The 57671-nt window shown below is 60.7% G+C and carries 40 protein-coding genes and 8 pseudogenes (1 of these 48 only partly in view); 20 read left to right on the top strand and 28 right to left on the bottom strand.

The window, feature by feature from the left end; genetic code table 11:
- The 4 genes from LDZ21_RS30715 to LDZ21_RS30700 all read left to right on the top strand — a co-directional run.
- Positions 1 to 915 carry the 3' portion of an aldehyde dehydrogenase family protein gene (locus LDZ21_RS30715; protein ID WP_244798024.1) on the top strand. Its footprint begins 531 nt before the window's first position, so 915 of the gene's 1446 nt are visible here — the last part of the coding sequence; its start codon lies beyond the left edge, outside the window; the stop codon is at positions 913 to 915.
- Positions 916 to 982: 67 nt separating this feature from the next.
- Positions 983 to 2095, top strand: a complete 1113-nt coding sequence (locus tag LDZ21_RS30710; protein WP_244798023.1) for a zinc-binding dehydrogenase — start codon at positions 983 to 985, stop codon at positions 2093 to 2095.
- A 135-nt stretch (positions 2096 to 2230) separates the two neighbouring features.
- Positions 2231 to 3262, top strand: a complete 1032-nt coding sequence (locus LDZ21_RS30705; protein WP_244798022.1) for a TRAP transporter substrate-binding protein — start codon at positions 2231 to 2233, stop codon at positions 3260 to 3262.
- 68 nt (positions 3263 to 3330) lie between these two features.
- Entirely contained in the window at positions 3331 to 5160 is a 1830-nt protein-coding gene (locus LDZ21_RS30700; RefSeq protein ID WP_244798077.1) for a TRAP transporter large permease, read from the top strand.
- Between the two features lie 285 nt (positions 5161 to 5445).
- Here LDZ21_RS30700 and LDZ21_RS30695 read toward each other — a convergent pair whose 3' ends face one another.
- A complete protein-coding gene (locus tag LDZ21_RS30695) occupies positions 5446 to 6846 on the bottom strand; it encodes a four-carbon acid sugar kinase family protein (protein ID WP_244798021.1) in 1401 nt (466 codons plus the stop codon).
- Positions 6847 to 6852: 6 nt separating this feature from the next.
- A complete protein-coding gene (locus tag LDZ21_RS30690; protein ID WP_244798020.1) occupies positions 6853 to 8130 on the bottom strand; it encodes a ribulose-bisphosphate carboxylase large subunit family protein in 1278 nt (425 codons plus the stop codon).
- A gap of 291 nt (positions 8131 to 8421) precedes the next feature.
- Here LDZ21_RS30690 and LDZ21_RS30685 point away from each other — a divergent pair, with 291 nt between their 5' ends.
- A complete protein-coding gene (locus LDZ21_RS30685) occupies positions 8422 to 9309 on the top strand; it encodes a LysR substrate-binding domain-containing protein (RefSeq protein WP_244798019.1) in 888 nt (295 codons plus the stop codon).
- A 28-nt stretch (positions 9310 to 9337) separates the two neighbouring features.
- On the opposite strand, the gene LDZ21_RS30680 is transcribed toward LDZ21_RS30685, so the two are convergent.
- A complete protein-coding gene (locus LDZ21_RS30680; RefSeq protein ID WP_244798018.1) occupies positions 9338 to 10096 on the bottom strand; it encodes an SDR family NAD(P)-dependent oxidoreductase in 759 nt (252 codons plus the stop codon).
- 240 nt (positions 10097 to 10336) lie between these two features.
- Here LDZ21_RS30680 and LDZ21_RS30675 point away from each other — a divergent pair, with 240 nt between their 5' ends.
- The 3 genes and pseudogenes from LDZ21_RS30675 to LDZ21_RS30665 all read left to right on the top strand — a co-directional run.
- Positions 10337 to 10609, top strand: a complete 273-nt coding sequence (locus LDZ21_RS30675) for a transcriptional regulator (protein ID WP_244798017.1) — start codon at positions 10337 to 10339, stop codon at positions 10607 to 10609.
- Positions 10610 to 10659: 50 nt separating this feature from the next.
- A pseudogene (locus LDZ21_RS30670) lies at positions 10660 to 10871 on the top strand (FlhC family transcriptional regulator); the annotation flags it as partial.
- Between the two features lie 14 nt (positions 10872 to 10885).
- Positions 10886 to 11029, top strand: a pseudogene (locus LDZ21_RS30665) (type II toxin-antitoxin system antitoxin DNA ADP-ribosyl glycohydrolase DarG); the annotation flags it as partial.
- Between the two features lie 8 nt (positions 11030 to 11037).
- On the opposite strand, the pseudogene LDZ21_RS30660 reads toward LDZ21_RS30665, so the two are convergent.
- Together LDZ21_RS30660 and LDZ21_RS30655 are read right to left on the bottom strand one after the other, a co-directional pair.
- Positions 11038 to 11856, bottom strand: a pseudogene (locus LDZ21_RS30660) (IS5 family transposase).
- A 1127-nt stretch (positions 11857 to 12983) separates the two neighbouring features.
- Complete coding sequence (locus LDZ21_RS30655) at positions 12984 to 14003, bottom strand: chemotaxis protein CheB (RefSeq protein WP_244798016.1); 1020 nt, start codon at positions 14001 to 14003, stop codon at positions 12984 to 12986.
- Here LDZ21_RS30655 and LDZ21_RS30650 point away from each other — a divergent pair.
- Both LDZ21_RS30650 and LDZ21_RS30645 read left to right on the top strand, forming a co-directional pair.
- Positions 13986 to 14570 carry a response regulator gene (locus tag LDZ21_RS30650; RefSeq protein WP_244798015.1) on the top strand — a complete coding sequence of 195 codons (585 nt, stop codon included), beginning with the start codon at positions 13986 to 13988 and terminating at the stop codon, positions 14568 to 14570. The genes LDZ21_RS30655 and LDZ21_RS30650 overlap by 18 nt on opposite strands.
- Before the next feature lie 113 nt (positions 14571 to 14683).
- Positions 14684 to 18802 carry a CheR family methyltransferase gene (locus LDZ21_RS30645; RefSeq protein ID WP_244798014.1) on the top strand — a complete coding sequence of 1373 codons (4119 nt, stop codon included), beginning with the start codon at positions 14684 to 14686 and terminating at the stop codon, positions 18800 to 18802.
- A gap of 140 nt (positions 18803 to 18942) precedes the next feature.
- On the opposite strand, the gene LDZ21_RS30640 is transcribed toward LDZ21_RS30645, so the two are convergent.
- The 5 genes from LDZ21_RS30640 to LDZ21_RS30620 all read right to left on the bottom strand — a co-directional run bounded on the left by LDZ21_RS30640 (position 18943) and on the right by LDZ21_RS30620 (position 24660).
- Positions 18943 to 19965, bottom strand: coding sequence for an IS30 family transposase (locus LDZ21_RS30640; protein ID WP_244798013.1), 1023 nt, complete (start codon positions 19963 to 19965; stop codon positions 18943 to 18945).
- A 521-nt stretch (positions 19966 to 20486) separates the two neighbouring features.
- Positions 20487 to 21734: an enolase C-terminal domain-like protein gene (locus tag LDZ21_RS30635; protein ID WP_244798012.1), complete on the bottom strand. Its 1248-nt coding sequence runs from the start codon at positions 21732 to 21734 to the stop codon at positions 20487 to 20489.
- 3 nt (positions 21735 to 21737) lie between these two features.
- Positions 21738 to 23057, bottom strand: a complete 1320-nt coding sequence (locus LDZ21_RS30630; protein WP_244798011.1) for an MFS transporter — start codon at positions 23055 to 23057, stop codon at positions 21738 to 21740.
- A gap of 13 nt (positions 23058 to 23070) precedes the next feature.
- Positions 23071 to 23838: an SDR family oxidoreductase gene (locus tag LDZ21_RS30625; protein WP_244798010.1), complete on the bottom strand. Its 768-nt coding sequence runs from the start codon at positions 23836 to 23838 to the stop codon at positions 23071 to 23073.
- Between the two features lie 102 nt (positions 23839 to 23940).
- Complete coding sequence (locus tag LDZ21_RS30620) at positions 23941 to 24660, bottom strand: FadR/GntR family transcriptional regulator (protein WP_244798009.1); 720 nt, start codon at positions 24658 to 24660, stop codon at positions 23941 to 23943.
- A 720-nt stretch (positions 24661 to 25380) separates the two neighbouring features.
- On the opposite strand from LDZ21_RS30620, the gene LDZ21_RS30615 reads away from it, so the two are divergent.
- Both LDZ21_RS30615 and LDZ21_RS31545 read left to right on the top strand, forming a co-directional pair.
- Positions 25381 to 26523: an extracellular catalytic domain type 1 short-chain-length polyhydroxyalkanoate depolymerase gene (locus LDZ21_RS30615; RefSeq protein ID WP_244798008.1), complete on the top strand. Its 1143-nt coding sequence runs from the start codon at positions 25381 to 25383 to the stop codon at positions 26521 to 26523.
- Positions 26524 to 27286: 763 nt separating this feature from the next.
- Positions 27287 to 27503, top strand: a pseudogene (locus LDZ21_RS31545) (hypothetical protein); the annotation flags it as partial.
- A gap of 332 nt (positions 27504 to 27835) precedes the next feature.
- Here LDZ21_RS31545 and LDZ21_RS30610 read toward each other — a convergent pair.
- Entirely contained in the window at positions 27836 to 28039 is a 204-nt protein-coding gene (locus LDZ21_RS30610) for a cold-shock protein (RefSeq protein ID WP_244798007.1), read from the bottom strand.
- A 625-nt stretch (positions 28040 to 28664) separates the two neighbouring features.
- Between LDZ21_RS30610 and rplI the strand changes: the two are divergent.
- Positions 28665 to 29003 (top strand): annotated as a pseudogene (gene rplI, locus LDZ21_RS30605) (50S ribosomal protein L9); the annotation flags it as partial.
- A gap of 527 nt (positions 29004 to 29530) precedes the next feature.
- Here the strand turns inward: rplI and LDZ21_RS31540 are convergent.
- From LDZ21_RS31540 to LDZ21_RS30595, 3 genes and pseudogenes are all read right to left on the bottom strand, one after another.
- Positions 29531 to 29821, bottom strand: coding sequence for a hypothetical protein (locus LDZ21_RS31540; protein ID WP_425306875.1), 291 nt, complete (start codon positions 29819 to 29821; stop codon positions 29531 to 29533).
- A 737-nt stretch (positions 29822 to 30558) separates the two neighbouring features.
- Positions 30559 to 31275, bottom strand: a complete 717-nt coding sequence (locus LDZ21_RS30600) for a hypothetical protein (RefSeq protein ID WP_244798006.1) — start codon at positions 31273 to 31275, stop codon at positions 30559 to 30561.
- Positions 31276 to 32391: 1116 nt separating this feature from the next.
- Positions 32392 to 32564: pseudogene (locus LDZ21_RS30595) on the bottom strand (transposase zinc-binding domain-containing protein); the annotation flags it as partial.
- A gap of 197 nt (positions 32565 to 32761) precedes the next feature.
- Here LDZ21_RS30595 and LDZ21_RS30590 point away from each other — a divergent pair.
- A pseudogene (locus LDZ21_RS30590) lies at positions 32762 to 32858 on the top strand (transposase); the annotation flags it as partial.
- 24 nt (positions 32859 to 32882) lie between these two features.
- On the opposite strand, the gene LDZ21_RS30585 reads toward LDZ21_RS30590, so the two are convergent.
- A complete protein-coding gene (locus LDZ21_RS30585; RefSeq protein WP_244798005.1) occupies positions 32883 to 34040 on the bottom strand; it encodes a hypothetical protein in 1158 nt (385 codons plus the stop codon).
- Between the two features lie 152 nt (positions 34041 to 34192).
- On the opposite strand from LDZ21_RS30585, the gene LDZ21_RS30580 reads away from it, so the two are divergent.
- Positions 34193 to 34417 carry a hypothetical protein gene (locus tag LDZ21_RS30580; RefSeq protein WP_244798004.1) on the top strand — a complete coding sequence of 75 codons (225 nt, stop codon included), beginning with the start codon at positions 34193 to 34195 and terminating at the stop codon, positions 34415 to 34417.
- On the opposite strand, the gene glf is transcribed toward LDZ21_RS30580, so the two are convergent.
- Together glf and LDZ21_RS30570 are read right to left on the bottom strand one after the other, a co-directional pair.
- Positions 34418 to 35623 (bottom strand): UDP-galactopyranose mutase, encoded by a 1206-nt coding sequence (gene glf, locus LDZ21_RS30575; protein WP_309774474.1) that lies wholly within the window; start codon positions 35621 to 35623, stop codon positions 34418 to 34420. It abuts the gene before it with no gap.
- Positions 35611 to 36756: a glycosyltransferase family 1 protein gene (locus tag LDZ21_RS30570; RefSeq protein ID WP_244798075.1), complete on the bottom strand. Its 1146-nt coding sequence runs from the start codon at positions 36754 to 36756 to the stop codon at positions 35611 to 35613. The genes glf and LDZ21_RS30570 overlap by 13 nt, the downstream gene beginning before the upstream one ends.
- Before the next feature lie 366 nt (positions 36757 to 37122).
- Here LDZ21_RS30570 and LDZ21_RS30565 point away from each other — a divergent pair, with 366 nt between their 5' ends.
- Together LDZ21_RS30565 and LDZ21_RS31535 are read left to right on the top strand one after the other, a co-directional pair.
- The gene (locus tag LDZ21_RS30565; RefSeq protein WP_244798003.1) at positions 37123 to 39324 is read left to right on the top strand and encodes an SDR family oxidoreductase; all 2202 of its coding nucleotides are present in this window, start codon (positions 37123 to 37125) and stop codon (positions 39322 to 39324) included.
- A gap of 1140 nt (positions 39325 to 40464) precedes the next feature.
- On the top strand, positions 40465 to 40725 hold the full coding sequence (locus LDZ21_RS31535) for a DUF4148 domain-containing protein (protein ID WP_370889197.1): 261 nt from the start codon (positions 40465 to 40467) through the stop codon (positions 40723 to 40725).
- Between the two features lie 578 nt (positions 40726 to 41303).
- Here LDZ21_RS31535 and LDZ21_RS31530 read toward each other — a convergent pair.
- Positions 41304 to 41918: a DUF7673 family protein gene (locus tag LDZ21_RS31530; protein ID WP_425306874.1), complete on the bottom strand. Its 615-nt coding sequence runs from the start codon at positions 41916 to 41918 to the stop codon at positions 41304 to 41306.
- 969 nt (positions 41919 to 42887) lie between these two features.
- Between LDZ21_RS31530 and LDZ21_RS30560 the strand changes: the two genes are divergently transcribed.
- On the top strand, positions 42888 to 43085 hold the full coding sequence (locus LDZ21_RS30560; RefSeq protein ID WP_244798002.1) for a hypothetical protein: 198 nt from the start codon (positions 42888 to 42890) through the stop codon (positions 43083 to 43085).
- Positions 43086 to 43094: 9 nt separating this feature from the next.
- On the opposite strand, the gene LDZ21_RS30555 is transcribed toward LDZ21_RS30560, so the two are convergent.
- The 5 genes and pseudogenes from LDZ21_RS30555 to LDZ21_RS30535 form a co-directional block, all read right to left on the bottom strand.
- Positions 43095 to 46166: a transglycosylase domain-containing protein gene (locus tag LDZ21_RS30555; protein ID WP_244798001.1), complete on the bottom strand. Its 3072-nt coding sequence runs from the start codon at positions 46164 to 46166 to the stop codon at positions 43095 to 43097.
- Between the two features lie 1764 nt (positions 46167 to 47930).
- Entirely contained in the window at positions 47931 to 48386 is a 456-nt protein-coding gene (locus LDZ21_RS30550) for a DUF2934 domain-containing protein (RefSeq protein WP_244798000.1), read from the bottom strand.
- Positions 48387 to 48534: 148 nt separating this feature from the next.
- Entirely contained in the window at positions 48535 to 48768 is a 234-nt protein-coding gene (locus LDZ21_RS30545) for a hypothetical protein (protein WP_244797999.1), read from the bottom strand.
- A 108-nt stretch (positions 48769 to 48876) separates the two neighbouring features.
- Positions 48877 to 49125, bottom strand: a complete 249-nt coding sequence (locus tag LDZ21_RS30540) for a DUF1488 family protein (protein WP_244797998.1) — start codon at positions 49123 to 49125, stop codon at positions 48877 to 48879.
- A 440-nt stretch (positions 49126 to 49565) separates the two neighbouring features.
- A pseudogene (locus LDZ21_RS30535) lies at positions 49566 to 49812 on the bottom strand (GntP family permease); the annotation flags it as partial.
- A gap of 99 nt (positions 49813 to 49911) precedes the next feature.
- Here LDZ21_RS30535 and LDZ21_RS30530 point away from each other — a divergent pair.
- Entirely contained in the window at positions 49912 to 50097 is a 186-nt protein-coding gene (locus LDZ21_RS30530) for a replication initiation protein (protein WP_244798073.1), read from the top strand.
- A 450-nt stretch (positions 50098 to 50547) separates the two neighbouring features.
- Here LDZ21_RS30530 and LDZ21_RS30525 read toward each other — a convergent pair whose 3' ends face one another.
- Complete coding sequence (locus LDZ21_RS30525; RefSeq protein ID WP_244798072.1) at positions 50548 to 51567, bottom strand: IS110 family RNA-guided transposase; 1020 nt, start codon at positions 51565 to 51567, stop codon at positions 50548 to 50550.
- 352 nt (positions 51568 to 51919) lie between these two features.
- Positions 51920 to 52282, bottom strand: coding sequence for a response regulator (locus LDZ21_RS31525; RefSeq protein WP_370889833.1), 363 nt, complete (start codon positions 52280 to 52282; stop codon positions 51920 to 51922).
- Between the two features lie 1774 nt (positions 52283 to 54056).
- On the opposite strand from LDZ21_RS31525, the gene LDZ21_RS30520 reads away from it, so the two are divergent.
- A complete protein-coding gene (locus LDZ21_RS30520; RefSeq protein WP_244798071.1) occupies positions 54057 to 54323 on the top strand; it encodes a hypothetical protein in 267 nt (88 codons plus the stop codon).
- 60 nt (positions 54324 to 54383) lie between these two features.
- On the opposite strand, the gene LDZ21_RS30515 is transcribed toward LDZ21_RS30520, so the two are convergent.
- The 3 genes from LDZ21_RS30515 to LDZ21_RS30505 form a co-directional block, all read right to left on the bottom strand.
- A complete protein-coding gene (locus tag LDZ21_RS30515; RefSeq protein WP_425306873.1) occupies positions 54384 to 55511 on the bottom strand; it encodes an IS256 family transposase in 1128 nt (375 codons plus the stop codon).
- Positions 55512 to 56317: 806 nt separating this feature from the next.
- Entirely contained in the window at positions 56318 to 56575 is a 258-nt protein-coding gene (locus LDZ21_RS30510; protein WP_244798070.1) for a hypothetical protein, read from the bottom strand.
- Between the two features lie 176 nt (positions 56576 to 56751).
- Positions 56752 to 56994: a hypothetical protein gene (locus LDZ21_RS30505; RefSeq protein WP_244798069.1), complete on the bottom strand. Its 243-nt coding sequence runs from the start codon at positions 56992 to 56994 to the stop codon at positions 56752 to 56754.
- Between the last annotated feature and the right edge of the window lie 677 nt (positions 56995 to 57671).

Here is a 57671-nt window from a genome sequence, read left to right as displayed (position 1 = left end):
GAGGACGCCAGCATGAGCTGCGCGCGCCTCACCGCGCTCGCGCATGAAGCGGGCTTGCCGGCCGGCGTCATCAACCTCGTCACCGGTCTGGGCGAGGAAGCGGGCGCGGCACTGTCGCAGCACACGGATGTCGATTTTCTGTCGTTCACCGGCTCGCCCGAAGTCGGCACGCTGATCCAGACGGCGGCCGCGAAGAATCATGTGCCGTGCGTGCTGGAACTTGGCGGCAAGTCGCCGCAGATCGTGTTCGAGGACGCCGATTTCGAAGCGGCTGCGAAGACCATCGTCAGCGTCACCACGCAGAACGCGGGACAGACGTGCTCGGCGGGCAGCCGCGTGCTGATCCAGCGCTCGATCTATGACCGCTTCGTCGCCGTGCTCCGGGAGAAGATGACCGAGGTGCGCGTGGGCGCACCTTCGGCGGACCTGCAGTGCGGCCCTGTCATCAACAGCACACAGCAGGTCAAGGTGAAGGGTTTCATCGAGCGTGCGACCAGCGACGGCATCAACGTGATCGCGCAGGGCACGCTCGATAAGAGCGCGGTGGCGACCGGTTACTTCGTCACGCCGACGCTGTTCGGACCGGTGCCGGTCGAGCACGAACTGGCGCAGGACGAAGTGTTCGGGCCGGTGCTCGCCGCCATCCCGTTCGAAGACGAAGGCGAAGCCATTGCGATCGCCAACGGCACCGCATACGGCCTCGTCGCAGGTCTGTGGACGGAGAACGGCGCGCGTCAGATGCGCGTCGCCAAGAAGCTGCGCGTTGGCCAAGTGTTCATCAATAACTACGGCGCGGGCGGCGGCATCGAACTGCCGTTTGGTGGGGTGAAGCGTAGCGGTCACGGCCGCGAGAAGGGTCTCGAGGCGCTCAAGGAATACACCATCGCGAAGACCGTCGTGTTGAAGCACGGCTAAAACAACAAGGCCCGCGTCGCACGCGGGCCTCGCGCTATCTATAACAAGCTTCAGGAGACAACATCGCATGACCGCCGTTCCCGAGTTTTCCCGCGCAGCCGTGCTGCGCGAATTCAAGGCGCCGCTCAACATCGAGGAAGTGCCGATTCCGCACGAGGTCGAGCCTTCCGCCGCGCTTGTCAAGCTCGAGATGTCGTCGATCTGCGGCACGGACATTCATCTGTGGCAAGGCTCGCTGTCGCTGAAAGTGAATCTGCCGGTGATCATCGGTCACGAGATGGTCGGTCGCGTGGTGCGCGCGGGCGCGGGCGTCACGACCGACTCCGTCGGCACGCCGCTCAAGGTGGGGGACCGCGTCGTGTACACGCACACGTCGTGTGGCGGCTGCTTCTTCTGCACGACTGCGCGCAAGCCCACGCTCTGCACGAACCGCCGTGCGTACATGTATGAGAACATCGAGGAAGCGCCGTATCTGCTCGGCGGTTTCTCGCAATACGGCTACATCCTGCCGCAGGCAGGCCGTCTGCGCGTGCCAAATTCGCTGCCGAACGAACTGGCGAGCCTCTCCAGTTGCGCGCTGCGCTCGGTGATGAACGCGTTCTCGCAAATCGGCGACATCGACCCGACCGAAACCGTGGTGATTCAGGGCGCGGGTCCGCTCGGCCTGCTCGCGACCGCAAACGCGCGCGTGCGCGGGGCGAAGAAGATCATCGTGATCGGCTCGCCGTCGGCGCGTCTAAAGATGGCCGAGCGTTTCGGCGGGGACGTCTGCATTCCGGTCGAGGGCACGACCGCGCAGGAGCGTCTGGACGCGGTGCTTGCGCAGACCGAAGGCCGGGGCGCGGACATCGTGATGGAATTCACCGGCGTGCCGGCGGCGTTCGCGGAAGGTCTCGCGCTCGCGCGCAAGGGCGGCCGGTATCTCGTGGTCGGCCAACTGGGCGAAGCCACAACCACGATGGCGCCTTCGATGATCGTCAAGAAGAACCTGCAGGTATTCGGCTCGTTCTCGGGCGATGCGCGCAGCTACTCGCTCGCGCTTCAGTTCCTCGAGAAGCATCAACACGACTTCCCGTTCCACGAGATGATCACGGGCCGCTACACACTCGATCAGGTCAACATCGCGATGCAGCGCATGAAGAACTTCGAGGAAATTAAGCCGGTCATCACGATCGACTGAGGAGCACGCCAGTTTCCCCGGCAGTAACGTTGCACGTCCGCCGGCTCGCTCCGGCGGCCTTGAAAAATACAGCCCTTTCTCGGCGCACCCTTCGCCGGAACGATGCATGGCAGATCAAACATCAGGAGACAAAGCATGAAAATCGATCGTCGAAGCTTCCTCGTCACGGGCGCGGGGACGGTGGCAGTCGCCGCCTCGGGCATGATGGGCGCGCCGTGGATCCGACGCGCGCAGGCGGCGGAATTCAGCTATAAGGTCGGCACCGACCTGCCGGCGTCGCATCCCCTTAACGTGCGCATCCAGCAAGCCGCCGATGCCATCAAGAAGGAGACCGATGGCCGCATGGAAATTCGCGTGTTCGCGAACAACCAGCTTGGCGGCGACCCCGACATGTTCGCGCAACTGCGCGCCGGTGCGCTGGAGTTCTTCACGCTGTCGGGCGCGAATGCGCTCTCGTCGCTCGTTCCGAAGACGGCGATCACCGGCGTGGGTTTCGCGTTCAAGGACTACAACCAAGTGTTCAGCGCGCTCGACGGTGAATTGGGCGCGCATCTGCGAGGCCTCATCACCAAGGGCGGTCTCGTGGTGCAGGACAAGGTGTGGGACAACGGCTTTCGCCAGATCACGACCAGTTCTAGGCCGATTAAGACGCCGGGCGACCTCCAGGGCATGAAGGTCCGCGTCCCGCCAGGTCGCCTGTGGATCGCGCTGTTCCGTGCGCTCTCGGCCGCGCCGGCTTCGATCAGCTTCAATGAAGTCTATTCGTCGCTGCAGACCAAGGTCGTCGAAGGTCAGGAAAACGCGCTCGCGGTGGTCGACGCGGCCAAGCTCTACGAAGTGCAGAAGTACTGCTCGATGACCAGCCACATGTGGGACGGCTTCTGGTTTCTCGGTAATCGCGCGGCGTGGGAAAAGCTGCCGGCGAACATTCGTGACATCACCTCGAAGCACCTCAACGCCCACGCGATGTTACAACGCCAGGACGTGGCGAAGCTCAATTCGTCGCTGCAGCAGGCGCTGGAAAGCAAGGGCCTGCAGTTCAACGCGCCCGACATGAACAGCTTCCGCGAAGTACTGCAGAAAGGAGGCTTCTACGCCGAACAGAAGCAGTTCTTCGGTGACGAGGAATGGGCGCTGCTGGAGAAGGTCACCGGTAAATTAGCATGAGAACACACATCGCCGAGGACTTCGCGCAAGGGCCACACGATGGCAACGCCGTGCCGAGCGCTTCTTCCATGCCGTCGGGCCTTGCGCTCGCCGACCGCGTGCTCGGGCTGATCGTGTCCGTTCCCGCGGCCCTGCTCGTGCTGGCGGAGATCGTGCTGCTCTTCAGCGGTGTCGTGGCCCGCTATGCGTTTCACCGCCCGCTGGTGTGGGGAGACGAACTCGCGAGCATTCTGTTCCTATGGCTCGCGATGACGGGCGCCGCGACGGCGCTGCATCGCGGCACGCACATGCGGATGACGGCGATCGTCAATCGTGCGGGCAAGGAGTGGGGGGCGATCTGGGACACCGTCTCGCTGGTCGCGAGCCTGCTGTTCCTAGGGCTGATCGCGGCGCCGGCTTATGCGTACTTCAACCAGCAATGGGGGATCGTCACGCCGGCGCTGGAAATCAACGATGCGCTGCGCGTCGCGGCGATCGTCTACGGCGTGTCGATCATGCTGCTGATGTCGGTCGTCAAGCTGCTGGCGCTCGGCTGGAAGCAGGCGATCATCGGCATCGTGGTGGTCGCCGCAGTCGTCGCGGGCCTGCACACGGCCGGTCCGGTACTGCAATCGCTCGGCAACGTCAACCTGCTGATCTTCTTCGTCGGCGTCGTTGGATTCACCGTGCTGTCCGGCATGCCGATCGCGTTCTCGTTCGGGCTGGCGGTGTTCTCGTATCTGTCGCTGTCCACGTCAATGCCGCTGGAAATCGTCGTGAGCCGGATGGACGAAGGCATGTCGCAGCTTCTCCTGCTCGCCGTGCCGATGTTCATCTTCCTCGGTCTGCTGATCGAAATGACCGGCATGGCGCGCGCGATGATCAACTTCCTCGCGTCGCTGCTCGGCCACGTACGCGGCGGTCTGTCGTACGTGCTGGTCGGCGCGATGTATCTGATCTCGGGCATTTCCGGCTCGAAGGCCGCCGACATGGCCGCCGTCGCGCCGATCCTGTTTCCCGAGATGAAGAAGCGCGGCGAGAAGCCGGGGGAACTCGTCGCGCTGCTATCGGCGACGGGCGCGCAGACGGAAACCGTGCCGCCTTCCATCGTGCTGATCACGATCGGTTCGGTGACCGGCGTGTCGATCTCGGCGCTCTTCACGGGCGGTCTGCTGCCGGGTCTCGTGCTCGCGCTCGCGCTGTGCGTACTGGTGTGGTGGCGCGCGCGGGGCACCGACCCGGTGTCGGCCAAACGTGCGCCTGGTTCGGAAATCGCAAAGCTGCTGGTGATTTCGATTCCAGCGCTGGCGTTGCCGGTTGTGATCCGCTTCGCGGTGGTCGAGGGCGTAGCGACGGCGACGGAAGTGTCGACGGTCGGCATCGTCTATTCGCTGATCGCGGGCCTGTTGATCTATCGCATGTTCGACTGGAAGCGGATTTCGCCGATGCTGGTCGAGACGGCGGCACTGTCGGGCGCGATTCTGATCATCATCGGCACGGCGACGGCAATGGCTTGGGCGCTCACGCAGTCGGGCTTCTCGCATAGCCTGGCGTCGTTCATGGAACATCTGCCGGGCGGCGCGGTGAGCTTCATGGCCGTGTCGGTGGTGATGTTCGTGCTGCTCGGCAGCGTGCTGGAAGGTATTCCGGCTATCGTGCTGTTCGGGCCGCTCTTGTTTCCGATCGCGCGCGACGTGGGCATCCACGAAGTGCAGTACGCGATGGTTGTGATTCTGTCGATGGGTCTCGGCCTGTTCTCGCCACCGTTCGGAGTCGGCTATTACGGCGCGTGCGCGGTCAGCAAGATCCATCCGGACGAAGGCATCCGGCCGATCATCGGCTATATGATCGCGTTGTTCGTCGGAATCATCGTGATTGCGGCGGTGCCGTGGATTTCCATCGGATTCCTGAAGTCCTGAGGTTGAGGTTCGACGGTCCGCGTTCAAGGAAAGCGGTAGACCTGGAACGGCGATGCTTGAGGCATCGCCGTTTTTTTTGCTTGCAAGGGGCTCCCGCGAGCGCGTGTCGGACCTTGCACCGCCAGCCGCGCAGGCCGAGATCGACGGGGCCGCGAGACGGATTCATCTTCGAACAAATGCGCACGGCTGCCCACCAGCGGCAACAAAATCACGACCGACGGGCACAAAAAAGCGGCGATGTCTCCCGGCATCGCCGCCCTCGAACTGTGCGTCAATCAGCGCGCATCACGTGACATTCCCGTCCCGCGCAATGACAAAGAAGCCCGCATCGCCCATCTGCCCGCCCTTCAATGCAACCTGGAGTTCACGCAGATGCGGCTTTTCGGAGATCACGCGACACAGCGGCGCGCCCGGCGTCAGGCGCGTGTCGATTTCGAGCGCATCCGGCCCGAGCACCTTCGTGACCTGGCTTGACGTATCGCCGCCCGACAGGATCAGACGGCGCAGCGGCTCCGCCTTCAGGACGGCATCCGCGATCGCGCCGAGCCGCTGCCCAAGCGTGCGGCCGCCGCGATGACGCGCATCGTCGCGGGTCATGCCTTGCGCCACGAGTGCGTCGAGCATTTCGCCGATGCGCGGATCGCGCGGCCCGCGCGCCGTATGCATGACGACACTGCGGCCGTCGCGCAAGGCGTCGAGCGCGCGATTCACGATGTCGTCGAATGCGCGTGCGCCCTCGCCGCCGTCGATCAGCGCGCGGGCGTCGATTGCAATGTCCGCGAAACCCGCCGCGATCGCCGCATCGATTTGCGCCGCTGACAACGGTGATGCGCTGCCCGACATCGCGAGAATCGGCGCGGCCGGCTGGATGCGGTCGAACGAACGCGTGATCGCGGGCAGCGCGCCTTGCTCGGCCCACCATTGCGTCATCGCGTATTCGAGCCCGGACGAGCCGACCGCGAACACCGGACCGTGAGCCTTCGCATAACCGTCGAGCAGCCGCCCGACTTCGGTCAGATGCGCGCGCGTCGCGGTATCCAGCAGCAGGGCGGCGGGCGCGGCGTCGAGCGCCGCCTGCCACGCGCGATCGAGCGCCTCGCGGCCATCGTCGAAATTCGGCAGGAAGAAGCCCGCCAGAGGCATGGCCGTCTGCCGCGCGAAGTGGCACAGGAGATTGCCTTCGTCCATCGGCGTGACCGGATGCGCGCTCATGATCGGATGCCGATCAATGCGATAGATCTTTCCGTCCGTGCCGGAGCGCGCGAACAGGTTGCCGAACGTGCAATAGCGTTTCAGCGCGGGCGTGCCCGCGACGATCGGAATGGCCTGCGCGCCGAAGCCTTTGCGCGCGATCTCCATCACGCGTCCGATGCTGCCGATGTGCGGCGCGCTGTCGAACGTAGAGCAAACCTTGTAGTGAATGACGGGCGCGTCGAGCGCACGTAGCGCCGCAAACACGGGCGTCAGCGCCTGGTCCATTTCGGCGGGCGTCATCGCGCGGCTGTCGCCCGCCACGCCGATTGCGTCGAAGCCGCCGAGCGTGGCGAGCTCCTCGCGCGTCGGCGGGTCCAGGAACAGCGCGCAGCGCAGTCCCGCAAACGCCAGTACTTCGAGCGCGTCGGTGGAGCCGGTGAAATCGTCGCCATAGAAGGCGAGCCGCAACGTCGGATGATTGGTCTTGCTCATCCCCGGTCAGATCGCCTTGAAGTGGGCCAGCGCGGCGCCGAGCGCGGGATGCGTCTGTGCGTAGGTATCGAGGTCGATGCCTTCCGTCGCCGCTTCCCAGCCTTCGCGCATGCTCGCGACGCCCGCCGGAATGCCCTGCGGATGCCCGATGATGCCGCCGCCCGCGAGGTGCATCAGATCGATCGAGCCGAGCGCGTTGAAAAGATCTGGCGCCTGCGACGCCCATTGCCCCGACGAGAACACCGGCATGAGCGGCTGCACGCCCGCAAACGGCGCGAGGCATGAACGCGCCGAATCGATCACCGATGCATCCGGCTCCCAGAACTTGCCTCGCACGCCATTCACATGCAGATGATCGACGCCCGCGAGCCGCCACAACTTCTGATACGCGGCGAACGAAAAGCCGAGCTGCGGGCAGCGCGTGAACGCGCCCCAGCCGTTGCGGTGGCCGTGCAGCGGCAGTTGCGAATGACGGCGCACATGCTCGACGCCCGCGAAGCCGACCCAGTTCACGCACACCATGATGCAGGTGCCGCCGGCGGCGAGCACCTGATCGTGACGGCGCAGCATCTCGTCGATGGTGCCCGAGATGTTGATCGCGTACATCGGCATGCGTCCCATGCGGTCGGCGTGGCGATGCAGCACCGGAATTACGGCCGCGAGACGCGCGTCGAAGCTCGCGTAGGACGGGTCGCCGAGCAGTTCGTCGTCCTTAATGAAATCGATGTCGGCGCCGCAGAGATCGTCGACGATCTGCGCGGTCTGCTCCGGCAACAGGCCGATACTCGGCTTCACGATCGTGCCGATCAGCGGACGACCGTGCACGCCGGTCACGCGCCGCGTGCCCTCGATGCCGAACGCGGGGCCGGGAAAGCGCGCCGCATAGTCGTCGGGCAGGTCGATGTCGAGCAGCCTGAGGCCGGTGATTTCGCCCAGCTCGAACAGATTGCCCGCGATGGTCGAGAGCAACTGGGGCAAGTTCGCGCCCACATTCTCGACCGGAAAAGCGATTTCGAGTTCACCGCGATAGTAGAGCGGCGCAGGTTCGCGGCGCTCGACGAACGCGCTGCGCAGGGAAGGCTCCAGTACCGGCGGCAGCGAATCGACCCGCACCACGCGGGCACGGGCGCGCTCCTTCAGTTCATCGGTTTCGCCGGGCAGCGCGAGAAAGGTGCCGCTCGACTGTTCACCGGCGATGACTTCCGCGGCTTTCGCCAGCGGCACCGAGCTTTCCACGAAGTAACGTACTGTGAATTCCGCGCGGGGGCGAGGGCTTTTGGACATGTTGATGGTTTTACCTTGCGGCTGGCGCGAACGGAATGGAGTGCGCCGTTTGTCTCCGGTATCTCTACTGTCTGGCGCGCACGAGAAGGCGAGGAACGCTTCTGCATGCGCGTTTCCGAGCGACTATAAGATTGACGCTCCAAAGCTTCAACCGATATGATTTCCGCGCGCGATGCGAAAAACTCACATTAGCCGTAGCGCGCGTTCTGGCCTGAGATCCCGGCCTGGCCATCCTGCCGCGCCGGCGCACCCAAGCTGGCGCGAGCGCTCCGTCTGCGAGGAAATTGACGCGTGCCCCGTCCTTCACTTAATGCGCTGCGCGCGTTCGAAGCCACCGCGCGGCTACGCAGCTTCGGCGAAGCGGCGTCTGAACTGTCGGTCACGCACGGCGCGATCAGCCGTCATATCCGCTCGCTCGAAGACAATCTGGGCGTTCTGCTGCTGTTGCGCAACGCTCACGCCACCGAGCCGACACCGGAAGGCGCACGGCTCGCCGAAGGCCTGTCCCGCGCATTCAACCTAATTCAGGCGAGCATCGATCAAGTGCGGCCCGGGCCGCTCACGCTGTCGTGCTCGGCGTCGATCATGATGTACTGGCTTCTGCCGCGCCTGTCCAGGCTGCATCGAAAAGAACCGCAACTCGAGGTAGGTTTTCACACCGGCTATGGAGAAGTTGACTTCGCGCGCGACCACATCAGCGTGGCGATCCGGCTGTCCACCATCAAGCCGCCGAAGGATGTCGAGCCGAAGCCGCTCGTCGACGAATGGATTGGCGTGGTCTGCTCGCCCGAATACATGCGCACGACGCGCATCACCACTGCGGAAGATCTCGAACGCGCACGGTTGCTCGCCACCGCCACACGCCCCGCTGCATGGGACAACTGGTATGAAGCGAGCCGCCTGTCGCCCGCGCATCGTCCGGCCGTCGCCGAATCCTTCGAGCATTTCTATTTGCAGATCCAGGCCGCGAAATGCGGTCTCGGCGTAGCGGCGGTGCCGCGCATCCTGGTGCGCGACGAACTGGATTCCGGCACGCTGGTCGCGCCGTTTGGCTTCGTAAAGGGGCCGCGCAAGCTCGTGCTGTGGGTCGCGCCGCATTTGGAAGCCCGGCCGCAGTCAGTGGCGCTCGTCGGCTGGCTCAAGGATGAACTGCTGGGCACCGAAGGCGCGGCAGCATGAGGCGGCGAAGGCGGTCTAGCCTTGAGTTTCACATCGCCCCGCCGCCGTCGGCGTTATAGACGCCGCCCGTCACGAACGATGCCTGCGGCGACGCCAGGAACGCCACCACTTCCGCGATTTCGACCGGCTGCGCGCCACGGCCCATCGGCGTGGCGGCGTAGATCGAATCGATGAACCGTTCTGGCTTGGTCGCCAGTTGGCGGCGCACGAAATCGGTCAGCGTGAAGGACGGCGCGACCGCGTTCACGCGAATGCCAGACTTCGCGAATTCGCGCGCGAGCGATTTCGTCATCGCGAGGAGGGCGCCCTTCGACGTCGCATACGCGGCGGTGCCGAGAAGTCCACCGCCCTTGATCCCCGCGATCGAGCTGAGATTGACGATCGAGCCGCTTTTCTGCGTCAGCATCTGACGAATCGCTTGCTGGCAGCACAGCCACGTGCCCGTCGTGTTGACCTCGACCACGCGGCGAAACTCTTCCGGTGTGATGTCGAGAAACGGCTTCGCGCTTTCGATTCCCGCGCTGTTGACCAGCACGTCCAGCCGTCCCCACTTCGCGACGACCGCTTCGACCATAGCTTTCACACTGGTTTCATCAGCGACGTCGACCGTCAGGGGTATCGCTTCGAAGCCGCTCGCGCGGATTGCTTCAGCGGTGTCGAGCGCGGCCGGCCCGCGCAGATCGGCAATGGCAACGCGATAGCCGCGGCTCGCCAATAGTTGCGCAGTGGACTGACCGATGCCGCTGGCTGCACCGGTGATGATTGCAACGGGTGTCTCGTTCGTCATTGTTGTGATCGTGGTGTTCGTCAGATGGACGGCGCGGCCGTGTGGGCGGGAGAACAGGCGGCGAGTGCGCCGGCTCAAACAAAAATATAAACCGCTGGCACCGGTGGCATCAAACGAAAACATCTCAGCGGGCGCGGAGAAAAAGTCACCAGAGACGCGCCGGGCGGCGCCAAGAAAGGTGTTAATCCGCTCCTCTATTTGCGGACGGCGCCGCTAAGCTGATCGACCGGAGCGAACAATTTGCTCGCCGCAGGCTACGTATCGATCATCCGCGGCCGCATCTCAGCTATTCGAGGGCCGGCTTGGCGCCTTCAGGCAGGACTCAATTCAACGAGCCGTTCCGGCATGTTGTTCCGCGCCAGCGCCATTTTCGAATTCAAGGGGTGCAAGGCGTCGCAACTGCTGTGCTTCTTCCCGCTGAGCGCGGACGCGATGCTGGCTGGCCTCGCCGGTCGCAGCAACGAAGCTGCCGTCGCGGTGGCCGTCTCGAACGACATTCGTTTGGCGGCCTGACCACGACCACGACCACGCCTTCGGGAGGCCTTGCTGACGATGCCGCCCAGCTGCTGCGCGCGGTCATACTGATCAAGCTCGGCGCCGCATGCAGGTGCTCGAATATGAGTTTCCAAAGCTCTCGCGCGACCGCCTGATTCGTCTTTATCGCGAAGTGACGGGCGGATCACCGCCTAAAGGCATGCTCCCTTTTTCGGAGGACTGGTATCTGACGTGGGGGCCAAATATCCATAGTTCGATGTTTGCCAACGTCCATGCGTTCGACTTATTCAACTCGCCGACGCTTACCTTAGCGCGCTAGAAGAAACCGCGTCGCTGATTGATGGATTCGAATCCCCGTTTGGTCTCGAACTGCTCGCGTCGCTGGACTGGTTGCTTGCACGCGAGGGTCGCACGGTAAGCGTGGAGAGCATCCGTAAAAGGCCAGTTCAAAAAGCGCGCTCCGTTCGGCTGAAGATATTCCAGCAGACGAGTGCGCAGGCTAGCTTTAAGAAAGCTTCGTGAATGTCAGCGCGGCGTTCGAAGCGAGTGCGGAGGCGACGGAAACCATGGAGCCAAGAATGAGTCCGTTCCACGACCCAACGGAATTTGCCGAGGCCGCTGCCGTGTTCCGTGCGACGCCTGGCGATAACCGGTTGGATGCCGCGCTCGCGAAGCCGGCGGCGATGCGAGTCAGAATCGTAACCACGGTCGGCGTAGATGACCTTGGGCTTGCGAAGCGGTCGGCCGCGAGTGCCACGAATCGGCGGGATGGCGTCGACCAGCGGAAGCAGTTGGGTGACATCGTTGCGGTTTGCACCGGTCAGAATCGCGCTGACTGGAACGCCGTTGGCGTCTACGAGGATGTGGTGCTTGGAGCCTGGTCGCGCACGATCGGTGGGGTTTGGCCCAGTTTTTGGCCCGCCCCAACGGCTCGCACGGACGATGAATCGACAGCCGCATGTGAGAAGTCGAGCTGGCCCGACTCGCGCAGCTTGTCGAGCAGCAGCCCATGCAATCTGTCCCACACCCCGGCCTGCTGCCAGTCGTGCAACCGACCCCAGCAGGTCGCGCCAGAGCCGAAGCCTAGCCGCGTCGGTAGATGGTTCCAACGGATACCTGTCTTCAGAACGAGCAGGATGCCATTCAATGCTGCACGGTCCGAGACCGGTAGGCGCCCGGGGTAACGCTTGCGTCGCGGTCTGGGGCGCTGGAAGTAGTGGTTCGATCAGTGCCCACAGTTCGTCATCGATGATAGGTGCCGGCATTCCTTGATCCGTTGTTCAGGCATCCAAGGTTAACCGTTTCGAAGAAAAGTAAACAGCCCTTCCGAGCTCTTTTTGAACTGGCCTTTAAGGGTCTTGCCCGTTGGCCGGGTGGTGAATCGGCCGAGCGACGCAAGCACCGGCTATTCGAAGAACGCGCAATTCAGATCGGTCTCACCTAGCTGACCGCAATGGCACACGTAGGACTACTATCCGGAACAACGCCGGTGGTGGGCGCAATTCCCTATTGCGGTTGACGCGAGAGCGTTAGCGCACCGCTTCAGCCGGCGAAGACAAATAATAGTCCCTAGCGCTACTCAGCTTCCAACATTTCGTCGCCGGCCTTGCTGTTCGCTTGACATAAAGGAGTTTAGCGGTTTTCGTTAGTTGTCCTGACGACCTGCGTCGTTCAGCGCCTAACCGGGCGAGCCAGCCGGATAGTCTGAGCACGGGGGAAACGGTCGTTACTATATCCGTGCTGCCACTCGACAGCCGCGAGCCTTCGCCGATCATCGCGAATTGATCCAGGAGTTCGTAGGCATCTAGGTTCACATAGCTTTGAACACTCGCTGCCAAGATGCCGCTGTGAACGCGCGAAAACACGCGCCCTCTGCTCGCAACGCATTGACGGCGGTCGTTCTGGGGGGGTGTCAGCGAAGACGATTAGTTGCGTCTGTTCGACAAACGTCTAGGTGGGAACCTGCCGTGCCGACTTGCTTTGGTCCTAAAACATCGCTAGCCGGCGGCCCAGTGCCGTGACGGCGGACGGTCATCGCCCTCCACCACCGGACTTCCATCTCGCGACGTCACCCAGCAACAGTTCCCTCGTTTCCCAATGGGTGAAATCGACCCGTTGCGGTCCTTCGTGCAGTTTCGGCAAATGTCGCTACTGTGCTCAAAAGCGGCCACAGAGGCGTGCGTGTGCGACGGTGCCAGCAGGTTTTATGTCGAGCGCGGGCTTTGGTGACGCAAGTGTCGTCTCACGTTCGAGGCACCGCCCTGCGAGTTCAATCTGGGCAGTTCTAACGCACCGCGATGCTGCGTATTTGCGCATCTCACGCCCCTGGAGCCGGCGGCAAGGCAGCCACAGGCTTCTCCGCACCGTGCCGCCGGTCTGTCCTCCTTTTGACTCATGACCGGTTATCGTCCGCGCTCGGGTTCGCCATGATGAATTCCCGGAGCGACCGTTCGAGCGTATGGAGCTTTTCAGATAACAGGTGCTCCGATCGCGCGAGCGCGACATCGCCGAGCGTTTCGGCTGCACGAGCCCGACTCGCGGCCAGCGCGGCGCGTTCTTCTGCGCGTCGCACCGACGACCATAGCGCATCTTCCAGTTCCGCCATTTGCGCGGCGTCCAGTGAAGCTTCGGAGAAAGCGTGGCCAGTATGGCAGCGGTACCGCAGGGGCGCCGCATCGCCTACTTGCCACACGACTCCTCCGCAGTCAGGACAGGTGAGCGTGCTGCGCCTGCCCAGTTGATCCAGATCGGCAGGCGACGCGATTCCTGTGAGAGCGATCTGCGTCTCGATTTCGATTGTCCGCTTGTCGACTCTCATAGGCACCTCTCTGTCAGGCTGGTGAACCGCATCGACGATGGCCTGCGCGAGCCTGTCAAGGCACGCCACCGTAGCGGTCGGGACGGCGCGAAGCGCAGATGCAGGCATTGACGGTGCAACGCTGTCTTCCGGCGCCTGCACGATTACACTACCGCCGCAGGCGTGAACCGCGGCAGCGCCCGCCGCCCCGTCGTCAAGGTCGCCAGTCAGCACCACTGCGACGGCGCGAGGGCCGTACTCCACCGCCACCGAGCGGAACAGCGGATCGATTGCGGGACGGGTGAAATTTTCTTTTGGGCCGACGGTGAGCCGTGTCCGGCCGTCATGAACAAGCAGATGTCTGTCGGACGGGGCGACGTAGATTTTCGATGGTTCCAGCGGGACGTTGTCCCGCGCGTGGGCAACCGGCAAAGGACACGTGGACGCAAGCAGCTCGGGCAGAATGCTGCGATGCGCGCCAATGTGCATGACAACCAGCATCGGGACGCTGAAATCGGTCGGCAGTGAAGACAGCAGCGTGCGAAGTGCGGCCAGACCGCCCAACGACGTACCGACAGCGACAACACGGTTGTCGTTATGCTGATCAATCTGCACGAACTGCCTCCCGATCGTTTCGGCACAGGGAACGTCCTGGCCCTTTCAGCTCTGAACTCGGTGGGCCACGATTCGTTCGGTGCTATGCGGGAAGCAAGCGCCGAGCCCAGGAATGGTGCTTGCGTTCGATTCACCCAGCGCATATCTGGGGCAAACATGAAAAGCGGAGTCTGGACCAACAGGAAGGCGTCCCTGCACCGTCCGCTACGGGTCCTGGTCGTCGACGATTACGCGGGTGGAGCTGAAGCCGTTTCGCTTGCACTGTCGCTCGCAGGACACGAGGCCCGCTTTGCAGTGGATGGCGACTCGGCCTTCCGGTGCATCGCATTCTGGACGCCGGACATCGCGGTACTCGACATCAATATGCCGTCGCCCGACGGCTACCAGTTAGCCGCGCTGCTGCGTGCGGCCGACGGTACCGGCGAAGCCGTGCTGATAGCGTTCACCTCAATGGACGAACAGGCAGTACAGCCTCGTGGGGTGGCAGTCGGCTTCGACGCATTCTGTCAGAAAGGTTCAGGAGCCGGCCCTTTACTCGATATCATTGCAAGGATTGCGCCCTTGTAAGCGGGCCATCGCGCTGCCCTGTCCTGGCGCGCTGGTTTTTCAGAAGCATGAGTTGACCGGCCTGAGCGTTTGCCATTAGCCGCACATGCGCGTCAGTCGGTCGGAAGGGGAATATGGCTACGAGTATGCCTCGGAATGAGCAGCGCAAGCCCGCAGGACCGGACTTTGTCGTGGTCGGAATTGGCGCGTCCGCAGGCGGCGTTGAAGCGCTTTTGCGGCTTTTTGAGACTGCGCCAGCCTCGCCGGGCGTCGCATTCGTAGTGGTACTGCACCTGTCGCCGGATCATGCGAGCCACGCACACGAGGTCATTCAAAACGTTACCGCCCTGCGCGTGCGGCAGGTCAGCACCCCGGTGCCGCTTGAAAAAGACAACGTCTATGTCATTCCGCCTGGAAAGTTCCTCTCGATGGTCGATGGACACTTATGCCTGAGCGACCCTGAACCGCCGCGGCTACCGCCCACGAGCATCGACGTGTTTTTTCGCAGTCTGGCCGACGCTCATGGCGCCCGCGCTGTCGCCATCGTCCTGTCGGGTTCAGGGGCAGACGGCTCTGTGGGCATCGCCAGCGTCCGGGAACAGGGTGGTATCACCGTCGCTCAACGTCCGGAAGAAGCGCAGTACGGCGAAATGCCGCGCAACGCGATTGCAACCGGGCACGTGGACCTCGTGTTGCCGGTGACGGACATTATCCCCAGGCTGCTGGAACTGGTGAGAAATGCGCCCAGGATTGCCTTGCCAGCGGCATCCGGGCCGGATGAAGATGCGGGCGGCACCGAGTCACTGATTCCTGATGCGAACGGGATGGATGACGTGCTGGACACGCTGCGTGCGCGCACCCGTCACGATTTTTCCAGTTACAAGCGCGGCACGGTTATGCGTCGCATCGAGCGCCGCATGCAGGTCAACGCGCTCACTTCGGTGACCGCATACAGGAATTTTCTGACTGAGAATGTCGACGAAACGCCGAGACTGCTGGCGGACATGCTGATTGGGGTTACGAACTTCTTTCGCGATCCCGAGGCGTTTGATGCGCTCGAAAAAGCATTGCCGGCGGAGCTTGCCCAAAGTCTTGCAGAACGCGACGAGGTGCGTGCGTGGGTGCCGGCCTGTGCAACCGGGGAAGAGGCTTTCTCGATCGCAATACTTCTGGACGAAGCGGTCCGTCGATTGCCGCGTCGGCCAAGGATAACGGTCTACGCCAGCGATATAGATGAACGCGCGATCGCCATCGCGCGGGCAGCCAGCTATCCTTCGGCCATCACGAACGACCTGTCGCCTGCCCGTCTGGCCCAGTATTTCACCAGGGAGGGAAACCGCTATCGACTGGTCAAATCGCTGCGCGACACCGTTATCTTCGCTGCCCATAATCTGCTGCGCGACCCACCATTCTCGCGCATCGACCTCATTTCCTGCCGCAACCTGCTGATCTACCTCGACCGCCGCGCCCAGAAGCGAGTGCTCGAAGCGTTCCACTTTTCACTGCGTCCCCAGGGTCTGCTCTTCCTCGGCACGGCCGAATCGGCTGACTTCGCCCACGAGCTTTTTTCACCGGTGGACAAGTCCAGGAAGATCTATCGCGTGGTGCCGAACGCCTCAACCAGTGCTTTGCCGACCTACGCCAACATTCAGCAATACCCCTTTGATGGGGGAGGTCAAACCTTCTTCACTTCACCGACGGGCAGCAAAGCGGCTGATGTGGAGGTACCTGACCAGGCACGGTCGTTCGACCTGTTTGGGCCGCCGCTGATTGTCGTGCGAAAGGACGGCACGATTGTCCATCGTTCGGCGAATGCCATCCGACTATCCGAGGATGTGCGACAGGCGCGTGCAGTCAATATCTTTGCGATCGTCCGCGAAGACGCCCATCCTCGTCTCCGGCAGGCCCTCCAGCACTGCATCGAGGCCGGACGGCGCCAGGACGAGGAGGCGCTGCCCTTTTCGACCGCATCGGGCGAGATCGCGGTGGACCTGTCTTTCAGGCCCTACCACGACCCCGCACGGGACGAGCGTCTGATTTCCCTGACATGCGATCTGCTGACGCCTCTGCCAGTGGCCAGTTCAGCAATGAGCGGCGAGCCCGCTGACCAGACGCTGGACTCGCTCAGGCAGGCCCTGGCCGGAAGCGAGGGGCGCGTGCGCAGTTCATTGGAACACGCACAGAAATCGGCCGAAGAGCTTAGAGCGTCTAATGAAGAGCTCCAGGCCATGAACGAAGAACTGCGCTCGGCAACCGAGGAACTGGAAGCGAGTCGCGAGGAATTGCAGTCGCTCAATGAAGAACTGGTCACGGTCAACTCCGAACTCGTGTCAAAGGTCAACGAGGCCGCACGCGTGAGCGATGACCTTAAAAACCTGATTGCTCTGGTTGGCGTTGCAACGGTGTTCGTCGATCGTACGCTCCACATAAAGCGGTACACCTCTCCAGCCGAAGCCCTTTTCAATATTCTGCCGAGCGACACCGGGCGACCGCTTCAGCATCTGACGCACAAGCTCGATTATCCGGAGATGATCGACGATCTGCGCACCGCGTTTGAGTCGCTCACGAAGATCGAAAAGGAAGTACAGAGCAGGGACGGTCGAACCTTTCTCGCCCGGGTGCTTCCCTATCGCACCGACGATGATCGCATCGATGGTGCGGTGCTCGCGCTGATCGACATCACCGGCCAGAAGGCCGCTCAGGCCGAGGCGCGCGTAAGCGAAGAAAAGCTCCAGCTCGCTGCCAGGGAAACCCATGACTTTGCCATTATTGTTCTCGACGATGCGGGGGTGGTCGTCAGCTGGAACGCGGGCGCGAGTCATATTTTCGGCTACAAGGCCGAAGAGATGCTGGGTGGTTCCCTCGACGCGATCTTTACGGGTGACGACCGTAGTGATGGTGTGCCGGCGCGAGAGCGCGGCAAAGCCCGCAGTAAAGGCCGTGCCGAAGACGAGCGGTGGTATGCGACGAAGAGCGGCGAACACGTCTTTTGCAGCGGCTTCCTGAGCCGCATCGATGTGCCCGGGTTTTCGGGCTTTACCAAGATCGTCCACGACGCGACCCAACGCAAACTGGTACAGGGAAGGAAAGATCTTGCGCTGGCGCGGCAGCGCGCCGACTACACCGAAATTCAGAAACTGAGCCGTCTGAAAGATGAGTTCATCGCGGTGCTGTCTCACGAACTAAAAAATCCGCTCAATCTCATCCATATGAAAGCGGAGATCCTCGCCCGTATTCCCGAAGCGCGACACATTGGGCGGGTTCGGGAAGTCGCCGACGCGATCCAGAAGTCGGTCCTGACGCAGGCAAAGATCATCGATGATCTGCTTGACTTTTCGCGGATCCAGACAGGAAAACTTTCCCTGCGTTTTGAACCAACCGATGTGGCAAGCATCGTCCGGTCGATCGCGGAGGCCATACGCGACGATTTCGTGGCAAACAGGATCGACCTGCAGCTGCACGTGCCGGCGAGGCCGGTGTTTATTGCGGCCGATTCAGTTCGCATTGAACAGATCATCTGGAATCTGCTCAGCAATGCGATGAAGTTTACGCCGCCGGGCGGGACAGTCACTGTCCGGCTGCAGCAGGAAGCGGATAAGGTGTGCCTGGAGGTGGCCGACACGGGAGTCGGCATCGCGCCCGGCCTGCTTGAGTCAATCTTTGAGATTTTCCAGCAGGCTCCCAATGTGCCGTCTCGTGCGCGAGCCATGGGACTTGGCATTGGCTTATCCCTGGTGCGCCAGCTTGCCCGTCTGCACGGCGGAACGGTCGAGGCGTTTTCCGAAGGCGAAGGGCGGGGAGCCCGCTTCGTCGTTTCGCTTCCGGCCGAAGCTTCGTTCGCGCATCGGCAGGCCGGCGACAAGCCGGCGGACCTTTCCGTCTTCGCGGGTGCCCGCGTACTGCTGATCGAGGATTCTGAAGAGTCATTGCAGGCAATGGCGGATCTGTTTTCGGTGTACGACGCACGTGTTACGACTTCGGTGAACGCAGCTGAGGCGTTGCAGGCAGCAAAAGCGTCCGACTTCGACTTCATCATCACGGATGTGAACCTGCCCGATCTTGACGGCTATCAGGTCGTGGCACAACTGCGGCAACTGCAGAACTGCTCGGGTGTTCCGATCGTCGCGGTGACCGGCCGACCGGTGGCGCAGGAAGAGACGCGTGCGCGGGATGCTGGCTGCGATGCCTGTCTCGCCAAGCCATTCAACCTGCAGGCGCTGGCTGAGGTTATCCAAAGGGTTCGACCGCGGTAAGGCAGTGAGCACGCTGGAGAAGATGACACTGGAAGCACGGTGACGGGATCGCTAGAAGCGAAGTCGGCCGCAATGGCCATCGAATTTGGGACGCTGTATACAACACTTGGCGGTTTCAAGGTTGAAGCGCAACAGCGAATTTAATGTTTAGAGCCATGAGGTTGAGCTGCGGAAGCGAGTGTGGCGGCAAAGACCTCGAGTGGCGAATGGAAGGCGTGAGTGGCGCGGGGCCTGCTGTTCAGACTGTCGGCAATGGCGTCAAGTTCGTCCTGACTGTAGACCGAAAGGTCGGTGCCTTTGGGCAGATACTGGCGCAGCAGTCCGTTGGTGTTTTCACAAGTGCCGCGTTGCCATGGGCTGTGCGGGTCGCAGAAGTACACCTTCACGCCGGTAGCGGCGGTGAGCTCTGCATGCCGCGACAGTTCTTTGCCTTGGTCGTAGGTGAAGCTCTGCCGCAATGGCTTGGCAATCGAATTGAGTTTGGCAGAGAAGCCTGCCAGCGCGGAAGCAGCCGTGGCATCTTCCATCTTCGCCAGCAGCACCAGGCGGCTGGTCCGTTCCACCAGCACTCCGACTGAAGACGCATTGTTGGCGCCCTTGATGAAGTCACCCTCCCAGTGTCCGGGCAGCAGTCGGTCTTCGATTTCGGGCGGCCGCACATGAATACTGACCATGTCGGGAATCTTTCCGCGTCGGTCTGTACCCCGTGTGCGCGGCATGCGCGTGCTATGGCCGTGGCGCAGGCAGGCGATGAGCTGACGGCGCAGTTCGCCGCGCGGCTGGGCGTAGATGGCCGTGTAGATGGTTTCGTGCGAAACCTGCTGGGTCGGGTCAGTCGGATACATGCGCTTGAGTGTGCCCGATATCTGCTGAGGTGACCATTTCCACTCGAGCAGAGTAAGAACGACGCGCCAGCACACACTCTGCGGGCCGAGCTTTGTGGGACGACGACCCGCACTCCGACGCGCGGCGCTGAGCGCCTCTGCAGGAACGGATGCGTAGCCAGCAGGAGAATGATTTCGCCTCAGCTCACGACTTACCGTGGCTGGCGAGCGGCCGAGTATCCGGGCCATGGCCCGGATACTCGAACCCTGCAAATGCAGGCTGGCAATGGTCGGGCGCTCTTCAGGTTGAAGCTGCTGATACTGAGTTCTTTCGTGCATCGCAACACCTTATACGAAACGGGTGTTGCACTTCAGATTTGAGGCTGCCCTTGAAAACGGAGCAGGCTCGTCGGGCGAATCGTCGTTGCTGCCTTACCGAATGGCGGTTGGCCACTCGTCTACAGGCGTTCGCCGATAGAGTGTGAGGGGCCGTTCATGGCCGGCTGCCGAAGTTTGCCCCGCTGCGGTAGGCGTTCGCGATACCCGTGGCGCGAATTGCCGCACCCGACCCTTAGCTGCCGTTCGACCCAGTGCGAGGGCCATGGCGGGTCGCAAACTGGAGCGGCCATTCGAACGGCGTTTCGATTGGCACGTTGTCGGCCATTGCCGACGTTCGCTGACCGCGCGGGGGACGGCTGTTCAACTCTCAACACCGGCCGTTGATACTACGGTCATCTCGAACGGTGCATCGCCTCCCGACCAACAGGCGAAATCGACCCCTTTCAGCCGTTCGACCAGTCGTAACCGAAGCGTCTCTTACCGAAGTGCAACGGCCGATAGAGCTAAACTTTGCAGCGACGTCAGGGTGTCTGCAACCCCCCGTCCACCAAGCGGGTGTGCGTCCATAGAGTGACATTTTTCTGGCACGGGTACTTCGCCGCCTCGTCCTCGTCGAGATCGACGCCTAGCCCGGGCTTATCGTTGGAATAGACGAAACCGTGCCGAAACTCCGGCAGACCGGGAAACACATCGAGGAGCGCTTCGCGCGGCCCTTTCAGTTCCTGGATCACGAAGTTCGGCGGCTCCGTGCCCGACCACTCCTGCACACCGAAATTGCGCGACGCGAGGTCGATATGAATATTCGCGGCGTGCGCCAGCGGCGACATGTCGCCCGGACCGTGCCAGGCCGTACGCACGCCAAACTGCTCCGCGAAAATCTGCAGCTTGCGCCCCGCCGTGATTCCGCCGATCTGACTCAAGTGGACGCGAATGAAATCAATCAACCGCTCCGTGATTAGGAACCGCCACTCATATGCGTTGTTGAAGAGTTCGCCTTGCGCGAGCGGCGTCGTCGTCTTCGCACGCAACTGCCGCATCCACTCGCCTTCTTCGAGGGCGATGGCATCTTCGAGGAAAAACAGGTCGAACGGCTCGAGCTCCCGTGCAAAGCGAATCGCTTCGACGGGTTTGAGACGCTCGTGCACGTCGTGGCACAACGCGACATCGAACCCGATCTTGCTCCGGATGCCATCGAACAACTTGAGCGTTTCCCGGATGTACTTGCGGCTGTCCAGGTAAATGCCGTCTGCTGCGCCGTTCGGAGCATGCGATGGCGCGGGGCCGAAAGTCCCGCCGCCGTATCCGCCGCTTTGACAACGGATATGTGTGATTCCCTGCTCGCGGTATCGCTGGATGTTGTCGCAAAGTTCGGCGAGATCGCGGCCGTCCGCGTGACGATAGATCGGCACGCCTTCGCGCACCTTGCCGCCGAACAACTGATACAGCGGCATGTTCGCCTGCTTACCCTTGATGTCCCACAACGCCATATCGACACCGGAGATCGCGTTGTTCTCGATCGGCCCATTGCGCCAGTATGCGTTCTGGTGGATGAGCTGCCAGAGCTCTTCGATGGCCTCGGCGTCGCGCCCGATGAGCAACGGCCGCAGATATTCCTCGATCAGGCATTTAACCGCCAGATGGCGATAGGCGAAGGTCGCACATCCAAGCCCATACAGGCCCGGCTGATTCGTTTCCACCCTGACGACGGTCAGGTTGATGCCTTCCGGTGCGGTCAGAATGACCCTGATATCGGTGATGAGCGTTGCCATGTCTTATTTCACGGTAGTCGATGCGACGGAATCGGACTTGATGCGTGTGCCCCCCTTTGGGGTCGCGAAGTGCGTGCTCTGCGCGGGCACAAGCATCATCAGGACGACCGATGCCAGCAGCGCCGCGGCCATGAACACATACGATGCGGAGGGGCTGCCCGTTGCGCCGTTCAGATAACCGACGAGCCACGCGCCGAGGAACGCGCCGAGCGCGCCGCAGGCGTTGATCAGCCCGATTGCGCCGCCAAGCACATTGCTCGGGATCAGTTCGGGGATCAGCGCGAAGAAAGGTCCATACGGGGCATACATCGTCGCGCCTGCGATCACGAGCAGCGTGAACGACAACCAGAAATTCGACGTCCCCACGAGATAAGAACCGACAAACGCGATCATGCCGATCAATAATAAAGGCCACACGAAGAGCTTGCGGTTACGCGTCTTGTCGGACAGGTACGATGCCACCAGCATCAACACGATGGCCGCCAGGTACGGCACCGCGGAAAGCCAGCCGACGGCAACAATATCGATGCTCTTCGACGCCGACTTCAAAATCGACGGCAGCCACATGATGAAGCCGTAAACGCCGATGCTCCATAGCGCGTGAATCGCGCAGCACTTGAGCACGATTGACGAACGGAACGCCGCCTTGTAGTCACGCACCGGCGCGATATGGGCCTGCTCGGACTTGAGGATCGCATCGAAGTCGGCCTTCTCCTTGTCGCTCATCCAAGGGGCATCGGCCGGGCGATCCTTCACCGTGAACCACCAGACGATCGCCCAGAGAATCGCGGGAACGCCTTCGATCACGAACATCTCGCGCCAGCCGAAGTTGCGCACGAGATAACCGGACACGATTGACATCCATAACACCGTGACCGGATTGCCCAGAATGAGGAACGTGTTCGCGCGCGAGCGTTCGGTGCGCGTGAACCATCGGCTGATGTACATGAGCATCGACGGCATCACCGCCGCCTCGACGATGCCGAGTATGAAACGCAGCGCCATCAGCATCGGAATGTTGCTGACCATGCCGGTCGCAGCAGCACATACGCCCCACAAAATAAGGCTGGCGAAGATCAGTTTCTTCACGCTGTTCTTCTGCGCGTAGATCGCGCCGGGCACTTGAAACAGGCAGTATCCGAGGAAGAACAGCGAGCCGATCAGCGATGACGTCGCAGAGGTGATGCCCAGATCCTTGTCGATGCCCGCGGCCGCCGCGAAGCCGTAGTTGGCGCGATCCAGATAAGCGAGGCTGTACGTGATGAAGATGATCGGCATGAGATGCCACCATCTTTGCGGCGCGACGGTCCTGATGTTGTCCATGATGTCTCCGATGTCAAAGTACGGCGAGCCAGCCGCCATCGACGTAAATGATTTGTCCGTTCACATAGCTCGATGCCGGCGACGCGAGATACACCGCCGTGCCGACGAGTTCTTCGGGCTTGCCCCAGCGCTGCGACGGATTGCTGCCCTTGACCCACTTGTCGAAATCCGCGTTGTCCACGAGCGCCTGATTCATGTCCGTCAGGATGTAGCCCGGGCCGATCGCGTTCGCCTGGATATCGAAGGGCGCCCACTCGGCGCTCATGGCGCGGGTGAGCATCTTGATGCCGCCCTTCGCAGCGGTGTAGGGCGCGACCGTCGCACGCGCGCCTTCGCTCGTCAGCGAACCGATGTTGATGATCTTGCCGCCGCGCTTGCGCTCGATCATGCGCCGCGCCGCTTCCCTCGCGACGATGAACGCACTCGTCAGGTTGGTATCGATCACGCGTTGCCAGTCGGCGAGCGCGAGTTCGATCATCGGTTTGCGGAACTGGATGCCCGCGTTATTCACGACGATGTCCACTTCGACGCCCTCCGCATCCCAGGCGGAGAACGCAGCTGCGACGGACGCTTCGTCGGTCACATCGAAGGCCCTGCTGCGTGCGTCGAAGCCTTGCGCCTGCAGGCGGCCGACGGCGGCATCGACGGTTTCGGCCTTCGTGCCATTGACGATGACGCGCGCGCCAGCCAACGCGAATCCTTCCACGAGCGCATAGCCGATGCCGCGCGCCGAGCCCGTGACGAGCGCGGTGCGGCCGCTGAGATCGAACAACTTGTTCATTCCGGTTTCCCTGTGTGCATCGTTGGAATCGAGGGCGCGAGCGCGCCCGCGCAGCCTCGTTCGGGAGGCTGCGTCTCGCTGATTGCTTGACGGTGTTACGTGTTATGAAGGCGTATCGTTAACGGTCCGGGCAAGCGCCGCGCGATCGTTGAAGTCGTTCTCCGCGCGCTCGATCAGCGTAAGCACGGCCTGCTCGGCGGCCTGGCCATCAGCCTTTTCAATCGCAACGCATAGCGCTTCGTGCATCGGCAGCGAGCGCGCCGGGCCGCCTTCGATTTCGGAACTCAATTCAAAGCTAGTGCGCAGGATCGCTGAAAGCGCGTTCTGCATCTGTTGAACGAACTGGTTGTGGCACGCCGTCAGAATCGCGCCGTGAAACGCGAGGTCGGCCGGCACATACTCGCCCTGCCCCGCGACGGCGCGTTCCATCGCCCTGAATGCGCGACGCACCGCGATGCGGTCCTCCGGCGTCGCGCGCTTCGCCGCGAGCCTCGCGGCATTCGGCTCGATGATCGTGCGGAGCTCCATGAGGTCCCGGATGAGATCGTTATCGACCACGCCGGAGCGCGCGCGCCACGTGATTACGTCGGGATCGAATAGTTGCCAGTGCGAGCGCGGCAAGACGATAGTGCCGTGACGGCGCCGCACCTGCAGCATGCCTTTCGCGGACAGCGACTTCATCGTCTCACGAATGGTAATGCGGCTGACCTGCATGAGTTCGGCGAGCTGGTCTTCGGCCGGCAGGATATCGCCTGGCGCAAACTTGCCCGCGCAAATCTGTTCGCCCATCTGATTGAGCACTTGGCGGTGCAACGTCGGCATCTCCTCCCCCCTCTAAAGCATACGTATGATCTAGAAGATAGCGGTCGCCTAGCCACGAGACAATTAGGGTCGACCCTTGCACTGGTGCACTGGTTGCATTCAGTTATCTCCGCAGCGGGCGCCGCGAAACGAAAGCGGCCTTAGCGACTGAACCCTTCATGGCAGCGCTAATGCTGACCGGTCCGACCTCTTTACCCAGCGTGGCGCCCGAAAGGGGCGAACAATTTGCCGAGGGACAGCAGGCCGCCCCGGACCTTCGTCGACGGCTCGAGGGAAGCGTGGCCTTCTGCGATCGCATCTACGCCGCTCGCTTGGAACAGAGAAGTCGTATATCGAAGCGAGAGCCGCCTTAAGCGCGGCAATCACTGAGGAGTTTTTGACGAAAGAACGGTGGATTTCGAGGGCGGGCCGGCCGCTGGAGTGCCAGCCTATGCGGCGGGCGAACGGCAGGAACTGGCCGTTGCCGGCCCAGTTGTGGCAAGTCGAAATCGACATCAGCGTCGGCTGGCTCGCCGATAGTAAGTAGAGGGAAGACGCCGAAGGAAAAGAAGGACGCGAAAAAGGAGAAAAAGGAAGCGTCGAAGCGGCAATGATGAACATAGGGCCTGCGGGGAAGCCGATGAGCCGCCCGCCTCATGTTCCTCCATCCCGTCGTCTGCTTAGTTTCCAACCTGCGCATCACGCAGCTTCCCATCCGAACCCAGCAGCCAAGAGACGTCGATGAATCTATTTGCCCCATTTTTCTTGGCTCACGACGCGTTTTGGTCGTCTTTCATGCCCGGCGCTCGCTTACCGGGACAGTTCCTCACCGCTTCAGACAGTACGGCGCTGGCGCTGCAAACGGCAAGCGACCACGGCCCGCAGAGTAGTGACTATTTGACTTCGGTCCTGTCCACGCCAATGGCCGAGACCTTTACTGAGACATCGCCTGGGGAAGTGCCGCCCCCGGCTAAGGGAGGCGCTCAATGGTTGAGTCACACCTGCGAGCAAGGCGGAGATGTTCATCACGCGAAAGTTTACCTTCCTAGTTCCTATGATGGTCGGTCGTTGCCGATGATGGTCATGCTCCACGGCGCCCAGCAGCACCCTGATGACTTCGCGGCCGGAACGCGGATGAACGTGCTCGCCGAAGAGACTGGATTTATCGTCGTGTATCCGGAGCAACGGGAAAGCGCCAATTTGCTGCGTTGCTGGAACTGGTTCTTGCCGTCAAATCAGGCGCGCAGCTCCGGTGAAACCGCGGCGCTCGCTGCCCTGACGCGCGACGTCATCGTCCGGTTCAACGCAGATCGTGCTCGCGTCTATGTGGCCGGACTGTCCGCGGGTGGCGCCATGGCGACCAACTTGGCCGTCACTCATCCGGACCTGTATGCAGCTGCGGCTGTCCATTCAGGCATGGCATTCGGCGTTGCGAAGGAGCACGTCTCAGCGTGGTGCGCGATGAATGACGGCCGAGGCACCGTCTGCCTGCCAAAACCAGATCCACAAGTGGCTCCGCGGCGTACCGTGCCGTTAATCGTCTTTCACGGAGATGCCGACGATACCGTGCACCCGCTCAACAGCGACCAGATCGTTGAGATGAATCATTTGTTGAGCCGCAACGCGGCCGACACGCCCGCGTGTCCTACAACATGCGTCGAGCGCGAAACCAACGGCCGCGCCTACACTCGGGACGTTTGGCGTGATCAAAACGGATCGTTGCTTACCGAGCGATGGCTCGTGCATGGGCTCGGTCATGCCTGGTCGGGCGGTCATGCCGACGGCACTTATACGGACCCCCGTGGGCCCGATGCGAGTGCGGCCATCGTTCGGTTTGTCAGCCAGTTCACGCTTGACAACGCGCCGGACGGCCTGCTTATCTAAAGCCATAGTCAGCGTTGTCTGCCGACATTGGAGCGGCTGACTGCGGCGATGCTCGAATTGACGTGCTTGTCAAATAGCAGTAGGGCGAACCAGTGAAGCCGGTCAGGACATCCGCTCATAAACGTTAGTTAAACGAAGTATGAAAAATTTTCGGGCTTCGAAGGAAGCAACGACTGCAGTCAGTGTCCGGGACGCAAGCTCCGAGAGCGGCGAAAACGCGGCGCGATGAAAATGGGCGTTGCCCAACGGTGATCTCGGACACCGAATGCGCGAGGGAGGGCATTAGAGAGGTGCACAGATGATAGGGATGACGATGGTCCTGTTGCTTCTCGGCGGAGCGCTCGTCGTTTATCTTAATACTCAAAATGGCGACGACCGCATCCATTTGGATAAATGGGAGCGCGAACTGAGCGAGTCCCGGAAACACCCCAAACAAGACGTAACAGACGTGTGACTCGCTTGCAAGGGGCGTAATCCGGCGATTGGCATTCGTGGCGTCCGATGCGCGCTTGCAATAAAGCCAAGAGGGCAGCCAACTGTCTGCCATTGACTTGCCCCAGCTGTCGCTGGAGGTGTTCAGACCGAGGTGGTCGCCTCCGTTTGAGCACGGGTGCGTGGTGCTCGAGCGCGACAAGTCGTCGTGCTCGACGCGTGGCGGCACAGGCGGGCGTCAAGTGGGGATGAAGCGCGGCGGGGTTACGACCCTCGCATCGGAGGCGATGATGTTCGACCGGAGCGCAGGGCGCGAACACGAGATGCAGCAGTTGTTGGCCGTCGAATCTGTAGGAGCCAGCTGCGCGAGGACACACAGTGTCGTGCAATTGCGCCTCGCCTTGTTGAACCAGGAATTTCTCGAGCCCGCACAACGCCAGTTTCAGTGGGTTGGACAGCGACGGAATACATGGCTTTGGCAACGACCTTCTCAGCCTTTTCAACGGCTTCTCTCAACACCTGCATCGCTGACGACGACCGGCATCTAGTTAAACGTCGACGACGATCGGCGCCATCAGGAAACCGAAGAAAAGCACCGCTTCGACTGGTGAAGCTTAGGGCAGCAACGCACAACGCGGCAGGCGTCGGGCGATTGAGCGGGTCATGCGATGCGCGCATGCAACCAGGCCACCAGCAACCTGCCAGGTTATCGCGCGAATAAGGAGTCTAGTAAGGACAGCCGGCGTCGGGTGTGCGGTCCATTGTCAGCGGCTGTTTTTGAAATGCGACCGACACCTAAGCGCGATCCGTCGACAACCGAGCCCCGCTGCGCAGCGGATCGCGCCTCGGCGGTCGTATATGCGCCGTGGCGCAGCGAGCGTTACACCGGCTTGATGTTCGACGCCTGCTTGCCCTTGGGGCCCATTTTTTCGTCGTAGCTCACTTTCTGTCCCTCGGCGAGGGATTTGAAGCCTTCGGCGCGGACCTCCGAGAAATGCGCGAAAAGATCGTCTCCGCCTTCGTCCGGCGTGATGAACCCAAACCCCTTTGCGTCGTTGAACCACTTAACCGTGCCCGTTGCCATAATGTGCTCTACCTAAAAATTAACGAGAAAAGACAGCCACCCTCGCGACCGTCAGCATCCATCTTAGCCGACAGGCCTATCCATGCAACAGTCGTGCAAACACGGGTTCGATCATAGACGCTGAGGAAGTCACTTTAGTGAGCATCGGCATGCTTGCAATCGGAGGCCAAGGCATCGTCATTCTTTTGCGCTTGCGAAAACCGCGAGGTGACGGCTCTTAGCAGCAGGCGAGAAAACTGGATGCTGAGAAGGCGACTTCTCGAGCGATACGACTCGGCGCCGTGCGCATCCAACCGAGGCCGCTAGGCGAGTAGTGCAGCCCTAGCGGCGAGTCAGCGAATGTATGATTGAACCTGCTTCCGCGCTGCCAGGCCTATCAGCAATGGTGCAAGGGACGTTTTTCCGCTGGACGGCGGTTGCAGACGTTTGCGCACGAATCGCATCGATAAAGTGCGAGAAGCCTCGAAGCCCACCATGCAGCCCGAGAGTTGCAAGTTTATTCATTTGTGCAACTCCGATGATGTCGGGCTTGATTCTACTCCCGCGACGAGATCGTCGTTCTATCCGCAACGGCTGCGAACTGCCATAGCCCCTCGCAAGGCGCTCGATGTCGCCATTGCATTTCACGAAGGACGCAATCGCCGAATTCGAAGTCCGCCGCGCCGAACTGGAAAAGAACGCCGGTGAAAAGCTGGCTGCTGCGCAAGCACAAGGCGAAAAGCTGAACGGTTTTACCGTGCAGATTTCGCAGAAGGCTGGCGTCGACGGCCGCCTGTTCGGTTCGGTCACGAACGCGGACATCGCCCAGGCGCTGAAGAAGCAAGGCTTCGCTGAAGTAAAAAAGGCGCAAGTGCGCCTGCCGCAAGGCCCGCTGAAAATGGTCGGCGACCATCCGGTTCAAGTGGCGCTGCACACGGACGTCGTGGTTGACGTCACCGTGTCGGTGCTGGGCGAGCACGTGTAAGTTCGCAGCGAGGCCCTCGGGCCTTGCGTACACGAAACAAAAGCTGCAGCGTTATACCGTCCGACTTCATCAATTCATACCGGCTCATTTCGTTGCAACCGAAAAAAACGAAGACGTTGCGTCGGGCACCGTCAGGCAATGACCGGACAATCCCGATAGAGTCGTCGGTCGAGCCGATGTTGATCTGCGGGAAGGCGCCGAAGCGCCCGGGAGGGGATGCTGGAAGCGAAGCCGTAGGACGCACTCGCCATTGTTGCGGACGATCCGATTCGCTGAAAAAGTCGGTCCCGAAGTACGGATCGCTCAGGTCATTTCCTCCTGGAACCGACAGGAAGACGTACCGGCCTACGCGCTCGAGAGCCATTCGGCTTGCAATTGGCCGCAACATGAGTCTGCTTGCGCGACTGGTCGAAGTATTGCGCAAAAAACCTCGGGTCATCGTTCAATCGGCCCAACAACATGGCGGGCACTGAACCCCATCACGATAGCCAGCGGTCGATCGACCCGTAAGCCCTAGCGCGGAGCCATTACGTTTCAGTCGTATAGACAGCGGACGGTCCAGACGGTACGGCTGCATCTACAGAAAGAGGGCGCCACTCGCACCCGTCCATCGCATGCTGCTTTCGGTTGTCGTCAGCATCGCGGCACCACGCTTCTTCAATTGCTTGGAAGACGAGGGGGATAAGGTCAAGGCCCCCTAGGGAAGCGAGGTGTTCATCACCGCGGTGCTTCAAGTTATCGGGAGCGCGGATTATCGTAAGAATGCTCTCGCTATGTTGACCCGTGGCCGCCAGATACGCCAGTAGCTGCGCCTCCATCTCGTACAGCAACGTCCAAGTTAGGACGCCTTGCGCCCTGTACTGGCGAACGACCGATGGCGCAGCGGCTCGGACTGCGGCTTCGACTGCAATCAACGAGTCGAGTGGGCGCCCGTGGCCGGGGGGGGGCTTCGCCAGCTTCAACAATATGGGTGCGGCAAGCACACAACGCGTCGCGCATCGCGGACGGCGCTCGCATCAGCACCAGCGCTGCGGCGTATTCCTGCCTGACTCGGAGCCTTCGCAGGCAGCGGCCAGAGCTATAGAGAAGCAGCCATACAGCGGCGAGTCCGGTAGAGATGAAAGCCAGGCACTTGAACAATTCGTTGAGGGGATAGCCGTCCATGCAAGTTGTTAGCCAATGCAGTATGGTTTTCGTCCACCGCCGCATCAGCGGCGTTGTATCGCAAACCACTCGCTGGCCGTGCCTTCACCGTTCACGATTAACTCGTGAGAGTTCGCAGGAAACCTGATGCACGACATCTTGCTGGTTTGCGCCGTGCGCACCCAAACTTCTTCCGCAAACCAAAGTTGCATCCTGACTACGGGTGAAAGTCTTCATGCACCGCTTGCGCCCGGTCACCGATCCTATCTCTGTCGTCATGACGCCGACCGCGAGCTACCTGCACGGGCGACAGTCAGAATTCCTCGGAGACTTAACCGGCGCGATACGCTGGCGTCTGTTTCATCCGGATTCACCGGTGCTTCGCAAGCGCATTAACGCGGTGACATCCGCTCTACAGGCGTCCGCCGCCTTGCACTGCCCGCTTGCGATCGGCAAGGCCGTCCCGACCGAGCGCTGAACCGCCGGTTTCTTCGAAGGGGGGCTGATGACGGAAGCCCGCCCCGCCCGAGACGATCGCGATAATCGCGCCTACGACCAGCGCGGCGAATGAGAACCAGCTTGCGCGTGCAACGCCGCGCGCAGCAGTATCAGCCGCTTCTCGCGCATTCTGTTCCGCCGCCGGGCCGGATGCCGCCGACGCCGCCGATGCAACGGCCGCTTGCACCTGTTGCTTCGCCGAATCGATCACTTGATTAGGCCCGCCCGTTTGGTTCGCAGCGGTCGCGCCGACTTGCGCGCTCGTCGCAGCGACGCTGCCGGCCGTACTAACGACTCCAGTGACGAGCGAAGTCATGCCGTAGACAATCAAAAGCGTCATGACGGACCACGACAGCAGACCATGCAACCACCCGAGCACGGGTGCGCAACGCCCAGCGTAGTAAGAGCCTACGAACCCAGCTACAACCGTGGTGAGGATGACCCAAACGCCGGAACCGAAGCCGAACCCACGCAACACATCGGGTTTCGACATCGGGGCGAGCAGCGATGCGCCGATGGCGGTGCCAAGCACGCTCATAATGAGATACACGATCGTCGACAAGATAACGCCCGCGATGATTGCACCCCACGACAGCCGCGGCAGGCCGTCCCGAGTAGTCAGAAGTTTCATGGTGTGTCCAAAGTGAGAGGGTATGTTTGCCGTACCACCCCACAAGGGCGCAAGCGCCGTGCCGCACGAGGGCCTGCTGCTCACTTCACACGCGTGATCGGAGAAATCGGACCCTCCTGCCGCTACATCACTAACGTATAGTCCCCAACATCCAACTGCCCCGAAGCATCCGGGCAGGCATTGTGCTAGCGCTACGAGGCAACGTACACAGGAAAACTAAATGACTGAGCGCCCGGGTCGATGGTCGCAAGGTCTTGACTGCCATGGTACCCCCGGATGGTATATGGGCGTCGATCGGCATCGATGGCCCCATCGCAACAAGCATTCCGGTCGGTTATGCGGTTCAGCAATCGAGGAATACAAGCCAATGTACGGTGACGCTTTTACGGCAGGGTGAAGCCAGGTCGGTGACTGCTGACCGAAACTGCCGTCCACTGCGGAATGACCGTCATAGCCGTCACAGCTGCATCCACCGTTTCTTGGAGATGCTTTGATTCGGGCCCATCTCATCGTCCGCCACGCGTCGGAGTCGACGTTTGACAAGCATGCAGTCGTTGATGCAGTTCGCGTTCATGGAATCGCGGCGTCGTTCAACCGGTCGGCTGCAGGCGTTACGACCATCGTGTGTCAAGGAGAAATCCTCGCTTTGCTGGAGTGCGCCGCGTACATTAGGACGATCCGGTTTGTCGACAATGTCTCGATGCAGCGTGTCGACCTGCCCTGACTCGCGGACTTTCCGGGGTGCGTTATTTTGGTCATGAAGGATCGGTTGTCGTGTTCGACTCGCGCTCTGAGCCGTCGCGGTTTCATGATCAGCAGCTGAGTTCAAAATCGGAGACGGCTGATAACGTCAGTCAAACGAAACCTCTGACGCTAGAGGGGTAGGTCGGCGTCGCCGTCCTGGTGACCTCAGGCCGGAATTATTGCCGGTGCCGTACTTCCACGTCGTCTTCACGGTTCCGGAAGAAATCACGGCGATCGCCTATCAAACTCATGCCGATTACCATCCGCTGACGTAGGGGTGTCATGGTAGGACTCCGTTCGGACGAACAGGTGCAGTAAATTGCACTGTCATATCGCACCATGAATGAAATAGCCCTTGCGCTGGTCATCGTGCCATTGCGCCTGGGCAAGTGACTGGCACCGGGGACCGTGACGATTCCGGCAGCTGTTATAGGCGATGCGTTGATGGCCGCAGGCATCCCACTGCTCGACATGCCTCCGAGCGCAGGAGTCCCGCATAGCTTGATCGCGTTCATTCGCTGAGCGCGACCGAGCGACCCGGCATGGCTCTAACGAAATTCAGTGCCTTAGCGATGTAGCACATCCGCCACTGGATAGCCGGGATCGGCCGAAGTGTGGCGAAGGCACTTGTCTGCTGCAGGTAGGCGCTAAGTATTGGCGGACAGATTGCGAACGAGCATATCCACGATCTTCATAGCTGGGCCGAGAACCTGCAGCAGACTACCGGCACTAACCCGCCCAGCGCGCGATGCGGCTTGAAGCGCCTGAATTCATCCGCCGCTTTCTACTCCACGTATTGGCGCGCGGACTGCAGCGCATTCGCCACTATGGATGCTTGATCAGATCCGACGCCGCGGGCGACGTCAGCCCGATTGCCGCACACTCGACGGTCCGATATGCGGGTTGCGCGCATCAGCCGCAAACCACGTCTGTCCGATTGCATATTCCGCTGCGGCGCCGAGCGCGAGAATCGCCGAGCCGACTGCGAGCAAGTGAGGGGGCGACATCGTGCTCGACAGCCACCAGAAGCCAAGCAGCGAACTCATGCGCATGACCCACATCACCGCGTCGCGGGCAACGATACGATCGACGAGCTCGCCGCGAATATCGAGGGCGCGCTGGTTGAGGACGTGTTCGCTCGCGTTGAGAAATGGTCCCGCCGCCGAACGAAGAATCGAATGAGCGACGAACAACCCCGGGAGCCACGCGCTTGCGCCGAGCAGCACGAATGAGATAGCGATGGCCAAGCACGACCAGCCGAGCCAGCCGGAACGGTTATGGACCCCGCGGCTCTTGCGGGTAACGTAAAGCGCCGCCGCCCCGGTGAGCCCCGCTACGCTCGATACCCAGCCGAGATCGCTAGCCGAGCCGAGCGACATCGCCGCACCGACCGAACCCACTGCACCGCCCACTCCGAGCAAACCGGACTCGAGGAAAAAAAGCGGCAGACAGTTCCGGAATTCCGGCTGCGCGATCACGGCAAACGGATTCTTCGCGGCGACCATCGGCGCTTCGGTCACGTTGCGCCCTAAGACAAACGCGGCAACGAAACACACGCCACCGTAAAGCCTGTAAAGCGCCTGGCTACTGTTCCCCGTCTTGGAGAGGAAGAGCGTCGCCACCAACGTCGCGATGATGCCGCCAGCCACCGCAAGCGCCCCTGAGCGCGACGCATAGCTGTCACGTTGCGAATCGGTCAGCACGCTCATTTCTAGCCAATATCTCGCGCTCCAGGTGAGGCCGAGAAATAAGCCAAATACAGCCGCCATAACCGCGACGGACTCGTTACCGCTAAGCAGAAGCGCGCCCGGAATGAGAAAACTGAGCCGCATCAGCCGGCGACCTGTCAGTCCGACTTTCGGCCCGATCAAGTAGGCCAGAAGCGCAGCGCCGCTCGCGTCGGTCAACATGTACGCGGTGAAACGGAACATCGCATTAATGTCGTCGACCCCGACGACGAAATAGCCGATAAACGCGGCCAACGTGCCAATCGCGCCTTGAAACGCCACAAACAGCAGCATTTCGCGCTCGTGCTTCAACATTTTCTTCTTGCAGAGATAGAACGCCCAGCGCAATGCGTGCTGCGTTGGAACAAGCCTGTGGACTGAAAGAGTGAGTCAGGGTGCGCGGACCCTGCGATGGCGAACTGCCAGGCGAACCAAGCCAGTAGCAAATGCCGACGATCACTGCGAAGCGCGATCAGTTTGCCCGACAACTAAACCGCGGAAAGGAGTTTAGTCGGATCAACGGAAAGTGGCAAGTTTTTCTACAAAGATTCGACTTCTGGCAATACTTACCGAATGCCGATTCGCAATCGTCCAACGAAGACATCGCCGCGATTCATCTGAATGAGAAAGTGGGTTTGGATGTGGCGCGATCTGCGGCACATCGTCGATGACTACGCCACCTGATTCATGCCCTCCTTTTCGGCAATTCGCTCAACCGTACTGAGCGCCTGAGCCACAACCTGGTCCATGTTGTAGTAGCGATAGCTCCCGAGCCTTCCGGCAAACGTAACCTCCGGATGAAACTCGGCAAGCGCCTGATACCGCTTAAAGAGTGCCGCGTTCGCGGGGCGGGGAATCGGGTAATAAGGATCGCCCTCGTCATTCGGATATTCGTAAGTAATGCTGGTCTTCCGGTGTTGCTGCCCCGTCAGATGTTTGTATTCGGTGATGCGAGTATGGCGAACACTTTCCGATGGGTAATTCACGACGGCGACTGACTGAAAAAACTCCTGGTCGAGCGTTTCATGGCGAAATATCAGCGAGCGATACGGCAGCTTGCCGAGACAGTGATCGAAATATTCGTCGATCGGGCCGGTATAGATGAGCTTGCCGAAATTCACTCGCTTGCGGACTTCCTTGTAGTCCGTTCCCAGCTTGACTTCTATGTTCGGATGCGAGAGCATCTTCTCGAACATGCGTGTGTAACCTTCTCGCGGCATGCACTGGAAAACGTCGTTGAAATAGCTGTCCTCCGTGGTGGTGCGAATGGGCACGCGAGCGGTGACGGAACGATCCAGATCGGAGGGGTCGATGCCCCATTGCTTCCGCGTGTAACAACGAAAGAATTTCTCGTACAGTTCGCGGCCGACTTTATTGACAACCACGTCTTCCGACGTGCGGATTTCGGAAACAGGCTCCGCACGCGCCGCCAGAAAGGCCTCCGCCTGTTCGGGCGACAGATTCAGCGAGTAGAGAAGATTGAGCGTGGTCAAATTGATCGGCATCGGCACGAGCATGCCGTCGACCGATGCGAGGACGCGATGCCTATAGGGACGCCACTCTGTGAAGCGGGACAGATAATCGACGACTCGCTGTGCATTGGTGTGGAATATATGCGGTCCATAGCGATGGATTAGCACGCCGTCACTGTTGTGCTCGTCATAGGCATTTCCGCCGATGTGAGGCCGCCGATCGACGATCAGGACGCGTTGCCCATATTGCGCAGCGAGTCTCTCGGCCATCACGCTTCCGGCGAAGCCCGCGCCGACTATCAGGTAGTCGAAGCCTTCGGCAGTCCCTCTTTGGTCGCGGCTAGCAGCCGCCTTGCCATTCCGGCTGGCCCCCGATTGCTGGTTCGCATCGTTTAGAACACGCATTTCTGGACCTCGGCGAGCATGGCGGCGCACGTGTTATCCCATGACATCCCCGCGAGCACTGCCCTGGCGCGGGCAATGAACGCAGACCGGTCCGCGCCATCGGCTAATGCATCTTCGATTGCCCGCTCGAATTGCCTCGCATTTTCAGCGATGCGCACCACTCCGCTTTGCCCATAGCGCGAAACCACGTCGGCAATCGGCGTCGATACGACGGGGCGCCCGGCAGCGAGGTATTCCGGGGTTTTCGTGGGACTGATGTAGCGGGTCGACTCGTTGAGGGCGAACGGCATGAGCGCAACGTCCCAGCCCGCGAGGTAGCGTGGCAAGTCGTCGTAAGACTTCTGACCCAGATAATGGATGTTGGGCGCTTGCGGCAAATCCGCCGGTGCGATCTTCACGACCGGCCCCAGCATGACGAATTGCCAGTCAGGCCTCGCGGCTGCCAGCGCGCCGATCAATGGCACATCGAAACGCTCATCGAGCACGCCGTAGAATCCCAGACGGGGCCCGCGGATCGCCTCCTGATCCGACGGTTGCTCTTGAGGTCTGCAAGCCTGCTCGAAGTGCCGTACGTCCACGCTGCTTGGAAAAGCATGAACGTTATGGTGAAAGCGCCGCTTCGACTCGTATAAGCTCTGTCCGCCCGTGAATACGACGTCGGCCTTGTGCATCAAGCGCGCTTCGCGTTCCGCGAGCTGGGGCGGCGCTTTCTTGAAAGCAGACAACTCATCCATGCAGTCGTACACGACAAGACGAGCGTCGAGATGGTCCGTAAAAGCGAGCATCATCGGCGAGTAATACCAGAGCCCGAGATCCCACGCCTGTGCCTGCAGGAGATAATCATCGAGCAGCGCACGCAGTGCGGGCTCGTCCTGTTCCTGCGTTAGCCCTTCGGGCAAGCGAGGTGCGAGGACGCGTATTCCTTCATCCGTAGTTCGCACGTCGAGCCACGCGTGGGACTGATCCGTGCGCCTTGGCTCCTCGAAGAAGAGCACCTGCGTATGCTTGGCGATTCGCGAAAGCAAGTGTTGAGGCCGCTGATACACGAAGTCCCAGCGCAAGTGCGATAGACAGAGGAGCGTGCGTGGCAGGCCCGATCGCGCTGACACGATTGGCGGGCGGGCAGCCTGCAACCCATGATCGCCGGAGCCCGACACCGCGGCGACCTCGGCGTGTTGTTTGGCTTGCGACTGTGGCAAGAAGGCCTCCGTGAATGACTGACAGGGATTTGCGTCGCGTTCCAGTGAAAGACCGAGTACGCACCCGCGCTCTCGTGCGGCTAGCAAATGATCGAACCAATGAGAACCGTTTCGGCGCATGCATCGCATTGCTGCCGATCGCAAGCGCCCGAAGGTTCCGTCAGGCCGTTGGCAATCCTCATTCCCGCACGACCTGCATTAAGCCGCCTTTTTTCTCAAGGTTAAAGGCATGGCAACTGCTCAGACGAACCCGTCGGACGGACGACGCAAACGCTTGCAAGATCACGAGAGAAAAAACACATGGATGAGAGGCTGGTGCTGTGGGGCGGGCTCGAATGCACCGTGAATCGTGTGCGGGACAGGAGCTTCAGCCAGTTGGATCGAAACGGGCATGCGACGCGCGAAAGCGATCTCGAACGCTTCGCCTCTTTGGGCATTCAGGCTTTGCGCTACCCAGTGTTATGGGAGAGAACCGCTCCCAACGGCGTGAAAAACGCTGACTGGTCTTGGCTCGACGCGCGGTTGCCCGAGTTGCGCGCGCTAGGCGTGGAGCCGATCGCGGGGCTCGTGCATCACGGGAGCGGCCCTCTGCCGGGCGGACTCCTGGACCCCGGTTTCGCCGCACAGCTAGCCGATTACGCGCATGCGGTCGCGCAACGCTATCCTTGGCTGCAGTACTACACGCCTGTGAACGAACCGAATACGACTGCTCGTTTCAGCGGGCTTTACGGCGTGTGGCATCCCCATGCAACGGACGACCGCACATATCTGCAAGCGTTGATCAATCAGTGCAAAGCCACTGTGTATTCGATGCGCGAGATTCGCAAGATCAATCCACAAGCGAAGCTGGTGCAGACGGACGACCTCGGCAAGACACAAGGCACCCCTGCCATGGCGAAGCTCGTCGCGTTCTATAACGAACGACGCTGGCTTTCGTGGGATCTGCTTTGCGGAGCGGTCAAGCCCGGCCATGCGTTATGGCAGTACATCATGCATGCAGGCATTGCTGCCGAGGACGTTCTCTGGTTCGCCGACAATCCGTGCCCTCCCGACATCATCGGCATTAACTACTACATCACGAGCGAGCGATGGCTCGACGACCGGGTCGAGAATTATCCCGAGGCTTATCGTTGCGAGTGGTATGGGCACCGCCTCGCCGACATCGAAACCGCGCGCGCGCTCGAGCGTCCTACTAGCGGCATTCGGGCGCTAATGGACGAAGCATGGGAACGTTACAACCTGCCGCTGGCAGTCACGGAAGCGCATATCGACGCTACCCGTCAGGACCAGATGCGCTGGCTCCACGAGATCTGGTGGGCTGCGAGCGATGCGCGCCAACGAGGCATTGATATGCGAGCCGTGACCGTATGGGCGTTACTCGGCTCATATGATTGGAATTGCCTTGTGACCGATGATCGCGGCTACTACGAATCGGGGCCATTCGATCTACGCGGCGCAGAGCGCCGCGAAACGGCTCTCGCTGCACTCATGCGCGATCTCGCTGCCGGCCGCCCTCACGAACATCCGGTCCTTCACGGCACCGGATGGTGGCGCAGGCCAGGTCGGTTCTTGTGCGAGCCGGTCGTCTACGAATCCCCCGGCGTGCCGTCGCTGACGAGCCTTACCACGATTTCGCCGGAGTATGCGCCGCCAATACTCATCGTCGGTAATGGCTCACTAAGTCGCGCTTTCGCGGACATTTGCGCGCAACGCGACTTGCGATACAGGACGGCGAAGCGCGATGAGATCGATCGCATGAATGCGAGCGGAATCGACCAACTCATTGAATCCCACTCTCCTTGGGCGATCATCGATGCAAGCGATCCGGTCGACGTCGATGAAGCCGAGCGTACGGGTGGAGAAAATCTCCGTTGCATGACCGCGCGAGCAAGGTCGCTTGCAGAGGCTTGCACGAGACATGACATGCAGTACATGACGTTCTCATCGGACTTCGTTTTCAACGGAATGCGCGCGCATCCTTACGTTGAGACCGATGAGGTTTCGCCGATCAACCGCTTCGGCAGCATCATGGCCGACCTGGAGGCGCAGGTGCTTCGCGCTTGTCCGCAATCGCTCGTGCTTCGTACAGGCAGCATGTTCGGGCCGTGGGACGGAGTCAATTTCCTCCTACGGGCGTTGGATGCGCTGTCGCAAGAAAGGCCGTTTGAGGCCGCGCGGGACGTAACTTTTTCTCCCACGTATGTGCCCGACCTAGTTCACGCTTGCCTGGACCTCCTGATTGACGCGGAAGCCGGCATCGTGCATATGAGCAACCGCGGCGCTGTGACGTGGGCGGACCTCGCCATCCAGGCGGCAACGATTGCCCACATGGACGCCGATCTCGTCCGTGCTCGCGCTGCAACACAAATGAGGTACCTGGCGCGGCGGCCGAGTTATAGCGTGCTGATGAGCGACCGCGCCGCGATTTTGCCGACACTGGACAGTGCGCTGCTTCGTTATGTGGAACATTGGCGCCAGGCCCAAAACGTCGCCCCGCAGTGAAACGATCGATGCGCAGAGCGTTATCACGATGTACGCAGGACTCGAGCGCGGACACAGCTACCCTTTACGTCCACTTGTTTAAGCCTACACCGGATCTAAGATGAACTTGCGGCCTGTAACGGACGCGATCCTTGTTGTTTGGTCATGCCGCTCCAGAGCGGGCATTTTTGTATGGGCCCGAGCTCGCAGCCCCGATCACCAGCCTTTCGACCATTGCTGCCCCCCTTCCTCAGCCGGGACGGCATGTGTCGGACAACTTGACCGATGACGGATTCCGCTAGAAGAAGATAGGTCATGGAAGCCGCGCCGAGGCCTACTACGAGGCGTTAGATGAGTCCCATTTTTGAAGTCGCTGCTCCCCACGGGCGCTCAGCTGTATCAAACCGGCGCGGAGCCGGTCAGATCCGCAACTGATGAACGCGGCTGCGCAATGAGAGTTACGGGCGCACGGCGGCAAAGCAACGCTCGAGCGAAAAAGCGTCTTTGTGGAACGTCTTACGGCGTCCGAATCTGCGTAACGTCGTCAGCAGAGTGAGCGTGATCCCGGGGTGCCAGCGACGGACACCTTCGTGCTGCAAAACCCGTGCGTCTGCGACTTCCAAGTCGTCAGTAGCGCCTTCGAGATGAAGCGGACGCCCATCGACGCACGACACTCCCTGCCATAAGCCAGATGTGGTTACGCCGTGACCGACGCGGTGAAGCCCGGCACTTGGCTTCCGGCTACCCGCAAAATCGGGACGACCTTTGAGGCGGACCACGCGCCACATTCCACGGTGCCGTTTCAGCGACAGCACCGGTGCACTTGAACCGCAATTCAACTTCGCTGGGCGCCATCCAGTATCGCTGGTCTCGCGGCAAGCTGATTGGACGCGCTTATATCGCCGGCTTGCATATCCAAAACTTTAATGTTCCATCATGCAGCCAAACGATGCTGCGCTTAATAAGAGAGGCGCTGTCGTGTTTCCCGCAGCCTGACCACTTCATACGCTGACGCGCTCGCATCCGCCCTCGGTACGGCATCTGTGCGCGGCAAAGCGGTAAAAGAGCGGGGCGGTCGACAGCAACCGGCACAAGCCACCCCAAGGTATGGCAATTGCCATCGGATAAGCAGCTACGTTGCCCTCACTAACTGGAGACTTGATGCGTGATAGCCAATTCATCCGCCCGCTCAAAGCAGCGCTCATCGCTGCTGCGACTCTATGCTTTGTCGCGGGTTGTACAACTGGCGGAGTCGACTCGACGCGCGCACACGTGCAGGAGGATCTCGCGACGTATCGCTGCGCCGGATTCGATCCCGTCGCTGACGAAATCACTTATCCGGCCGACGTTGAGAGAGCTGAAGCCCGCGTCGCCGCGGGAAAAGGCTGCCTTGCTGATCAACATCCGCCGACTCGCCCATGAGGAGGCGGTCCATCTCTCCAAGCAAAGGCGGGCGAGGGGAATGTCGCCGTTGTTGAAGTGAGCTAACTCTCGAGAATGCACGTTTCGGAGGCAGTGATTAGCAGCGTACACGTCATTGACCCGTTGGAACGGACTATGCCCATAGTTGAGCTCAAAAACCGAGAGTCGCTTTCAGCGGTCACGGCGCTTCTCAAGTGCGCCAGCATAGCCCGATAACCCTTGGGAGGCCCGCAAAAGCTGTAGCGAGGCCGGGTACGCGCGAGCGCACGGAGCGACCCGTCGAACGTGGCGCCGGACGCCCGTCGCAGCAGCCTCATCATGAAGGAACGGCGTTGTCGCTGCCGTGTTATAACTGTCGGAAGAACGTTCCGGATGCGCAGTGCGCGGGTGAAAGCCCCGAGGCGGGCCGTCGCTATGCGTTCACTTAGCCATCGTGAATCGTTGTTACTGTAGTAGACGTACGACCCGCTGACGCATTGCGTTCTCCTTGCCCGCGGAGTCGCCAGAATCGGACAGTTGCGGTAGCTTGTCCCATAACAAAGCGCGGCCAAGTTCAATGAAGGAGAGCCTCCCCATCTTCATGGCACATCGAGCCAGGCGGGCCGCGGTTCGTACTCCTCCGCGTCGCGTGGCCTGCCTCGCGCCCATGCCGCTCGATGGACTGCAAGCAAGTCTACCGTGAGCCGACCGCAGTCGATCGCGGATAGCGTGAGGCCGATTGACCTTGCATTGTCACCTCCCGGAAACAGCTTAACGAACAGCGTTACGTTCCGATATCCGAACGTGTCAAGCTTCGCCTGGTACTGACATGGAGCGACAACGTCTTCGTCCGGAAGAAGACGCGCGGCATCTCGCGGCCGTATCCCACGGCGCCGAATAATTGCTTGCCAGCGTGCTTCGCCGTTCGGAAAGTAGCGTTGCACCTGCATCGCATCCATTCGCTGAAGCCGCAGTGTCTGAAGGCAGCGCTCGAAAACATCCTGTCCAAGGTGGCGAAGGACAGCCAGGTCGAGCGGGTATGCGAAGCCGTTATAGAGTCCTGCAAGGAACTGTGCGACGAGTCCAGCCTGTGGCGAGTCCCCCTCGGCCACAGTCACCAAATACCAAAGCGCGTCCAAGCCCGCGTCCCTATCTTGGGCGCGTATCTCCGCAGCGCGTTGCGCCGCTCCAGTCGTCCCATATGCATTCGCCATGAACTTCTCGACCGTCTGTACAAGGGCTTCCCGCAGATAATCGGGAACCTGGAAAGTGATTGGTCTGTAGCCGGGCTCTGACTCGTGTGCCACGATGTTCTCGATATACAGTTGGCATAAACCTTAGCTCGCGGTCGTAAGCCGGGCGTCGCCAGGGAAAAGGTAAGTCATTTTTTGCCCTCGCAATGCTTGGTCCCACGCAGCGCAGACGTTCGCAGGCGCGCAAAAACAACGGCATCGATGCGCCCCTCGCCGCAATGAAAGGCGGTGTCCTTGAGGCACTGTCCTCGTCAAGCCGTCCTGGTGATTCGACGCTTGACGCGTTGTAGCGTCTCGGTATACGCGGCGCAAGCATCCGTTAGTCAGCGCTGACGTGCTCAGCGTCGCTGTTACCCGTACTGAGCTTGTCCGCGCCGATAACGATAACCGTCATAGCTGACGAGAGGCTCAGCATCGCTCGCACGATAGGGTGATCACCCTCAAAATCGCAGCGGCCATGACCGGTTATCGCCGAGACTGCGCTGGACAGCTGACAATGCGTGAGCATTGCGCGTTGATACCGCTCTGACACCCGACCGCATCGCCGCGATGACACAACTCGCAATTCGCCCGCGCTCCTTCGACGCCTCGCCCGACTCCGCGCCCTGAATGTAGCGACCAGATTCCCATGCATGCTTGTCTCCCTCTTCACCTTGTGCTGGCCTTCCGCGACGGCAGGCACAAGCCATCGCTATTGCCGTGCCAGGCCAGGCAAGCAACGCAACCGATCGGCCGACGGGAGACACGACGGCGCGACCAGGTCCAAATGGCATGCGTTTTGGTTAAGTTTGGCGGGGAGTCACGAGCCCGGTAAAGTTGTTGGTGCCAAACTAGTGAATCGATTGGGCCCAGCCCCCGGCCATCCCGTTGTAGCGACTACTGAGACGCCCAGACCATGAGCCTCGGCGCGCCTTCCTCATGGCGCGCTCGATGGATCTGGTCATGGTTCACCGCTGGCTGAACGGCGACGAAACCCCTGTCGCGATGCCGCGCGTGTATCACGCGAGCACGCAGTATCGCCATCATCAGGTCATCACTCGATCGCATTGGGCCAAGGCGCAACTCACCGCCTACCGGACAAATAGCAACCACCATTCCGGGAAACGGCATCTCCGGCTGGCATCCTGACGTCGACTTCTACCGGGTCTCCGGCTTCGCTTCGCCTGCGGCTGCAACTGCCTGTCCGTCAGTCAGCAGAGGGCGCAGTGCCGGCCCGAGCGACTTCAGCAACTGCACGGCGAGCGCGCTCGTGAAGTCGTAATGCGCGGCATAGGGCTCGCGGACGTAGGCCGTGAGCGTGCCGAAGAAGCGCTCGCCGATCACGAAGACGAACGTGGCCGTCCTGTTCACCTTGCGCGATTCGATGAGACGCCGGCCGCGGGCATAGACGTTGAAGCGCTGGTCGCCGGTGCCCGTCTTGCCGGCCACGTCGAGCGCGCGGCCATCGGACAACGCCAGTCCGTCGGCAAGACGCTTCGCGGTGCCGCCCTCGACGACGTCGCGCAGCAGCCGCTGAACCACGGTCGCGATCTCGGGCGCGAGCAAAGGTTTCGCCGGCGCGCTCTTCTGGGCGAAGCGCGTCTCGTACGGCGTGCCCTTCGCGAATTCGAGCGTCAAGATGCGCTGCGTGCCAAGCCCTTTGCCGCCGCACTCCACGATGCCGATCAGCTGGGCGAGCGCCTCCGGCCGGTCGCCCGACGCTCCTATCGCCGCCGCATAAGAAGGCGTCACCGACGCGAACGGATAGCCGAGCGCGCGCCACGACTTCGTGATCTCGGCATACGCCTGCAACTCGACCATGCGCTTGATGCGCCTGTCCTGCGTCGCGTGATAGCGCGTCTTGAAGAGCCACGAATAAGCGGTGACGCGCGCATCGCGGCTCGCGTCTTGCACATCGTTCACCGTCGCGAGCGTGTGCGAACGCAGATAGTTCACCGTCCACAGTTCGAGCGGATGCACGCTTGCGATATACCCACGATCGTTGAGATTGAACTTGTCGACGGCGTATTTGACGTAGAGCTTCGCCAGATCCTCGTCCGTGATCGACGCGGAGGGCGTGCCGCGCAGCGCTTCGCGCATGCGGGCATCGAACCATGCCTGCGGCTCATCGGGCGCGACGCTTCTCAACACCGTCGCGAGTTTCGGCGGCGACTTGCGCACGTCGCGCAACAAGAGCGCGAGCGCCTCTTCCGGCGTCCTGAGCCGGTATCTCCCGTAGAAGCGGCTCATGTAGACGCGGCTCTCGGCGTCGGCGAAACGCGTCAGGTACGCATGACGCACCGCCGGATCGTCGAGCCAGTCCGACGACGGCCCCGCCACCTGCACCATCTCGTAATGGACGATATCGCGCATCAGGCGCACGAACACGAGATTCACCGAATGCCCGAACGCGCTCTCCACGGTGAGCACGCGGGAGTTGTCCGTCGCCTCGAAATTGGAGAAGGCCTGCGCGCCGCCACCAGTGTAGAAGGTCTCGCCGGCGCTCGCGGAGTACTTGCGCGCGACGGCGGCATCGAGCATCGCGGGGAGCGAGCGGTCCGGCGTCTTCGCGAGATAGTCGAGCGCCCAGCGCGTCAGGACATCCTGGCGGTCGGGCGTCACACCGCGCAACTGCGCTGCGCTCATCGCGCCATAGCGCGCGTGCAGCGCCGAGACGATCTGCAGGTAAGTGATGACCGTGCGCATCTTGGCCGTCGAGCCCAGGTTAAGGCGCCCGCTGCGGCTGATGTCGAAGGGTTCGTTGATGCTGTCCGTCTGCACGCGCACGAGGTTCGTGCCGCCTTTGCGCTCCATCAGCGTGAAGCTGTACGAGATCTTCGAAGGATCGTCGTGGGGCCGCAGCATGTGATAGCCGAATAACCCGGCATCGGCCGCGCCATCGCGGGTGGCCGCGCTCGCGAGCCGCTCGCTCACGGCCCGCTGAACCGGGGCGTCGAGCGTGGCGGTGACGCTGAGGTCGAGACGGTCGAGATCGTAGAGACTAGGGACGCCCAGTATCCCGAGCAGGTTCGAGCGCAGTGCGGTCACGCCCTTCCGCGTGACGAACGACACGTCCGCCCGCCGATGCGGCGCCGGATTCAGTTCGAGCGGCACGGCAAGCGCCATATCGCGCAGCGCCGGCGCGATGATACCGTTCGCGCCGAGCAAGCGCAGATAGCTGTCGGTGCGGCGCTTGAGTTCCGGGCTGCCCCGGCGCAGAAAGCGCGACGGCGCGCGCTGCGCAATCATCAGCGATAGCGCCTGCTTGAACGCGAGCGCCTGCGCATCGAGCATCTCGGCCGAAACGGGTGCGTTCAGGATGCGGTTGTATTCGTCGAAATCGCGTCCGTACCACGCGGCCATCCCATCGGGAAGACCGTTTATCTCGCCGATGCCGGGCCGCGCCGCAAGCGGTACCGAGTTCAGATAGCGCACGACGAGCTGGCGGCGCACGGGCATCGTCTGCGGGCCCTCGAGGTACGCACGCACCGACGCGGATGCGATCTGGCGAAGCTTCTCCGGCGCCGACGCAGTGCGTCCGCCTGAGGAATGACGGAACTTCTCGATCTGGGTCGCCAGCGTGCTGCCGCCCGGTTGCGGCGCATGCTTGTCGATGACGCGCAGGCCCTGGTCAAAAAGTGCGCGGCCGAAGCGTCCCCAGTCGATTGCCGGATTGCGGTTGGGCACGCTATCGTCCAGCAGATTGCGATCCTCGATGAAGAGCAGCGCATGGACGATGACCGGCGGAACGGACTCGAAGCTGTCGTAAACGAGACCCGGGCTCGAAGCGCTGAAAAGTGGGTTGCCGCGCGAATCGAGCAGCGTGAGCCCGGCGCGGTCCTTCTCTTCATAGGGAACGAAAAGGCCCTGATCGGCCATCGACAGCATGGCTGCCGAGCCGCGCGCCTGCGCGGTGACGGCAAACCCACGCGCAAGGAGCCGCTCCTCAAACGACGGCAGCAGCGCATAGCCGAGCCGCGCATCATAGGGTCCGGCGGACGCCTGCGGAATGCTGGCGCTGGGTCCGTCGCCGACGGAAAAGCCGATCTCGCTCCCCAACTCCGACAGGTAATGCGCCTGCCGCTGCGAGGTCTGCATTTCGATCTGCGTCATGCGCACGGCGACGGCGCAGATGAACACAGACGCGATGGCGAAAAGCCATGCAATCCAGCGCCTCGCAGGCGTGACGCGTGACGCGCGCAAGAGTTCTTCTTCCAACGGCTCGCTCATGACGCGGTCTCCCGGTGCGCCCGCCGGCTTTGTGCTACACCAACGAGTGTAGTGCAGGAAATGCAGACCACTTAGACAGCATCAAAATGGAGATGGCCCGCCAACTCGCCGAAGGGGACAGGGAGGAGTTGCGAGCTACGGCGCTGCACCGAAAAGCCGGCAGAGCTCACATACGCCGAGCTAGAAACGTCGTGCGCCTAGTTCGCTTCGTTTCCACGCCATGACCATCTCGCGCCAGAATGCCTCACCTTGCCCAGGGCGTCGCAATGTCCTGGGTCCCGCAGTCTCTTCGGTTGGGTCGACCATCGCACGAATCCGGCGCATACTTAGTCGGTCGCCCTCGCAGGGTTGTTCGCAACCATCGAAGCTGGCGACTCCTTACAGAACCGCCTAGCTTCGGCGGGGTTGTTGTTGTCTGCGCTCATTGGTGTCCAGAAGGTTACTCGGTGCATGCACGTGTCACTTGCTCACCGATAATGGCTCCCAAGCGTCGCCGAAGATATTATTCCCATGACCTGCTGTGGATAGACGGCGAGATTGCTCACATCCGTTTCGCGATCGAGTGGGAGCTTGCCGTAGACGACTCAGTACCGGCCCTTGCCATTTCTTATTGGCGGCAACGATTATTGGACCTTCTGCGCGGACGATGTCTTCTTGCGCACCAGCGCGACGCCATCTTCGCACTAATTAGGCGTATAGAACCGTATGACGATATCTAGCGCGACGTGAGTCTGTGCGCACGTCGCTGCGCCCGCATGGTCAGCGGGCGCGGACGTTGAATGAGGACCAATGGACCCAATGGCTACGGCATTCCCACATTTTTGCGCGCAGAATCTGCGCGTCATCGACGCAGACATTGCGCATATCCGATCCGCAATTGGACGCGAGTTCAGTTCGCCGTACTCTCAGCCAGTTTTACGACCTTTCTACTGGCGTGAGCGCTTGCTAGAACTGGTCAGCGCATTCGATCTTCTTCTCTTCTTCCGCAACAGTGCGGCGCGATCGAGGAGCTACTGCGCCGACTCGATCGTTTCGAACATTCGGAGCGGTAACGGCCAGGTTAGGAAGCTGCGACCGGCGGTCACTGCCTGTGAAATCCTCGCGACTCGTTCCCTGTAGGGTACTGGCAGTCGAGACGCGGAAGCGAAGGGTCCAAGCGGCGCCTTGGCGTCTTAGTGCGGACTCCCACGAGACCGCCAAGCGATATTCGCGCGCCCGCATGCGTGGAAGTTCCGTCGTCCGTTCGCGATCGCGGGAGGCAGAAGCTCGGCTCGGCGGCCGCCTTTGCGATCCGTATTCGCTTGACTCAACGTCCGCGCGAACCTACAAGATCTCGATGCACAGTAGCCATGGCAGGGTTCTGCCACCGCGCGTTAGATGATCAGGCGCGCCTTAGTCCGGGCATCGAGTGTCGATGATCACGGACTCCTCCTCACATTACGGTCAGAAGACGGTGATTCCCTGCAGACATTGGCTTATAGCGACAAGTTTCGGTAGGAGATGATGTGAATCATGGCTGGACGCAAGCTCGGCCTCTTTGGCGTTCGCCTCCTCTCCTTTCGAGTCATGTCGTGCTGTTGTCGAACCTTTAAAACGGTAGCTATCCGTACCCGTTTACAAGTGTTCGACAAGGAATTGGCAGCTTCGTCTTCATTCTGACATCGACTATTGACCGTTAGCTGCGCCCCCTACGATGGACTTGCAGATTACATTACGTATGCGATTGTCGCTCCATACGGCATGAATATGCCGTGCGGGCGATAATCACTGAGCTTGGAAATCGACAAGCCGACGCCAATATTCATCTTGTCGCCCTTCCGGACTTCCCTCCTGCTGCCAAAGGACGTAGGCCCGCTCCCGAAGATGCTGATCGAGCGCGCGGTGCCAGTACTCTTCCGCGAGCCCTTCAGGGCACCCGTCTTTCTCCCAGAGCAGGTATGCGCGCTCCCGAACAGCTTGGTCTAACCCTGACTTGGTTTCCGAATTCGTCTCAAGGTTATCGCCGTAGGGAGCCATCTGCCCGCCCCGACCTGCATGCATCCTGGCCGTCAGCGTGCCAAGCTCAGCGTCGGGGACAAGCCGGCCATGCGCTGCTGCTTCTAGCGCCTTCGCGCGGTATTCGGAGTCGTCCGCGACGTTGCTCGACTCATTCAGCGTAATCGGATACGTGTGCAGCACGGCACCGTTACGGTCCATTACGTCAACCAATCGATCGTTCATGACTGCCTTCCTAGTGTTTGAATATTGTCCGTTTGATGTAGGGTCCGGACTGGTTAGCCGCGTCATTTTCGACGCCAACGCTATCGACGGGCCCTGGCGATTCTGCGTTTAGTCAGCAAGCGCGCGGGGTCGAAGAAAAAAACACTCACTAAGCTGGGCCGAGCAAGACGTCGATTGCGGCTTGCCCGGCGATTTCGCCCACCAGATAGGCCCACCGTTCAGTGAACGGGCCGTTGCGCAGCGGTATGCGGCTTCCTCGCGCGCCGAGCACTTCGAGGTTAGTACCGCCTTTGATCTGAAAGGTCACCTCAAACATGTCTTCAGCAGTTGAGGTCAGTTGGACATCAATCTCGAAACCGCGATACGCGATCACTCTGTGCATAAAGACAACCTTAGCCGGATTTCGCGACTGTTAGCGGCGCCCTGACGGGGCCTTGACGGGGCGTGCATGCGCTCCCGCGGGATAGATCGGTGGCGATTCAAGCCTTCATCAAATCGAATATCGATTCTGTGGACCGCGGACGTATCGCCTCTTCGCGATTTCAAGTAGCTTTTCGCGAACTTCGTCAAACGCGAGCAAAAAGGACCGTTCGTCGAATCCGAGTGCGGGTTGCAGGCCTTCGAGAGTCCCGCGGTCAACCTGGAACGTAATTTCCCGGGAACCGTCATATCCCCAGAAGAACACGCAACGCCTGGCGGCGTCGTAACTGCGGCTAGGATTCGGAAAAAAGAGCGCCATAATCAGATTTTTAATTTGTTAGCAGGATATCGCCACTTGGCCAGGGTCGAATCGATGAGTGCATAACTGACGCGCCTCTGGTCTGCCCGGTTAATGTCCTCGGTTCGGAGAATAAGAAACCGCGCCCGACGAGCCTGATTGTAGGCAGTCTCGTTTGCCGCGAGAGGAATTGCGTTCTTAACATCTACTCGCATAACTACCTCTGAAGACCGGTCCACGAAGTGCAGACGGTCTGATCACTGTACACCCTCGCCGCCGTGTGAAATCGTTTTATTACGTTACATCGTGAGCGCACCATTCAACGTTTTGGGTGCCAGGAACAGGCAGTGCCGGCCCCGACAAAAACCAGCTCAGTTTTGGATTTTGGATGATCAGATCTGCCGGCAGCGCAGGTTGAGCCCGTCGACAGCCTACTCCAATCCGGAAGATATGCACCAGCAGCTTACGACCACGAAGCCTGGCAATGCAGCAATTACGGCACCGAATCCGTATTCGGAGGCCGTGTTCATTGCATGCCAGCAATGCTCCGCTTGCGGCAGTCCGCGTGCCTTCTGCGAATGCCGCGGCTACTCGTTGATAAGCCGTGAGCACGACAAATGCGATGCCGATGATCAATGCGGCTTCCACGGCCCAGATTGCGGTCACGGTCTGGATCGAAGTTGTTACCGGCGCGTGTACGCCCGGCAGTACATCAGACGCTACCGTGTAGGAAGGGCCGTTGCTGTACGTGGAAACGAGGCAGGACCAGGTAAGTGGTCCCCGACTATCGAGGAGTTTTGGGCCGCAATGGACGCTAAACCTACACACAGGGCCAATTTCAAGGCGCTCCGCCAGCGGATCATTGAGCCGGCTGTGGCAGAGCTACGAGAGAAAAATGGGCTGTTGATCGACTGGCAATCCGTTAAAGACGGGCGCAGAGTCGGGACGCTTCGGCTTGAGTTCGTTCGGAACCCGCAAGGAGCGCTGTTCTGAACCGGGTATTTGTTCGAATTGGTTGACAGGTCAGGTGTACCCGAAAGCCGCCCCCGTAGAACGCATTAAAGAAGTCAACGTTGCGACTATAAAGTTGTCAACGCGGGACTTCGTTCGCCCCGATAGCGGCGCGAGCCATACTCGGTATGGGTTGCCGGACGCGAATTAAAGTTGTCTACATGAACGTCCCCCTTTGCGCCGGACTTTCGAGTCTTCGAAAAACAGGATGGGCTGCAGCTCTACATCCGGCCTTGTTGCAGCCTTACTCGCTGCGGGCCCCTATGAAATCCGCTGACTCACGCCTCATTCACTTCGCGAGCTTGTCAGGCTCAGACAACTTTTCAGGTTTGGTGAGTCCCAGGTCCTACCCGTTTTGTCATCACACTCGAATGCCACCGCAACTTTTGACGTTCCATCCCGCCCAGCAAACCTTCCGATAGACCAGAGAACTCACCCCTGTTTCATGCTTTCGTAATCGTTCCGGTAGGGGCGCTGATGTGCCATCATCGCCCATATTATTCGGGCGAGCTTGTTTGCCATCGCGACGATGACCACGTTCAACGGACGCCGCTGTTTCATTTGTGTTGCCCATGGACCTGGTTCTTTCACGCGGTAAATGATGCTACGCGCGCCGTGAACAAGTAGCGTTCTGAGGTAGGTATCGCCTCGCTTGCTTATCCCCTGAAGCTCTATCTTGCCGCCGGAGCCGGTCTGTGCCGGCACCAAGCCGAGCCACGCTGCGAACTCGCGGCCAGATTTGAACGCTTTTGCGTGACCCATCGTTGCCACTGCCGCTGTTGCAGTCAACAGGCCTACGCCCGGAATCGCCGCAATTGCCTTGGCTGACCGATCGTCTTTCATCCACTCATGCAATCGCCGCTCGATCTCGCAGATCTGACGATCCAGATTGTCCAGACCTGTCCACTGCTCACGTAGGGTGTCGATCAATATCGAAGGCAAGCGTCCTGACAACCTTTCCAGCACTCCCCCTACCGCTTTATCCAACGCGGCCCGACCGACTCCCATCACTTCGCCGTACTCGGTTAGAAGCCCGCGCAGGCTATTTATCTGCATCGTACGAAACTTCACCAGTTGCTGCCGCATGCGATGCAGTGCGAGCACTGCCTGTTGAGTCTCAGTCTTCACAGCAACTTCCTTGCTGTCCATCTGCGTAGCCATCCAGATCGCGCGCGCATCGGCGGCGTCGTTTTTGTTGCGGATGTTGAATGCCTTGATAAATTTGGCTGGCATCAGCTTCACCCGGTGGCCCATCTCGATCAAGCGCCTAGCCCAGTGTTGAGATCCGCTGCAGGACTCCATTCCGACAAGACAGGGGCGGCGATTAGCGAAGTATTCGAGAAACGCCGCCCGTTTGACAGGCCTATTAACGATCTCGCCGGTTTCGGGATCGACCCAGTGCACCTGCATTACGCTTTTTGCGATGTCCACACCCACGATCGTATGCGTCATGATGATTACTCCGGCTGGTAGGCCAATATGATCGCCTTTTTCTATCCCGGAGCGATCGCCGGCCGGCGATGTTCCAGTGATGCCGTGCGTAGCGATGGGCGGGGGGCGTTCATATCATTCACTTCGCCGGTGAGATGTGGTCTTCGACGCCCGAACGCCAACGGTGGTCAGGGAAGTTGCGGCACACGATGCCGAACGCGTCGGGCAGCAGGCGGCCATAAGCGCCCTTTTGGGCGCGTGCCCATTTCTTTCTGCAAGGGCCGCTGAGCGTAGGCAATCAGTCGCTCGACCCTGCGGCCCAACCGCGTATGGATTCAATCCATGGAAGGCTGCGGGGCAACGTTTGTTTCGCTCATTGCGCCCCCAACATCGCTATTAGTTTTAGCAAGTCTGTGCCGGCGAAGGGCTTGACCAGAAAGTGCACACCGCCAGCGTTCGCTACCGCCAAGCGCGTGGCCCCGTTGTCGTGCGACGTGATGAAGATGGCCGGAGGGCGCGGTTCGCGGAGTTGTGCATAGAGAGTCGGCCCCAAAACTCCGGGAAGCTGTACGTCCAGGATAAGGCACCTGGCGCGCTCTATACGAGATAGAGCTGGTATGTCCTTGGTATCGAGGTAGATGACGCGCTCTAGATGGCGAGCAAACCGAAGTCTGATAGCTGTTGGCCCGCGAGCAGGCGCTTGCCGGCCACTATCCGTCGTTCGCCTGAGCTGCATGAGCCATGCAGCGGTCATTCGAACGGCTAGTCCGCTCCGAAACCTGTCCGATGCGTGACGCGCGCTTCTCGGCGATTGCGGACGCTCGAGCAGAGCGAAGTCAGCGGCCGCTTCGGGGCGTACACCTAACGGATTTTGGTCCGCACGGTTCTATGGCGGCTCTGTTGAGAAGTTGTCCACGTGAAGTTGGCTGTTATTGGTCTCCTTTTGGTCGCCGGGGGCGAATCGTCGCTTCTTTCTTATAATCGCCTGTAGGCGATTGAACTGGCGCACGAGGTGGCAGCGGCCGAAACCGTGGTCAACGTCTGTACCTCACATCGTCGTAACGATCAAGTCGGCGCAGCAGTTCCTTAATGGCGACGGATTGCTGGGGAAGGAGATTAAACGTGTTGACCAGGCCAAGCAAGCGTTCGCGCCAATAAGGGCGCGGTAGAACTGGCTGTGGAAAACGTGAATCGAACTCCCGTTCAATCGCTAATCGGATGTGTGTAATGTCGGCATCGACGAGGAGCAAGTCGTAGGCACACAGATGCGGAATCGCTCTCGCCATTGCTCCTCACTTTTGGACAGTGTTCAACCGCGCCGTTGTACATGGGCATTCCTAAAACGCCGCAACGCCTAAATATCGTCATACTCTTCTATGCGCTTCAATAGGCCAAAGATCGCCTCGCGCTGATGCGCGAGGAGGCTTCGTCCTCTAAGAAGGTCCAGCAATCGCTGACGCCAATAGGCGATAGCGAGGACCGGCGCGGACTGCTCTTCCCTGAGTTCCCACTTAATCGCGAAACGAATATGTCGAATTTCGCCGTCGATAGACCGCAGTTCATGGGAAAGAAATTTTCGACGGCGCTGCGGGGCCATTATAAGTGCTATTACCGTGCGTGGACCGAGTAGCCGTTTAACAACCGTAACCGCGGACGGCCCCGATGTCCGTGAAGCTCGGCGGTCGCAAGGTCCACGTATGGGAGGCTGTCGTTTGACCCCGATGAACGAACAGGTCCCGAGAACGCGATCAGAGAAAGGATCCGTCGAAGCAAACGGCCGCGAGCCAATAAGGCGCGGGCCTAGCGTCTGGAAAATATACCGATTCAGAGAACTATGCTGCCTGTTGTAATCGCAATTACATAAGGTCCGTAGAAACTCGCTCGACGACGCACGTATTGGGGCGATAGGGCGCAACGGTGTTCATCATGTCGACGCCTAGTGGCTGGGTTTGCTGCGCAATCTGTCGATCAGGCGATTGTCTCGGAACCATCGAACGTGCTATGCGGGCAGGACGCTCCGCCGATACCAGTAGAAAGAAACCGAAAATATCATCGTCATCGCCGTTAGGATTGCGTAGATTGCATGTGTCATAGTGAACTCCTCAGCCGTGTCATATTTATCGCTTCCCTGACCCAAAAGTAAAGCTGGCCCCGCGTTTGTTTCCCGAGCCACCCGACAGGGGGCCGGGGAACATGCGAAACGTGCTGCGGTCGCGATAGCCGTACCCGGTCGCCATCCAAGCGTAGTCTGCGTCTTCTCGGGACGCCATTCAGGAATAAGAAAAGATCGAATTAAGTAGTACGTCAGAGTTCGCTTGCCTGAACCTTGCCATCTATAATGTCCTTGCCGTATTGCATGGCCGAATTGATGGCGTCGATTGCGCTCGTAGGGTCAGTCTCAGCGTACACCGTTCCGTAGCGCCGCGGCTTCACGTTGCTGGGTTGGACGCTCTCGATTCGCACAACGGAAGAGAACTTTCTTGCACCTTTGGCATATGGGTCGCGATGCAGTGGGAATTCCTGATGAGAGAAGCACGAAGCTCGTACCCTCCGTATTCGATAGTGGCGATGGTCATGATGGCGCGCTCCTTGAGATGCTGACCGCCAGCAACGGTGTCGATGCAAATCTCGATAATCGGGCGGCCAGAGATAAATTCGTGTCACTTAACAATGCGCCTAATGCCATGGTAAAGCAAATGAAATCACATCTTAATCAAAAAGAAAGGAGTTGTGTGCGTCAAGTTGTGCAGAAACCGGATGCCGGTGGTTTCAGTTGATCCATCTGCGCTGAGTGCGGCGCGGAGGGCGTAGCCCGCAGCGCCGAACCCGCGCGCCCGCTATGCAGCCGCGCGCAAGAACTCCTTCTTCTGCTCGGCCAGCAAGGCCATGTTCAGATAACGGCTGTCTTCCAGCCACGTTTCATGCGTTTCGCTACACAGGGCCCTGATCAGCCGAAGGCACGACGCTTCGTTGGGAAAGATGCGCACGATACGCGTGCGCCGCCGGATTTCCTCATTCAGTCGCTCCAGCATGTTGGTGGACTTCAGGTGCTTGTGATGCGCGCGCGGCAATCGGTAAAACGTCAACGTCTCAGCGATGTTGCCTTCGACCCAGTCCACCAGCTTCGGATATTTTCCCTGCCACTTGCTGATCCACGCAGCCAGATCCCGTTGCGCTTCCTGCAGGTCGCGACGATCGTACATCCAGCGCAACTCCTGCAGGCAGTCGTCATCGGCCTTGCGCGGCAGATAGTCCAGCGCGTTGCGCAGGAAGTGGACGTAGCAGCGCTGCCAGGCGGCTTCCGGCAGCACCTCGCCGATCGCCTTCTTGAGCCCCGCGTGGTCGTCCGAGGCGACGAACTCGACGCCTGACAGGCCGCGCTTCTTTAGCGCCAGAAGGAACTCTTTCCAGCTCGAATGGCTTTCGCGGTTGGCCAGCTCCACAGCCAGCACCTGCCGGTGGCCTTCCCAGTTGATGCCGATGGCGATCAGCACCGCCTGCGACCGGATCACGCCCGACTCACGCACCTTCTCATAGCGCGCGTCGACGATCAGATACGGATACGCTTCCTCCAGCGGCCGGTGTGCAAACTTTGCCAGCGTCGCATCCAGCCCTTTGTTGATCGCCGAAATCGCCGAGGCCGAAAAACTGTGACCGCACAGCTCTTCGGTAATCGCCTTGACCTTGCGCGTCGACACACCCTGCACGTACATCTCGGCCAACGCCGCCACCAATGCCTTCTCGCTGCGCGCATAGCGCTCGAACAGCGCCGTTGAGAATTCGCCATGCCGATCACGTGGCACGCGCAACTCCAGTTTGCCGATGCGCGTCACCAGAGCGCGGCCGTAGTAGCCCGCACGATAGCCGCTTCGCGTCTCGCTGCGCTCATTGGGCGCAGCGCCCAGCAGCTCTGTCATTTCCGCTTCGAGCACTTCCTGAAGCGCATCCTTCATAAGCGCCTTCATCAGATCCCGGTCGCCGGCAACCAGCGCTTCCGCTGACGGCCGGTTAGTACTACGCTTGGTCGTGGCCATGGTGCAAGCCCTCCCGAGGGCAGGTTGACGAACTGGACATTCATCAACTTACACCACGGCCACCCCCGCCTCTGCGCTCCTGACGCCTCAGCGTTTTTGCACATCGTTCAGCACACTACCAAGAAAGGGGCTCTTGCCGGCTGTGCAAGCGCCGAGACCGTCGAATGAACTACTTTCCCGCGCGGCGCTTCGGCCCAGTGCCGTAGAACGCATTGAAAATGTCAACGTTGCGTCTATAAAGTCGTCAAGTTCCGGCTTCTGGGCGCCGTCACGACGGCGAGAACTACTCCGCGGGCGTTCGGCGGACGCGAAATAAGACCGTCACTTCGCTTCGGATTCCGCGCGCCTGTGATGCTTGGATGGTGGTGGTCGCGTATCACGGCAGACGGATGCGACCGTCGCGGGCAGTAACCGACGAAGAACTTCGATTCGCGGCCGTTTACCGAACGGCTTTTAATCCAAGGACCGGAAACGCTCTGCCGAAGCTGGACGCGAACTCCCGTGAACCACGGCATGGGCTGCACCGCCGCCCGATATGGCGGCGACAGTGTCGCAAAGGGTCGGGAAAGACAGCTCGCCGGTCCACGCGAGCGGCAACTTGCGGATGCTCGATCTATCTAGCTCGCGCCTCAGGTCCTGTATGACACCTAATGCCAAGACGCACCGGACAAGGCCGGGCCCGACGTTTGTCGACACTCAATGGCCCGTCCCACCCGCACACTTGAGGAGCCAGCCTTTCACTGTTTCATCTTTCCGGTTGCCTTTCCGGTTGCGTCCGCCCCCGAAGCGCCTTCCGGCGACATGCCCTTCTGACGTTGCTGCATCAGTGTCGGGCCGCCTGAGGTGCTTGCCCCGCTGGAAGCGCTGTCGGCCGCTTGATTCGTCGCGGTGCCGTGCTGAGGCGTTGGTGACGCAGCCTTCTGCGTGCTTTGCGCCTGCGCGCTCATGCTTGTCATTACGAGCAGAATGCTTGTTAGAGCTAAGATGCGATTCATGGCTGTCTCCCGAGCCTCACGCGGCTCCCTCATTCTCATACCATTCGATTATGGTGCGACGGCACCGGGGTCACGATCAACCGCCCCACTGGCCGCGTCTTTCGCATCCTCTTTCCGCCCCCCGCCTTGACCGATAGGCGGGGATACCTTCCTAAAGTCCGCTTACCCCGGCCGGGCTACGCCATCGATGCGTTTAGGCCACGGCGCGCGGCTAAAAAGCGATCGATTTCACTAACCCCGTGCTCAATAGCTGAACGCTTGGCCTCGTACGGTTCATGAAATCGATTCAACAGGCCGCTGACCACTTGGTCACCGCTTGGTAGGCGCACGATCACCATGGCGGCGAACGATGTCCCGTCAGGCACTGCAAGTCCTGTGACCAAGTACCCTTTGAAATCCAACTCGATTGCGTCTTTCATGGAAGTCGCCGGTCTGGCGTCTCGGTGGCTAGGTGCTTATGCCAGCAGCGAATATAGGGCCTGCTATAGCATCCGTCGCGGCGCGCTTAGTGCCGCCCATCGGGCAAGCAACGTCAGAGACGAATCCCCACCGCCTGCTGACAGGCAGCGCGGATTGCGCACGGATGATCGCGCATTCAGCATGCCCACGGCATCGCTTTTTGGAATGGAGCGCGTCGCACGCGGGCGTGCGTTCAGGTCTAGGGTCCGTCCCGTAGTTAAGACTATAGCGACGCTGGCTATGGCGGCAACACCCCTGTGCGCGTGAATATGGCTAGCGGGTACGGTATATAAGGTATCCGACGAAAACGGTCATCGCACGGGGCTGCGCGACGACGGGCTTCTAGACTTGCCGACGTGGCATAATCGTCGTCGAGTCAGACCCAGGCCGCGTGGCGAGATCGAAGTGACGTGGGATGCATCGGCACCTCACGGATGTTTCGATCCACAAATTCGCAGCGAGGGTAGATGAGAATACTGACTTTCTACCGGCTCAATGTCACTGCCTTTCAGCGTCCGGTCGCAATGCACCGGTGTCCGATCGAGGACGTGCAGCTCGGTCAGACCGCCTCACATAAGAAATCGAACGCGCTCCGTACTCGGGTGCCAGCCGACCTCCGTGGTGCCGAACCGTTAAC

It is taken from the genome of Caballeronia grimmiae (assembly GCF_022879615.1).
In the GTDB taxonomy this organism is placed as follows: Bacteria; Pseudomonadota; Gammaproteobacteria; order Burkholderiales; family Burkholderiaceae; genus Caballeronia; species Caballeronia grimmiae.
Note: the sequence above shows the minus strand (reverse complement) of the source record. Positions and strands in the feature narration are given on the sequence as shown.

What these genes read in the sequence shown, in the direction of transcription:
- LDZ21_RS30580 (WP_244798004.1), top strand. Translation starts at nt 34,193, where the DNA reads ATGCCGACGATCACTGCGAAGCGCGATCAGTTTGCCCGACAACTAAAC.
- LDZ21_RS30545 (WP_244797999.1), bottom strand. Translation starts at nt 48,768, where the DNA reads ATGCACAGAGTGATCGCGTATCGCGGTTTCGAGATTGATGTCCAACTG.
- LDZ21_RS30680 (WP_244798018.1), bottom strand. Translation starts at nt 10,096, where the DNA reads ATGACGAACGAGACACCCGTTGCAATCATCACCGGTGCAGCCAGCGGC.
- LDZ21_RS30610 (WP_244798007.1), bottom strand. Translation starts at nt 28,039, where the DNA reads ATGGCAACGGGCACGGTTAAGTGGTTCAACGACGCAAAGGGGTTTGGG.
- LDZ21_RS30585 (WP_244798005.1), bottom strand. Translation starts at nt 34,040, where the DNA reads ATGCTGCTGTTTGTGGCGTTTCAAGGCGCGATTGGCACGTTGGCCGCG.
- LDZ21_RS30650 (WP_244798015.1), top strand. Translation starts at nt 13,986, where the DNA reads ATGCTGATCAATCTGCACGAACTGCCTCCCGATCGTTTCGGCACAGGG.
- LDZ21_RS30555 (WP_244798001.1), bottom strand. Translation starts at nt 46,166, where the DNA reads ATGAGCGAGCCGTTGGAAGAAGAACTCTTGCGCGCGTCACGCGTCACG.
- glf (WP_309774474.1), bottom strand. Translation starts at nt 35,623, where the DNA reads ATGCGTGTTCTAAACGATGCGAACCAGCAATCGGGGGCCAGCCGGAAT.
- LDZ21_RS31535 (WP_370889197.1), top strand. Translation starts at nt 40,465, where the DNA reads ATGCGTGATAGCCAATTCATCCGCCCGCTCAAAGCAGCGCTCATCGCT.
- LDZ21_RS30705 (WP_244798022.1), top strand. Translation starts at nt 2,231, where the DNA reads ATGAAAATCGATCGTCGAAGCTTCCTCGTCACGGGCGCGGGGACGGTG.
- LDZ21_RS30560 (WP_244798002.1), top strand. Translation starts at nt 42,888, where the DNA reads ATGGATCTGGTCATGGTTCACCGCTGGCTGAACGGCGACGAAACCCCT.
- LDZ21_RS30540 (WP_244797998.1), bottom strand. Translation starts at nt 49,125, where the DNA reads ATGGCGCTCTTTTTTCCGAATCCTAGCCGCAGTTACGACGCCGCCAGG.
- LDZ21_RS30700 (WP_244798077.1), top strand. Translation starts at nt 3,331, where the DNA reads ATGCCGTCGGGCCTTGCGCTCGCCGACCGCGTGCTCGGGCTGATCGTG.
- LDZ21_RS31540 (WP_425306875.1), bottom strand. Translation starts at nt 29,821, where the DNA reads ATGGAGGCGCAGCTACTGGCGTATCTGGCGGCCACGGGTCAACATAGC.
- LDZ21_RS30565 (WP_244798003.1), top strand. Translation starts at nt 37,123, where the DNA reads ATGGATGAGAGGCTGGTGCTGTGGGGCGGGCTCGAATGCACCGTGAAT.
- LDZ21_RS30505 (WP_244798069.1), bottom strand. Translation starts at nt 56,994, where the DNA reads ATGAAAGACGCAATCGAGTTGGATTTCAAAGGGTACTTGGTCACAGGA.
- LDZ21_RS31525 (WP_370889833.1), bottom strand. Translation starts at nt 52,282, where the DNA reads ATGCAGCTCAGGCGAACGACGGATAGTGGCCGGCAAGCGCCTGCTCGC.
- LDZ21_RS30525 (WP_244798072.1), bottom strand. Translation starts at nt 51,567, where the DNA reads ATGACGCATACGATCGTGGGTGTGGACATCGCAAAAAGCGTAATGCAG.
- LDZ21_RS30635 (WP_244798012.1), bottom strand. Translation starts at nt 21,734, where the DNA reads ATGGCAACGCTCATCACCGATATCAGGGTCATTCTGACCGCACCGGAA.
- LDZ21_RS31530 (WP_425306874.1), bottom strand. Translation starts at nt 41,918, where the DNA reads ATGGCGAATGCATATGGGACGACTGGAGCGGCGCAACGCGCTGCGGAG.
- LDZ21_RS30620 (WP_244798009.1), bottom strand. Translation starts at nt 24,660, where the DNA reads ATGCCGACGTTGCACCGCCAAGTGCTCAATCAGATGGGCGAACAGATT.
- LDZ21_RS30695 (WP_244798021.1), bottom strand. Translation starts at nt 6,846, where the DNA reads ATGAGCAAGACCAATCATCCGACGTTGCGGCTCGCCTTCTATGGCGAC.
- LDZ21_RS30640 (WP_244798013.1), bottom strand. Translation starts at nt 19,965, where the DNA reads ATGCACGAAAGAACTCAGTATCAGCAGCTTCAACCTGAAGAGCGCCCG.
- LDZ21_RS30550 (WP_244798000.1), bottom strand. Translation starts at nt 48,386, where the DNA reads ATGAACGATCGATTGGTTGACGTAATGGACCGTAACGGTGCCGTGCTG.
- LDZ21_RS30710 (WP_244798023.1), top strand. Translation starts at nt 983, where the DNA reads ATGACCGCCGTTCCCGAGTTTTCCCGCGCAGCCGTGCTGCGCGAATTC.
- LDZ21_RS30600 (WP_244798006.1), bottom strand. Translation starts at nt 31,275, where the DNA reads ATGAAACTTCTGACTACTCGGGACGGCCTGCCGCGGCTGTCGTGGGGT.
- LDZ21_RS30645 (WP_244798014.1), top strand. Translation starts at nt 14,684, where the DNA reads ATGGCTACGAGTATGCCTCGGAATGAGCAGCGCAAGCCCGCAGGACCG.
- LDZ21_RS30515 (WP_425306873.1), bottom strand. Translation starts at nt 55,511, where the DNA reads ATGAAGGCGCTTATGAAGGATGCGCTTCAGGAAGTGCTCGAAGCGGAA.
- LDZ21_RS30690 (WP_244798020.1), bottom strand. Translation starts at nt 8,130, where the DNA reads ATGTCCAAAAGCCCTCGCCCCCGCGCGGAATTCACAGTACGTTACTTC.
- LDZ21_RS30615 (WP_244798008.1), top strand. Translation starts at nt 25,381, where the DNA reads ATGAATCTATTTGCCCCATTTTTCTTGGCTCACGACGCGTTTTGGTCG.
- LDZ21_RS30625 (WP_244798010.1), bottom strand. Translation starts at nt 23,838, where the DNA reads ATGAACAAGTTGTTCGATCTCAGCGGCCGCACCGCGCTCGTCACGGGC.
- LDZ21_RS30530 (WP_244798073.1), top strand. Translation starts at nt 49,912, where the DNA reads ATGGACGCTAAACCTACACACAGGGCCAATTTCAAGGCGCTCCGCCAG.
- LDZ21_RS30630 (WP_244798011.1), bottom strand. Translation starts at nt 23,057, where the DNA reads ATGGACAACATCAGGACCGTCGCGCCGCAAAGATGGTGGCATCTCATG.
- LDZ21_RS30510 (WP_244798070.1), bottom strand. Translation starts at nt 56,575, where the DNA reads ATGAATCGCATCTTAGCTCTAACAAGCATTCTGCTCGTAATGACAAGC.